The organism is Nocardia vaccinii NBRC 15922 (assembly GCF_001613305.1).
Lineage (GTDB): Bacteria > Actinomycetota > Actinomycetes > Mycobacteriales > Mycobacteriaceae > Nocardia > Nocardia vaccinii.
This window is the reverse complement of record NZ_BDCC01000016.1, coordinates 1-57,671: the sequence shown is the minus strand read 5'-3', so window position 1 is coordinate 57,671 and position 57,671 is coordinate 1. Positions and strand designations below refer to the sequence as shown.

Below are 57,671 nucleotides of genomic sequence, written 5' to 3'. Positions count from 1 at the left end.
AAGGCCTGCGCCACCGCCGCGGACCTGGTGGCACGCGCCCGATCAGCCGGGATCTTCACCACGATCACCGTCGGCGCTGCCTTCGGCTGCCCGTTCGAAGGCGAAGTGCCCGAAGCACGACTCGAGGAAGTGCTGGCACTGGTGGCCGCGGCGCAACCGGACGAAGTTGCCCTCGCCGACACCATCGGTGTGGCTGTACCGCCCGACGTCATCGCGCGCCTGGGCATTGCCCGACGGATCGTGGCCCCCGGCACGGCCCTGCGCCTGCACCTCCACGACACCCGGCACACCGCCGTGGCCAACGCTGTCGCCGCGGTCCAGGCACACGTCACAACCCTCGACGCCAGCATCGGCGGCAGTGGCGGCTGCCCGTTCGCGCCTGCCGCGACCGGCAACGTCGCGACCGAAGACTTGATCTACACCTTCGGCCGAATGGGTGCTGCTTCTGGAATCGACCTCGCGGCGATCACCGAGGCGACGGCATGGCTGCAGGAGCGTCTCGGCAAGACGTTGCCCGGCGCACTGCTGCGAGCCGGAGACTTTCCAACGGTAGGCGCCGTGTAGTTGTCCTTGCCCGCGCCGCGGGAGTGTTCACCTCCGCGTACGAGGCGTTCTGGGCGCGGCGTGGCGGGTCAACGGCGAGGTAGCCGATATCCATCGTGACGGCCAGCAGCTGACAGAAAGGGCAGCTGCTGTTCGAGGGGGCGGTGAGGGCTCGACTGTCACCGCAGAGCACGAGATGACGCCGCGGTGAAAGTGAATCGTCTTGTCGGCAAGTCCGACTCACGTATCCGTGCCCAGTTCGAACAAGCACGGAGATCCACCACGACAGCAGGCAGCGCGCCTGTGACCGAGGACGGAATTCAGGCTGTCTGTCGCTTCCGCCTGAAGACTCAACCGAAGTTGACAACGTTCCGGCGGCCCGTCGCAGGACGGAGACAGCCGGTGAGCGGCGCCATCGGTTCCGAGGCCGATCCCGATGGCCACGCATCGGGCGATTTGCAGGTTGGTCCGCCGGTGTGTGAATTCTGCGAGCGCTCGATGACCTCATCGACAGCATGCGGCGCATGCGCGATCTGGATTGTCTTGCGCCCTACGTGGTGCCGGGCGAAGAGCATCGATGACCAAACCCGTCGCGTCATGGAAAACATCGCGGCGCGGTCTGGGCGCGGGAGGCGAGGTAGTTGTCCGTATCCACTCTGAACGCTCGAGAGGAATTGATGATGAATTCAGTTTTGGAGCGGCGCGAGCTGGGGCGTCGTCTGCGTTCGCTCCGCACGAATGCCAAGTTCAGCCGATCGGCTGCCGCGCAGGCTATCGAGGTTTCTCCGCAGACCATCTGGCGCGTGGAAAATGGGGAGGAAACGAGGATCTCGACGTTGCACGTGGCCGAACTCTGTACCGTCTACAAGGCCGATGACCAAGAACGCGCTGTGGTGCTCGAGCTTGCGCAGGACCTGCGGACGGCTCGGAGAAACGCCGGCAACCACAGGCGCGGCGAGGTGACTGCGGCCATGGCCGGCTTCGTGGAGCGCGTCGAACTCGAACAGGCCGCCATCGGCGTGACCATCTTCGCCAGCACCCTGCTCCCGGGTCTGCTGCGGACCACCGACTATCACCGCGGTGTTCGCGCTCGACTGCATCCGCAGGACTCGACGACCGACGTCGAGACATGGGAGAAGATGGCTGATTTCCGGCGGATAAGACTGCACGACAAAGAGTTTCACGTCCAGGCGTATCTGTTGCAGTCGGCCCTGCGTCAGATCGTGGATGGTCCGGAGTTGATGGCGCAGCAACTGGCGTACCTCGGACAGCTCGACCAGTTACCGAATGTGTCGATCCGGATCATTCCCTGGGAGGCAGGTGTCCATGTCGGTCTACATCTCTGTGGTTTCACCCTCCTGGAATTCGGTGCAGTTGCCGGGGGTGGGCAGGTCTACGGCCCGGCGGTTTACACGAAGAGCTCCACCGAGGGGCCGTGTATTACGGACGAAGGTGATATCGACCGGTACCGGACGGCGTTGGTGGAACTGGATCGAGCAGCGCTGAGCCCGGACGGGTCCCGGATGCAGATGGGAAAAATCGAGCAAAAGCATTGGGCAAGAACCAAATTTGTCCACAGTCAGCGGAGTTGACTTGTCTGGCTCGCTCGGTTCAGCCAGGGCGCGGGTCCGGAGTGAAAATCTCCAGGGCCTGCCCCTTGGAGGGTGGCTGATGGGACTCGAACCCGTGACACCCAGACACGGGTCACTTGGGCGGCTTGCGGGCCAGTCGTGCCGCATGGATAACATGACCTGCGGTTTGTTGTGCGGCGGCAGAGCGCTGCCTCCGGGTGTCCCGGCCGGTCCCGTGGAAAAATGGTCATCGGTTGGAAGCTCGAGTCGATTACGTGGTCTTCGGGGCGGCCACGGCACCGCATCCGATGCGACAGTCCAGGGCCCGGTCACGAGGGCGGGAATGTGTCGCGGTGGTTGACACAGGGAAGACGAAAATAGGTATGTGGGAGGTAGTTCTGCGGTCGCCGATCGTCGCTGCGTCAACGAGGCTTTGTGTGGCAGATCACGCACTCCTGTTAGGCGACACTCATGCATTCACAGAGAAGACGAAGTGACTTCGGCCCTGCCCACCATGGGCGCTCTCCATCGAATCAGCCGCATTGCGCGCCGAGTCCGGAGCCGAATGCGACGCCGAGCGCAGATTACAGTGCGCAGTGGGTCCGTTCCGCGGTGAGCCAGTTGAAATTTCTAGTATCTCGCAGGTCGGTGGACGCCGAGATGATGCCAGTAGTCGAATTCGCGATCCATCGGGCACCGTTCGGGGGAGCGAGTTCCGGCGATCTGTTCATCGCATTCGGTGTGGAACGCCGCCGTTTCGTGGAGATGGTTCAGGAGGGGTTGCGGTTTCGGCGGGGAGACAACCAAGACCTGCGATGGCTCAAGGGCAAGCTTTTGGAGGCGCTGCTGCCGGCGTGGCGAGTTGACGGCGTCGCCTAGGTGTTGGGGCTCGTCTTCGGTCCCTGGCGTCCAAGCGGTTCGGTGTTCCTGGCAAGCCATGCTGGGACAACACAGTCAAGCGGATGACGGGCTGTCGGCGCGCGCCAGTGTGGACCTGCTCGCCGATCAGTGCCGCCATGGCGTCGGGTGCTTCGAGCATAGGGGCGTGGCCGGAACCGCCAGCACGCACGCGGTGGCGGGTGGGATGCTATATCGCAGCTTTGATCAAAGTACTTGCCAGTTTGTCGATCGCGACAGAGGAAGAGATTCCGAGTATGACATTTCAGGGGATTCGCCCGGTTTGCGCAGTAGCTGCGGAAGCGTCCCGATGAGCAGTGACTATAGGGTCGTTTCGAAGTGAGTGGTCTGCGAGCGGCTCGATCCCCGGGGGGATTGAGGGGGGACGATATCGAGGAGAACCTGGCTCGGGCCTGGCTGAAGGCTCTGGCTCCCGCTGGTGTGGCACCGCAGGCGGCTCCACAGGCGCGATGCCTGTTGCGGGCATTGATCGTGGATCTTCTCGCCGCCTTGCATGCGGATCGGTTCGATGCGTCGGCGGGCGTGCAGGCCGGGCGGGCACTTGTCGCGGCACAGTGGATCGATGAGCAGGTTCCCCGGGTGTCCGCGCGGGTGCTGTATCGTCTCGCCGATCACTGTCGGCGCCCGGACGCCGCAGCCCGGCTCGCCGAACTTCTCAGTGCACTTGGGCAGGGACACCAGGCTGGGCTGTGCTACCTGCGTGGCCTCGATCACCCACACACCGAACCGCATTGCGAGGGCAATGGCGGTGGCCGCGACGGCTGGTTCCATCTGGTGTTCGACAATATCGCCGCGGCGGTCGCGATCGGGGATACCCAGGGCACGCTGTTGGAAGCGAACAGTGCGCTGGCGGAAATGATCGGAGTTCCGGCCGAATCGCTCCGGGGGATCTCGATCTACGACTATTCCCACCCCGAGGATCAGGAACACATTCACCATCTGTTGTTCGAGACGCTGGTTCCGGCGCGGTCCGGCACGGTCCGGCTGGAGCGCAGGCTGGTGCGCGCGGACGGGAGCATCGCGTGGATAGCGTTTGCGATCACCTACGTGCCGGGAGTCGACCATCACCCCGACTATTTGCTGGCTGTGGGCTCGGATGTGACGGAGTTGCATCGGCGACACGAGGAGCTGCACCGCGAGGCCCGGCACGACTCTTTGACCGGGCTGCCCAATCGGCGCCTGCTCACCGAGCGAGTCGAGGAGCTGATCGCCGTCGCGCACCCCGGCGATCGTGCCGGATTCTGCTTCGCCGACCTGGATAATTTCAAGGCGCTCAACGACCGCTACGGTCATCTTGTCGGGGACAAGGCCCTTGCCGCGGTCGCGGTCCGCCTGCGCGGCAGTGTGCGAGATCAGAATTGCCTGGTCGCGCGCATCGGTGGTGACGAATTCGTCGTCCTCATCCCACCACCGGCCAGCACATCGCGTACCGCAGCCATCGCTGACCGGCTGCTGTCGGCACTGAAGGATCCGATCATCATTGATGGCCTCACCCTGCCGATATCGGCCAGCATCGGCGTCATCGTCACATCCATCACTGGAGCTGACACCGAATCTCTACTGGCCGCGGCCGACGTCAGCCTCTACAACGCCAAAACAAGCGGCAAAGGGCACTGGGTCCTGAAAATCCTCGATACCCCGGCCTGACGGGTCGCGTGACCGGAGTCGTCGGAAATCGGTGAAGATCGCCCAACACCGAGGACGAGGGAGATGGACTCGGTGTGGCTGAGCAGAGTCCCCTCCCGCATGGCCGAGCGACAGCTGAGCGACCAGCGTCGTTCACGGACTACCAAGGGAACGCCGTGATCACGTCGCCGGGTGGGTTCGCAGCCAGGATGCGAGGGTGTGTCGGGGGTGCGGTCGTCGAGGACCTCGATCGGCCGGCGGGTCTACATATCGATGAGGAGCCCCCCGTCCCGCAGGTGCTGAGGATCGGGCAGCGCCCGGATCTGGCGCGGCAACGTCATCTGGCTCACGGTCGCGGCCAGCTGCCGGGTCAGCCGCGATCCGGCGCGGCCGCCCAATGCCAGCGCGACCGCGCACAACGCGCGTTGCAGGATCAGTGTGCGACGGGCGTGGCGGGCCGCCAATTGTGGCACTTGCTGAGCGAAGTGGTTTTTCCGCAGTCAGAGTTGTCGCAGAACAACCTGCGGACCCGCAACCCGATCACGACCTCCCGGCCGGTAATCGAGGTATCCGACAACCGCCGCTGATACCGGCTGTGAACACGGCCGGTATCAGCGTCTCGCAGCCGGAACAGGACCCTCATCGCAACAAGATCAGAACACCCGCGACATCATGAACTACCAACTGCCCCTTCGCGTCCCGACCGTGTCAATCATCAAGTCTGTGCCGGATTCGTCTTCAGGCGGAAGCGACACCAGGAAAACCCTCGTCACACAGTGGATTGCCCACCGTGTTGCGTGCGAACGTACCGTTGTTGTGGTCGTGCCCTCTCCGGCGTTGGTCGGCACAAACCTGCGGTAGTGGCGAGCCGATCACCGCGACCGAGCGATCCTGGTGCTGACAGTGTGCTCGGACGAGACCGTGGCCCAGCGCCCCCGGTCCACCTGGACGATCTGCTGGTTTCGACCACCGATCCTGCCGCTATCGCCGACTGGCTGTTCTCGGGATCTCGGGTGCGGATGCTGGTCGGCACCTACGCATCGGCCGAGCAGTTGGCGCCTGCTGTCCGCGCAAGCGGTATTGCCCGGCATGGGGCGATTCATGATTAAGCGCACCAGTTCGCCGGCGTAGCCGGCAACGCCAGCGCCCGGCCGAACCAGGATTGGCTACGTTGCCCAGCGAAGTCTGTATCTCACCGCCGGACCTCGCGTCTCTACCGCAACGGGTGCAGCGGTGGTTTCGACGGCCTACCGAGGTTTGGCGTTGGTTTGCTGCGCTTTTTGCTGAGCGAGCCGTCGTTCGTGGTTGCGGACTAGTTCACGGAAACCAATTCGTTTATATTTCGGCATCGGTTGGATGCCCCATTGGTCTCGAGCGGTTTTTTGGTTTGCCGCTTCGGATTTTCCGCCATACGGTGGTCCGTTCATGGGATAGGGGTACTTGCATTCCAGTGTGTCATCGGAATAGCGTACCTTCATCAATTCGCTGCATATCTGTGTCAGCGACAGAGTGGGGTAGCCGTACCATACCGCGACAGCGGGGAGGGTCAGCGCACCTTCGATAACCAATCCGAACATGCAGACGATCACGATACGTTTGATCCACAAATGCATGCGCGCGAACTGGGGGGTGGTGCCTGGAGGAAGGGCGGAGTTGGTCTGTGCGGTACCGTCTGTGGCGGTTCGATCAGTCATCGTCGGCTCGATTCTGGGCCTATCGGGTCAGTCGGTGAATATCTCACGGTCGACCGTATGCAGATAGGGGATTGCGAGGAAAGGGGTGATATAGAATATGTTGAAAAGCCACCAGCCTATGACCGGTACGACGGTAGCGTCGAACCGAATATCGGCGTAGAGGGTCATATTGACGATATAGCCGACCCAGATGACGACGCCGAACCAGCAGGTGACGATCGTCCACTGGTAGCCCCAACGCTTCATCTGGAGAAATGCGATCGCTGCGGCAATGCGCATCGGAAATACGACGAAAATGCTGGCTATCTCCCAGGATTTTTCTCCCGGGGCCGCCGAGCCGCCGATCGACCACTCGTTGTAGTGCCAGAAGTAACCGCCGTCGAAGAAGCTGCCCCACGCGGTGAAGAATGCCCGATCTATCAAGGTATGGCTGGCGAAGACGTCCAATACCCATCCGATGCTGTTGAGAGCGGCGTCGAGGATGATGAGGTACCCGATCAGGGTTACGATCATCGGCCGGACCGACAGGCCGGCCTGTTGCGCTTTGCGCTGTAACCACATCCCGCGCAGGAAGAACGGCAAGCCGACGATTCCCAGCACGAGGGTTCCCATCAGCGCCGTACCCGTGACCAGCCACCGGTCGGCGGCGCGCTGGGCGGTCTCGGATTCGATGACGTGCGCGTCCCGCTCGTCGGAAACTGTGGTGGGCGAATCCGACGCGGAGTCGGCGGCGGTCGTCCCACGGCGGCGGTTCGAGGTCGGGAGATCCATTACCACCTACCAGGCTCGCGTCAGGTACATCTGGAGCTGTACCAAGAACATGGCCAATAAAAACCCGTATATGCCGACCTGAAATACGATCAGCGCGTTTCGTCGCCGACGGTCTTCTTCATTCATATCAGAGGAATCTCCTGAGTGTCCGGACAATGGCATTGAAATAATGTGAATAAAGGCGTAAACGACTAGCTTCGAGTGTCAGATGTGGAGATTCATGCCTCCGTTTCCAGTATCTGGTTTCGCCGTTGTGTCGCGGCTCGAGTCAGAATGTTCCGATATTTCTCATGATCCAATACCACAGCGCGGTGACAGCGCAGATCGCGCCCCACGCAATCGTCAGTCGAAGAAGATCCAATAGCATGATGTTGCCTCCGTGTCGAGTTATTGGTTCGGGGCCGGGTATCCGATTGATCTGTCCACGCACTCCCTTTCGAAAATCTGGCGTGGTCACGTCTCGGTCCTCAGCAACAGCACGCCGCTGGGGGTCAGGCCGCCGCTGCTTGTGACTGCGACTTTGGCGTCGGGGATCTGCCGTGGTCCGCATTCACCACGCAGTTGTGCTACGGCTTCGTGGATGAGACCCATTCCGTGGGTGCGGCCGTGGGACAGTTGTCCGCCGTGTGTGTTCAGAGGGATCGAGCCGTGGCGTGAGATGTTCTTTCCGCCGTCGAGGAATTCTTTGGCTTCGCCGAAACCGCAGAAGCCGAGCGCTTCGATCCAGGACAGGCAGTTGAATGTGAAGCCGTCGTAGAGTTGTGCAACGTCGACGTCGCCGGGACGCAGCGACGTGCGCGTCCACAGGTGTGCCGCCTGGCCGAGGACCTGGGGCTCATGGGTGAGAGTGCTCTGGTCCCATTCGATCCGGTCGACGATCTGGGTCCCGACGGCTTCCACCAGAACGGGTGGTTTGGCGAGGTCTTTGGCGGTGTCCTTCGCGGATACCACCACAGCCACGCCCCCATCGCACGGTACGTCGCAGTCGTACAGGCCGAACGGGGTGGTGATGGTGCGGGCCGTGAGGTAATCCTCCATCGTCATGCTGTCGCGATATACGGCTGTGGGGTTGAGCGATGCGTTTGCTCGCTGGTTCAGTGCGATCCATCCCAAGGTTTCGCGTGTCGCCCCGTAGCGGTGAAAATATCGTTGTGCGGATTGCGCCAGAGTGTGTGCCGCCGATGTGGCTCCGAAGGGAATTATCCAGCTATCGATCCGGCCGCCGGGTGGCGCTATCTTGCCCTGCCGGACGAGTTCATTATGGGTGGATTCCCAGACGGTGCGGAAACAGAGCACGTGGCGGGCCAGGCCGCTGGCCACCGCTATCATCGCTGCGATCACCGACCCGCCCGGGCCGAAAGTATCGCCTCCACCGTTGTGCCAGACCGGTCGTATTCCCATCGCGGCGGCGACCGCCGTGGCCCCGCCCTCGGTGAACCCGCCGAATTGCCCGGCACCGGGATAGGTGGACAAACCATCGATGTCCTCGATCGTCAACCCGGCATCGTGAATGGCACGGGTACAGGCCTGAGTCGTCAACGACAGCGGCGGCACCATCAATCTGCGACCGATCTCCGACATTCCGATCCCGGTGATAGCGACTTTATCCTCGAACTTCTCGGGGGTCGCCATGGGGCGCACGTACCGGTGCACATTCTCCGGTTCGATTTCCTCCTCGGGAATTCGCGGGGACGTGATCTGTTCTCCGGTCGGCTCGAACAAGGGGAGCCAGACGTCATCGACCTGTTCGAAGACGACTCGCATGCGCATGCCGAGTTCCAGGTCCGCCGGATCGCAGTGAACCGGGTTGGTGGTCAAACGAACTCGCGGATCTTCGTCGAGCGCGACCTCCGCGACGACGTAAGGCGTCGGGAGGCCTGGAACGCGGAATCGATGGTTGATGGTGAAACCGGCCAGCGTGGCGAGCCCGGAAACGACACGAATCCCCATGTCGTCGGCGTGGCAGTATCGGCACATCGGCTGCGGCGGGTGTATCAACGAGCGGCACGACGTGCATTCTTGGATACGAAGCCTGGCATCGGCTCCGGAGGTCCAGAAGAATTCGTTCAGGGGGGTTATCAACGGAAGGAGGCGATCCGACGGCGCTGACATGAGACCTCCGTTTCGACGGTAAGCACAGGATCGTCACATCCGAATGTGAGAAATTTATTGTGACGAGAATTATCAGGGATTCAGTAACCGGTTGCCGATAATGTGTTGTTCGGAGAGTTCGGCGAGTTCGGTGTCCGACAGGCCCAGGCCGTGGAGAATTTCGGTGTTGTGCTGTCCCAATGTCGGCGGTGCCGACCGGTGATGATGATGTGGACCGGGCGTGATCCGGAAGGGCCAGCCCGGGTACCGGTGTGGTCCGGTAATCGGGTGTTCGAGTTCCTGGTAGAAGCCGCGAGCCTCGAGTTGCGGAAGATCGTACATCCGGTCCGGTGTGAGCACTCGCTCTGCCGGCACACCGTGCTCGGAAAGCGTTGTCACGATTTCTTCCGGTTCTCTCTCGGCCGTCCAGTTGTTGATGATCTCGTCGAAGAGATCGTGATTCGCGAGTCGCTGAGCCGTCGTGGACAATCGTGGGTCGCCGGACAGTTCGGGCCGGGCTATAGAGCGTAGTACGCCTGCCCAATCGCTGTCGTCACGCACTGTCAGCGCGACCCAGTCGTCGTCTACGGCGGTCGGGTACACGCCTTGGGGGTAACTACGGTGCCGGTTTCCTTCGCGGCCCCTGAGCCGTCCGGTCAGCGAGTACTCGATCATCGGCTCGGCCGTCACCGCTGCGCCGGCCTCGATCTGCGCGACTTCGATCAGCTGTCCTTCCCCGGTGCGCCGGCGGTGTTCCAACGCGCCCATCAGAGCCACCGCGGCGTGTACGCCTGCGATGGGGTCGGCCGGCCCCTGAATATTGCATGGTGGGCCATCGGGATAGCCTGTGACAGCGGACATTCCGGAAAGTTGTTCGATATTCAGTGCCCAGCCGACGTAGTTGCGCCACGGACCCGCCAAGCCGAATCCGGGCATTCGCACCATGATCACATCGGGTTTGATGGCGGTCAGTGATTCGTAGTCGAGGCCGAATTGCTCGACCACGCGCGGCGAATAGTTCTCCACCACGACGTCGGCTTCGGCGATCAGTTTGCGCGCAAGGGACCGGCCGGCATCGGAATTGAGGTCCAGGGTCAGGTCACGTTTGTTCAGATTCGTGCCCTGCCACAGCGGCCCGCGTTCGTACCAGTCGTCCTGGTCACGCACTATGGAGCCCGAGTAGCGGTGCCCGTCGGGGCGCTGGATCGATTCGACCTTGATCACCTCGGCGCCGAAAGCCCCGAGGTAACAGGTCAGGTAGGCGCCGGCCCAGAAGGTGCTCATATCGAAGACCTTCAGCCCGGAGAACGGCAGTGTCACGTCGCTGGAGCGGCCCGGCTCGCGGGGCTCGCGACGAGCCGACGCCGCGAGAACGGTGATGTCCTGCGGCGGAGCCGGCTCCCCCCGAACCGCCGGTGTCTTGGAAAGCCGGAACGGTGGGCCGGGCTGCTGAAATCGCCAATCGTGGTCTCCGCCCGCCGCGAAGAATTCTCGTTCGATGTACTGCGGGCTACGTAGGATGCCGGCCCCGTCGTTCACCGGTGCGGCCGGAATATGCAGCAGTTGACTCAGTTCCACGATGTCGGCGACGGTTCGCTCGTCGAGCCACGGCTGCACTTTGGCGAAGAAGTCGCCGCGTTCGGGGCCGCCCAGCATGATCGCGATCTGATGTTCGCCGAACTCGGGCAGGCCTACCATGGCGCAGAGGTCGAGCCAGTGCTGTCCGGTCAGGCAGTTGATCCCGATCCAGCCGTCGGAAGCGCGCACGATTCCCAGCATCGGTGCGGCTTTCGCATTGGTCGGAAGTCCCAGGCGTGCAAGTCGTTCGGCCATCAGCATGGGGTAGGGCAGCGTGGACAACAGCGACTCGAAGATCGATACGTCGACTTCTACGACCCGGTCGGTCGCGCCCGAGACGCGCAGGGCTGTGAGCCCGCCCATGGCCGCATAGGCTCCGGCGATGTATTCGGGAATCCTGGCGCCGGCCTGCACCGGTGGCCGTCCCAGCTCGCGCGGATTGATCCAGCCCGCGGCGGCCTGCATGGTCAACGAGGTGGTTCGGCGGTCCCGCAGAGGGCCTTGGCGCCCGAAGCCCGAGATCCGGATGACGACAAGGTTCGGATTGATGCGCTGGAGGGTCTCGGTGTCGAGGGCGAGGCCGGAGCGGCCGGTCTGCTCCGGCATGAGGTCCTCGACGAGGATATCCGCGTCCGCGATCAAGCCGTACACGGCTGATCGGTCGATTTCGGAAGCGAAATCGGCAGTGGCGCCGGATTTTCCGGAATTGAGGTAGCAGAACAACCCGCTTCTTCGAGGGTCCGGAGTGTCACCGGGGAACGGGCCCCACAGGCGCATGGGGTCTCCTGCGGGAGACTCGACCTTATAGACCGTGGCGCCGAGATCGTGCAGCAATTTCGTACAGTACGGCCCGGGGATCTCTTCGGTAATCTCGATGACGCGCAGGCCACTCAGTGATGTGCTCACGCTGGAATTCCGATCGCCTTGGGCTCCATATAGTTTCGCAGCCCGAGCAGCCCGCCCTCCCGGCCGATGCCGCTTTGTTTGAAGCCGCCGAATGGGGCATCGCCGGGCCCGCAACCGTTGATCGTCACCTGCCCGGTGCGGATCCGGCGGGCGATGTTCAGCGCACGCTCCACATCGGTGCCCCACACCGCTCCACCGAGGCCGTATATCGAGTCGTTGGCCAGAGCGACCGCCTCCTGATCATCGTGGTAACGCAATACCGTCAGCACCGGCCCGAAGACCTCGTCGTGAGCGATATGCGAGCCGGAGGCGACATCGGCCAGGACGGTGGGCTCGAAGTAGAAACCTGTCCCGAGGCCCGTGGCGCGGGCGCCGCCGGCGACAACACGTGCGCCTTCGCGCACTGCGGTATCGACGTGGCCTGCCACGCGTTCGAGGTGTCCGGAGCTGATCAGGGGACCCATCTGGACGGCGGGATCGGTCGGATCGCCGATGCGGACCGCGCCCGCCAGCTTGCCGAGACGATAGACCACTTCATCGTGGATGGAGTCGGGCAGTAGCAGCCGGCTGTTGAGGATGCACGCTTGCCCGGCGTGCAGCGTGCAGCCTTCGAACAGGACCCGTTCGAGCAACTCGTCGGTGACTTCGACGTCGTCGAGAAATATGCTCGCGGACTTGCCGCCGCATTCGAGCAGTAGACGTTTCATACTGCCGGCCGCGGCGGCCATCACCTCTCGGCCGACCGCCGAGCTGCCGGTGAAACTGACCATGTCTACGCGCGGGTCCGTGGTCAAGAGTCTGCTCGCCTCGACGCTCGAGGGCGTCACCACATTCACGACGCCGGGCGGAATGTCGGTGTGGTCCTTGATGATTCGCGCCAGCGCGAGTCCGGCCAACGGCGTCAGCGGCGATGGCTTGAGCACGACGGTGTTTCCCGCTGCGAGCGCGTTGCCGACCTTCATGCAGTTGAGTGTGTGCGGAAAATTCCATGGCGTCAGGATCGATACCACGCCCAGCGGCTCGTACCGCAACAGAGTGGTGCCGGCGGCGCCGAAGGCATCGATGGGCTGTTCGACTGGTTCGGTCGCCAGCTCTGCCGCGTGCAAAACCATGAACGCCGGACCATCGATCTGGAACAGTCGCTCGTTGGCGGTACACCCCCACTCGAGCTGCGCCAAGGAGTACAGCTCGTCCGCACGTTCCAGCAAGGCATTGCCGAGTTGTTCGAGGCAATGCCGCCGCTCGCCGGCACTCATCCTGGGCCACGGGCCCTGGTCGAACGCGGTTCTGGCCGCGGCCAGCGCCCCGTGCACCCGGCCGGCGCCTGCATCCGGCGCGGATATGAACGGCTCTCCGGATGCGGGGCATACGTCGTCATATCTCCCGGCATCGGGATCTACCCATCGGCCATCGATGTACAAGCCGTAGGTGTCGAGTAGCGGGTGAGTGTCAGCCATCGCGATCCTTAACCCGGAAACGAACATTCTCACAAAATATGTACACCGCTTGTCGAGGTTCGTCAATCGTCCAAAGTTCCGACACGGAACCGGAAAGCCCCAGTTGACAAGGTTATTGCGGATGGCGTAGACACATCTACAGGCTCAGTCTGATACGACATATCCATCGAGCTGTCCGATTCGGACTCAAAGGATGGCACATGGTGCTCACTACAGTCCCCCTGCACTCACCGGATTTCTACGCTGGTGACCCCTACCCGGCCTACCGGGAGTTGCGCTCGACCACGCCGGTGGTCTTCAACGACGTCACGAACTTCTGGGCGTTGCTCAAGTACGAGGACGTGCGCTATGTCTCAACCAATCCGGCCAAGTTCTCCTCGACCCAGGGCATAACCATCCCCGATCCGGCTCAGCCGGCGCCGGTCCAGGAGGGCAACCTGATCTTCACCGATCCTCCGCGGCACCGGCAGTTGCGCAAGCTCATCAACTCGGGCTTCACTCGCCGACAGGTGGGTTTGCTGGAGCCCAAGGTGCGCGCGATCGTCACATCGATCGTCGACGAACTCGACCCGTCGACGGGCTATGAATTCGCCGAGCAGATCGCCGCGCCATTGCCTACTCGGATGATCGCGGAACTTCTGGGTGCACCGACCGAAGACTGGGAGCAGTTCCGGACGTGGTCGGATGCGGCGGTGGGAGGCGCCGATCCCGACATCGAGTTGGATTCTCTGACCGCGTTGGCCGAGCTCTACCAGTACTTCACCGGGCTGATCGATGCCCGCAGGTCCGGGCAGGTCACCGGCCCGAACGACCTGCTGACAATACTGGCGACCGCAGAGGTCGACGGTGAGCGCCTCAGCGATCAGGACCTGCTGAATTTCTCATTCTTGTTGCTGGTGGCCGGCAACGAGACCACTCGAAACCTCATCGCGCTGGGAACCCTTGCACTCATCGACCATCCCGAGCAATTCGCTACCTTGCGCGCCGATCCGTCACTGATTCCCGTTGCCGTGGAGGAGATGCTTCGGTACACGAGCCCGGTTACTCACATGGCGCGGCGAGCCGTCGAGGATGTCGAGATCCGCGGCCAGCGAATCCGCGCGGGCGAGGTCGTCGTCATGCTGTACGGCTCGGCGAATCGGGACGAGGATGTCTTCGGGCCGACCGCCGAGGAATTCGACATCACCCGTAACCCCAACCCCCACATAGCCTTCGGAGTAGGCGAGCACGCATGCCTCGGCGCTCAGCTGGCGCGCCTGGAGGCGAGGGTGATGTTCGAGGTTCTGCTGGGCAAATATCCCTCGATCGAACTTACGGGTGATGTGACACGTTTGCGGGCCACCATGGTCCCGGGGGTCAAGCGGATGCCGGTCCGTTTGGGAACGAGCATGTGATGGATTTCGATCTCACTCCCGAACAGGAACAGCTGCGCAAGCAATTGCGCGCGAAGCTCGCGCAGGTGATGACACCCGAGCGGCGGGCGGCGGTGGCCGGTCAACTCGAGGGCGGCCCCGCGGTGACAGAGTGTCGTCGAGCGCTGGGTGCGGCAGGGCTTCTCGGTGTGGGATGGCCGAAGGAATACGGTGGCGGCGGGTTCACGCCGCTCGAGCAGTATTTCTTCGCGGAAGAAGCACGACGGGTGCACGCGCCGATGCCGCTGGTTACGCTCAACACAGTCGGCCCCACCCTCATGCAGTTCGGCTCCGAGGAACAGAAGAAGACCTTCCTGCCCGGCATCCTCGACGGCACCATCGAGTTCTCGATCGGGTACACCGAGCCGGAAGCCGGTAGCGATCTGGCGTCGTTGCGTACGAGTGCCGTCCGCGACGGGGACGACTACGTGATCAACGGCCAGAAGATGTTCACCAGTGGCGCGGGGTACTCCGACTACATCTGGCTCGCCGCTCGTACCGATCGGGACGTCAAGAAGCACAAGGGAATCACGATATTCATCGTGCCCACCGATACCCCGGGATTTTCGTTCAAGCCGCTGCCGACCATGCCCGGCGTGTCGACGTACTACACGTTCTATGACGACGTCCGGGTTCCCGCGAGTGCGATCGTGCACGGTGAGAACCTGGGGTGGCAGCTGATCACCACGCAGCTCAATTTCGAGCGTGCCGCGCTGGGAAATCTGGGTGCTCTGGAGCCGCTGTTCGAGAAGACCCTCGAATGGGCCAGGACCACCGAGTACGACGACGGGTACGTCATCGATCAGCCGTGGGCGCAGCTGGCGCTGGCGCGGGTCGAAGCGCAGGTGGCCGCATACAAATTGATCAATCTTCGCATCAATGTGGCGATGACCGTCGATTCACTCGGCATGGGCGAGGCGTCGGCGGCCAAGGTATTCGGTACCGAACTCACCCAACAAGTCGCTCGCGAGCTACTGGAGGTCGTGGGGCAGGCCGGAACACGCGCCGATGCCACCGCACCACTGAGCGGAGAACTCGAGCGCGCATACCGCTTGGCGGTGATCAACACCTTCGGGGGCGGCGCCAACGAGGTGCAGCGCGACATTATCGCTATGGCCGGACTAGGAATGCCGCGGGCTCCCCGGTGACGTTCGCGCAAGGTGACAGAGAGGTTGACGTGACCGACGACAAGAAAGTTGAATTGCGCAGGCGGCTCGACGCTTTGATCGGCGCGCCGGTGGGCTCCGCGACGCCGGTCGCGGCGCCCGATCCGGTGAATCAGCCGATGATCAGACATTGGGCGCACGCTCTCGGCGATATGAATCCGATCTACCTCGATCCGGATTTCGCGGCCGGCACCCGCCACGGCGGTGTCGTCTCGCCGCCGGTGATGCTGCAGACGTGGACCATGCCCCCGCCGCAACTCGAAGGTATCCACGAGCGAGGCGGCGTGCCGGTCGAGATCAAGCACAATCCGCTCGGTTTCCTCGCCGACGAGGGATACACCGGCACGGTGGCAACCAATTCGGAGTTCGAGATCGTGCGCTATCCCCGCGTCGGTGACCAGCTGACGTCGGAGACGGTTTTCGAGGAGATCTCCGACGAGAAGAAGACGGCCATGGGGTCCGGATTCTTCGTCACCTGGCTGACGACCTACCGGGATCAGAACGGTGAAGTCGTGGGGCGACAACGGTTTCGGACATTGCGATTCAAGGCGGGACACTGATGGCCACTCGACTCGCACCGACGACGAACCGCGATACCGAGTTCTTCTGGGACGGCCTGCGTGAACATCGGCTACTCATCCAGCGGTGCACGCAATGCCGGACGTTGCGCGTGCCGCCGCGGCCGATGTGCGGCGAATGCACATCACTCGAGTGGGAGGCAATCGAATCCGCGGGCCGCGGAATCGTTTACAGCTATGTGCTGCCCCACTACCCACCGATGCCCATGTTCACCGACCCCCACATCGTCGCGTTGATCGAACTCGACGAAGGGGTCCGGATCGTCTCGAATCTGTGTGACATCACGCCCGACCGGGTCAGCGTCGGTATGCGGGTCGAGGCGTTCTATGTGGCGTTCAACGACGGTGAATTGGTGTTGCACCAGTTCCGGCCCACCGACTGACAGGCGAGCCACTGATGGACTTCACCTTCAACGAACAGCAACAGACAATCGCCAAGCTCGCCGGGCAGTTGTTCGAGCAACGAGCGACTCCGGAAAGGCTCACCGAACTCGAGTCGGGCGGAAATCGTCACGACCCTGCTTTGTGGAGCGACCTGGCCAAAGCCGATCTGCTCGGTGTCGGGCTCACAGAATCGGTCGGCGGCAGCGGTGGCGGTTTCCTCGAATTGGGTGTGCTCCTGGCCGCAGTGGGTGGAAACGTAGCGCCGGTGCCGGTCTACGCCACGCTGTTGCTCGGCGCGGACACCATCGCCCGGCACGGCACCGAAGCGCAACAGCAGGAATATCTGCCTGCGGTGGTCGAGGGGACGTACCTGCTCAGCGCGGCTCTCGCCGAACCTCGCCGGTCCGATCCGACCGCCCCCGCTACCACTGCGCGGCGGGACGGTGATGGTTGGCGGCTGGACGGCGCGAAGGAGCTGGTACCTGCCGCCACAGTGGCCGACGCCGTGATCGTGCCGGCCCGCACCGACGAGGGCGCAGCGCTGTTCATCGTGGACACCGCGGCCGATGGTGTGGAGCTAACCCCTGTGCGAACGACGAACGGCGAACCTCATGCCGATCTGTCGTTCCACGGAGTGCGGCTCGGACCGTCCGATCGTCTCGGCAGCGAAGATTCCGGTACCGCGCTCATCGCGGACCTCCACACTCGCGCGATGGCCGGCTTGTGCGCGATACAACTCGGCGTCGCCGAACGTGCGCTGACCATGGCCGCAGCCTATACCGGCGGCCGAGTCCAGTTCGGCCGTCCCATCGGAACATTTCAAGCCGTGCAGCAACGGATGGCCGATGCGTTCATAGACGTCGAAGCAATGCGATGGACCACCTGGCACGCGGCGTGGCTGATCGACAACGGAAGGCCGGCGAACCGCGAAGCGCACATCGCGAAATTCTGGGCGGCCGAAGCCGGCGCGCGCGTTACGGCAACGGCACAGCAGGTCCACGGCGGAATGGGCATCGATATCACCTACCCGCTCTCGCGGTACTTCCTGTGGGCCAAGCACAACGAACTGACACTGGGCTCTTCGACCGCGCATCTGGCCTACCTCGGTGGCACCTTTACGGAAGGAAACCAATGACCGCCACAGTCGTGCGTACCACCACCCTCGGTTACGACGAAATCGACGTCGACGACGCACTCCCGCGGCTCGAGATCCCCGTCACGACCACGCTGATAGTCGCGGGCGCCATCGCGTCCCGCGACTATATGCCGGTTCATCACGATCGCGACTTCGCCAATTCACAGGGCTCCAAGGACATTTTCCTGAACATCCTGACCACCAACGGTCTCTGTGTGAAATTCCTGCACGATTGGGTGGGACCGGATGCGTTGATCACGAAACTGTCCATCCGCCTGGGGGTTCCGGCCTATCCCAATGACCCGCTCGTCTTCGAGGGCCGGGTCACCCGAAAGACGATCGAGAACGAGGCATGCCTCGTCGAAGTGACGTTCACCGGGCGTAACAGTCTGGGCGACCACGCGAAGGGCACTGCGACGATCAGCGTGCCGAAAGGGGCCGGGAAATGAGCGGCGGACTGGCCGGCCGAGCTGCCATCGCGGGAATCGGCCAGACCGAATTCTCCAAGGAGTCCGGTCGCAGCGAGATGCAACTCGCCTGTGAAGCCGTGCGTGATGCGCTCGCGGACGCGGGTCTGCGCCCCGGCGACGTGGACGGGATGGTGACGTTCTCGGTCGATGAAAATGAGGAGATCGAGGTCGCTCGCAACCTCGGGATCGGTGATTTGTCCTTCTTCACGCGTGTTCCGCATGGAGGGGGCGCGGCGGCAGGGACCGTACTGCAGGCCGCCATGGCCGTTGCCACCGGGGTGGCCGAAGTCGTCGTGTGCTACCGGGCGTTCAACGAGCGTTCCGGGTTCCGTTTCGGGGGCGCCAACCGCCAGTCCGCCACAACGCCGCTCTGGCTGGCCCCCTATGCTCCGTTCGGTCTGATGACACCGGCGGGCTGGGTGGCGTTGCACGCGCAGCGGTACATGTCGACATATGGTGTCACCAACGAGGATTTCGGCAAGGTTTCGGTTATCGACCGCAAACATGCCGCGAAGAATCCGGATGCCTGGTTCTATCAGCGGCCCATAACGCTCGCGGAGCATCAGCAGTCGCGCTGGATCATCGAACCGGTTCTCCGGCTGCTGGATTGCTGCCAGGAGAGCGACGGTGGTGTCGCTCTGGTCGTGACCAGCGCCGAGCGGGCGCGTGATCTGGCGAAACCGCCGGCAGTCATCAGTGCGGCGGCGCAGGGAGCCGCCCATGACGGCGAGGTCATGACCAGCTACTACCGCGACAGCATCACCGGATTACCCGAGATGAGCGTGGTTGGGGAGCGGCTCTGGCGTGACTCTGGCCTGAAACCGGCGGATATCCAGACAGCGTTTCTCTACGACCACTTCACGCCGTTCGTCTTCGTTCAGCTCGAAGAACTCGGGTTCTGCGGCCGCGGCGAAGCCAAGGACTTCGTCTCGGTTGACGAACTGTCGATCGGGGGTTCATTTCCGATCAACACCAACGGCGGTCTGCTGGGCGAGGCATACATCCACGGAATGAACGGCATCACCGAAGGAGTCCGCCAGATTCGCGGTACCTCGCACAATCAGGTCGACGATGTCGAGCATGTGCTCGTGACGTCCGGTACCGGGGTGCCGACCAGCGGCTTGATCCTCGGGCCGGCGGGCTGATCGGTGACCGGTCGTAACCGTGGCTTATCGTCATGAACATGGCGAAGTCTAGCTCGCGCCGGTCCGAAATGACCCACGCGGAATCGGAGGACACCCGTGCGACCATTATCTCGGCAGCGTACTGGTGTTTCCGGAATCAAGGTCTGCGCAAGGCCACTGTCGTCGATATCGCGCGCGCGGCAGACGTTTCGCGTAGTACGTTCTACGAGTATTTCAGCGATAAGGCTGCACTGGTGGAAGCGTGCGCCGAGGCGGCGTCTCAGCGTTTCTATCGAAATATGGCCAAAGCTATTTCCAGCGAGGAAACGCTGGTGGAGAAACTCGCCGGTGCAGCAGTCTTCGTAACTCGTGCACGCCGGATCGTCGAGACGGAACTGTATTTCGATGATGCAGAAGTCGGTCTATTGCTGACCAAGAACGGAGCCCTGCTGCTGCAGGAATGCGCCGAATTCCTTGCGCCGCATCTCATTGCGGCGCGGCTCACCGGTGAGGTTCGTAAAGATCTCGACATAATGGGCGCGGCGGAGTGGTTCTCGCGGATCCTGTTCTCCCTGTTCTCCACGCCGTCGCCGCTGCTGGATATGAACGACGACGAGGCGGTGGCAGGTTTCGTTCGCGCACACGCCGTGTCCGGTTTTATCGAAGCCGGGCCACAACGGCAGCGGCGCGCGAAAGATACCTGATATCAAAGGACCGAAAGATGGTTGCAACCATACTTCCCGATGCTCTTTCACATACCGGTTTCCGGACGCAGCGGTGCCATTCGCGGCCATTGCAGTTGTATGTGTTCGGGTGCGATGTCGATGCGACGGTCACCGCTGCCGGCGGACTGATCTTCGACCAGGCCGCAAGTGGGTGGCAGGTTCGCGGCTTCCTGGCGTCCTGCCCGGATGATCGTGCATTCCGGGTGCTCGGTGCTGATATCGCTCCACTCGGCAATGCCTTCGGGTTCGGGTTCGGCGGGTTTCGCCCCGATGTCGTGGTCGCCGACACCAGCGTTTTTCAGGATGATGAAGGAATCCGCAAACAGGTCGCTGCTTGTGCCGAACAGAGGGGTTCGCAGATCCTGCTCTGGGGCGGGTACTGGGACAACGATCTCGAGAGCAGACTCGAACCGGTCGAATACCGTCTCAGCCGGGCAGCCCAAGCATTCAAGAAAAACGCACTCCGCGTCGGCGGTAAGCCGGATATCCCCAGTACCGAGACTTTCCGGCGGGCCGAGCGATTCGACATTGCCTCCGCCCTCGCTCGGATCTGAGGCTCTCGATTCCCGAGTCCGCTGCCTGCCGATCCGGTAGTCGGTCGGGTTGCTCGGCCGGAAGCAGTGGTAGCCCGCGCGTCGTGAGAACGCGGGCTACCACTGTTCAACGGCCGGTTGTTCAGGAGCTGACGGCGCGTACCGGTACATTCGACCAGCCTGAAACGTTCGACATCGCCACCCGTCGCGATCCGGCACGGTCCACCTCGTACTCGGGGAGGAGATCGAGGAGAACATCCAGCGCGATCCGGCTCTCCATCCGTGCCAGTGCCGCGCCCAGGCAACTGTGTATGCCGTACCCGAACGCCAGGTTGAACCCGGTTCTCTGTTCACGGTCGATATCGAGGCGGTCCGGATCGGTGAATACCCGCTCATCGCGGGTGGCCGACGCGGTCAGCAGCAGTACCGCACTTCCTTCGGGGATCGTTGTACCGTGCAGAGTGACATCCCGCGTGGTCGACCGGACTTGGTACTGTGACGGTGCCGCGTACCGGAGCAATTCCTCGACCGCGGCGGGTATTCTGCTCCGATCGGCGCGAAGTTTCTGCCATTCGGCCGGGTGGTCGGCGAAGGCCACCATGGCACTGCCGATCAATTTCGTGACCGTCTCGGCGCCGGCGCCGCCCAATAGTGAAGCGAACCCGGTGATATCCACATCGTTCAGCTTTTCGAGTTGACCGTCGCGTTCGATCTCGGTTTCGATCAACCTGCTTATCATATCGTCGGCCGGATGGGCCCGCCGGTTCTGGACGAGCTGGTAATAGTACAGACCGGTCGCAATTGAAGCTTCATATCCGGCCTCGGTGATGTGGATCTGGCCGGGCTCGCGTTCCAGGAGAAGATCGAGCCAGAGCCGGATCTGCTGCCGGTCTCCCGGTGGCACACCCAGCATTGCCGTGATTATCTCGACCGGGAACAGTGCCGAGAATTCCGCGACGACGTCGAAGCCGGACGGATCCAGCGTGTCGGCGACGGCGCGGATTTTCTCGGCCACCATCTGCTCGAGAGCTCCGATCGCCCGCGGGGTGAACACTTTACTGACCAATCGGCGCATTCTGTCGTGCTCCGGTGGATCCATCGAGATGATCACCTTTGGCACCGGAATGGACTGGTCCGGAGCCTTGATCATATCCAGGGTCGCACCCTTGGCCGAGGAATAGGTTGCGTAGTCCTTCGTCGCCGGCGCGACATCCTCGAAGCGTGAGAGTGCCCAGAAGTCCCATTTGCTGCTGTAATAGACGGGCGCTTCGTCGCGGAGCTGCCGATAGGTGTCCCACGCCCCATTGAAAAAACCCTCCGAAAAGGGGTCGAATTCCAGGGAGTGCGTCGTATGCGTCATAGGATCGCTCCGGTGGACTTATAATGCTCGATCTTGTCCCAGTCCATCCCCGTGGCGAGGAGAATTTCCTCGGTGTGCTGGCCGTGTTCGGGTGCTCCGGTTGGTACCACGTGCTGCTGGTCGAACTGCACCGGGTTGACCGGCAGCGCATATGGTACGCCCGTCGTGGTCGTGGTACGCGCAATATAACCGTTCGCGGTCACGGCCGGATCCACACATACCTCGCCCGCCGTCTGCACCACACCCCACGCGCCTGACAGATCCGACAAGATGGTGCGCCACTCGGAGAGAGTATGTTGTGCGAATGCCTTATCCAGCAACGCAATGAGCGCACTACGGTTGTCGAATCGCGCTACGGGATCCGCGAACAGAGGATTGTCGACCAGTTCGGGCAATCCGACCACGCGCATTGCTTCGGCGAAAAACTTATCGAGCTGGAGCATCATCAGTGTGACGTACCGACCGTCTTTGGTGCGATAATTGCCGACCAATGGATTGGGCGCATCGGCGTGGCCGTACCGGGGTACGGCGCTGCCACCGTGGATCTGGCTCGTAGCGATATCCGGACCGAGGTTCCATGCGGCCAGGCCGAGTAGGGACACGTCCACCACCGATCCTGTACCGGTGGCGAGCCGCTTGTACAAGGCAGCGGCGATACCGCCGGCGATCGCCATTCCGCCGAGCAGATCCCCGAATGCCGGGCGGGACCGCACCAACTCGTCGTGTTCCTCGGTGAGCGCCACCGCGATACCGCCACGTGACCAGTAGGAGACACCGTCGTAGCCGGGCTTGTCCGCGTCCGGGCCGATGGGACCGTGACCCGAGCCTCGTACGTAGACGATATTCGAATTGGCGTTCCGGATGTCCTCGACATCGATACCCATCCGTTTACGGCGCTCCGGAAGATAACTGGTCAGGAAGACGTCGCATGTTTTCGCCAAATCGTAGACCACCTGCTGTCCGCCCTCGGTCAGCAGGTCGATCCCGATCGATTTCTTGCCGCGATTGGGAATCTCGATCATGTAGTTGACCGAGCCGCCCTCGTCGACGATTCCGGACGTGACAAGACCCCGTTGCGGATCTCCGCCGACCCGGGGCTCTACCTTGATGACCTCGGCGCCCCATTCCGCGAGGACGGCGCCGGCCGAGGGAACGAATGTCCACGCCGCGACTTCGAGAACGCGAACCCCGCTCAACACTTTATCGGTGCTAATGGTGGTCTCCCTTCCGAGGCTGCATCCCCACACGGGAGGGAGCAGACGTGTGCATATCGTTCACGCTGAGACACCTATGCCCAGCACGTTCATCGCGTTACCACCCATGATCTTGGCCTTGTCCGCCTCGGGGACGCCGGCGAGCCGATCGACGAAACTGAGCGGATCGCCGATGCCCTCCGGATGCGGGAAGTCCGATCCGAACAGCACGTGGTCGACCCCCATGATGTCGATGATTCCCGGAACGTTGTCCTCCAGGAACGGGTGGATGTAGACGTTGCGCTTGAATACCTCGACGGGATCCTCGTCGAATTCCTTGGGCATGATCTTGTATGCGGTAGCCAGGGTGTCCAGCAGACCGCGGACCCAGCCACTGCCGTTTTCGACACAGATGATCTTCAGGTCGGGGAATCTACTCAATGCGCCATGGCAGACCAGGGCACCGAGGGTGTCCTCGATCGCGCGGTGGCCCATCACCACCTCGCGAAGCGCACTGGCTTTGAACGACAGATATTCGTCGCCGCCTTCCCACTCCTGCAGATGTTTCTGGTAACCGCTGTCCGACGCGTGCAGGGTGACCGGGATGCCCGCATCCACGACGGCCTGCCAGAACGGGTCGAATTCGGGCAGGCCGAGGGAACGTGAACCGCCGGTCAGACTAGGCACCGGAGCCGGGCGCACGAGGAATGTGCGCATCTTGCGCTCCAGGCACCAGTGCAGCTCTTCGATTGCCTTGTCCACCACCGGCAGTGTGATCACCGGTGTGGCGAAGATTCGTCCCTCGTAGTCGAAGCTCCAGTGCTCGTACATCCACTCGTTGAGTGCGTGCATCACCGCGTGCGTGAGTATCACGTCGTCGGTGCTGCGCTCCTCGACCAGACTCGCGAGAGTGGGGTACATGACGCACATGTCGATGCCCAACTCGTCCATCAGTTCCATCCGTGGCGCCGGTGACTGGTATGCCGGAATGACTTCCATTGCGTCGCCGATGAATTCACGGAACGACAGGCCCTGCGGATTGTTTCCGAGGAAATAGTCCTCGGCGCTGCCCGGGCGAGCGACACGCTCGAATGTCGGGTTGGGGATCATATGGCTGATGCGGTCCTTGACGACCAGTCGCGGCCGGCCTTCGACGAGGGCCAGGGCGACCTTGCCCCGGTACTGGGCGGGCAGGAACTTGGTCAACGCATCGGGCGTCTCATACATGTGGTTGTCGATGTCGAAGACGGGGTAGGGAAGCGAGCGAGATGGCATCGAGTGGTCCTCCTTGTGGATACGACCGTTTACGATCAGTGAGAATCGACATTATCACGAACGGCGGTGCCGCATCCATACCATGAGCGGGTAGGCGGCGGCCTTCCGGCCGGGTCGGGCGCTACATTTCGGACCAGGCTCGGACAACGGCGTCAGTGGAGGTCACGGTGGCCAGCAGCGACAGGGTGTTGTCGATGACCGTCTCGCAATAGCTGCGCGGGTACCCGCTGACCGCGTCGCGAGGTAGGACGAACTGGTAGCCCGAGTTGACCGCATCCATGACGAAATTGGTGATGGCCACGTTGACCGAGACTCCGACGCCGATGATCGTCGTGATGCCGAGGTTACGCAGCACAGGGTCCAAGCTCGTTCCGGCCATCGGCCCCAGCCCGTGGATCCGGGTGAGAACGAGATCGTCAGGGGCAGGCCCGAATTCCGGTAAGAGTGTCGCCCCATCGCTACCGGGGCTCAGGTCGACGGAGAACGATCGCCCCGCGCCGAACAACCGTGCGTTCGTGTTCGATCCCCGGCCGTCCGGGCGGCGCTGAACCACGCAATGGATGACAGAGACTCCCGCGCTTCGCGCGGCGTCGAGCAGTTTGCCGATGTTCGGGATCGCTTCGCGGCGGGCTTCCTCGGCCAGGGCGGGAAGTCCGGAATGGGCTCCGATCACCCCACCTTGGCATTCTTGGGTGACGAGGGCTGTGGTGCCGGGGCGAATGAGGCTGTTGAGAGAGTGGGAGCTCATGGAAATCAACGTTATCCTGTACTGATAATTTATGTTCTCAATGGAGGTCGTCGAGTGGATATCTGGGAGATCGCCGCGCGGGAATGCGTGCGTCAGACCATGTCCGACTACACCGCTGCCACCGATCGATTCGATCTGCAGGCACTGGCCGCATGTTTCAGCGAGCACGGCACCCTGCGGTTCACCGGAAGTGAGCCGTTGGTCGGCCGGGACGCGATACAGGCGGGCTTGGGAGCGCAGTTGGGTCCGGGCGGTGACCGACCCGCGCCGAGCTATGTGCGTCATCATGTGTCGAGCGTGCGGTTCACCGAGGTCGGCGCCGACCAGGTGGGCGTCGGCAGCTGTTTCGTGGTCTACACCGACATCGGGGTAGACCACTGGGGCCGCTACCGTGACGTTCTGATCCCGGTCGCCGAGCGCTGGTTGTTCGAGTCACGCAGCATCAGGGTCGACGGATACGCTGCGAACAGTCTGATGCGCAACGCATCACATGACTGACTAGCTCACCCGTCCGACCGTGATGAAGCTGTGGGCGAACGACGCGGCGTTCTCGATGACCGCCCTGCGGGTGTCACCGGCGGCGGCAACGACCAGCCAGGTGACGCCCGCGGCGCCGAGCCGGGCGACGGTGGCGTGCCGCTCGTCGACCGATGTGTTGTCGTCCAGCAGATTTCCTGCGGAGAAGCAGATGTCAAGTGGCTTGGTTCGGCCTATCCGGTGTGCGTAATCACGTGCCCAGGCGATAGCGGCTTCCAGTTCGGCGAGGTTGTCGATCTCGGCGGTCCGTGATGCGGCCGCGTACCCGAAGGTATTGAACGGCGCCCATCCTTCGTGTCGCGACACGGCGCGGCGTACGGCGGACTTGCTGTTGCCTCCGATCCAGATGGGCGGGTGGCTGCCGCGCGGAGATATCGGGCGGAACCGGACACCTCTCGCGCTGAAAGTATCGCCCTCGTGCGCGACGTCGCTCCCGTCGAACAGCTTCGCCAGCACGTCCAGGGCTTCATCGAGTAGTCGGCTGCGGTTGTCGAAATCGACTCCGACCGCTCGGAATTCCGGCTTCAGATATCCCGCGCCGGTGCCGAGGATCACCCGGCCGCCGGACAACACATCCAGACTGTGTATCGACTTCGCGCCCAGAAACGGGTTGCGGTACGCGGCGACGTAGATATTGGTCAGCAGGTTCACCCTGGACGTCGCCGCCGCGGCGAAGGCCAGCGCGACGAACGGGTCGAGCGCGTGGTGCCCGCCGTGGTCGAGCCATCTGGAATCCGGCGCGGGATGATCGGTCACGTGGACGGCCCCATAGCCCAAAGCCTCCGCCTCCCGGGCGATTTCGGCAATGGCTTCGCCGGTGACGAATTCACCGGGAGCCTCGACGTGCTGAGTGGGCAGTTCCAACGAGAAGCGCATGGTCACGGCTGTCCTTTCGGAAGGTGGGGTGTCTGTCAGCAGTCGCCGATCAACCGGGCGAGCCGTTCGGCATGCCAATCGGGACTGCCCAACATCAGCTGGCCGGCCTTGGCGCGCCGAAAGTAGAGATGCGCGTCGTGTTCCCAGGTGAATCCGATGCCGCCGTGGGTGCGCATATTGTCGATCGCGCAGTGCAGGAATGCTTCGGAGGCAGCAAGTTTGGCTACCGAGGAAGCGATTCTCAGCTCATCGCGGTCTGCGGAATCGGCGGTCGCGACGGCGTAGCGCAGGGCCGATCGCGCCCCCTCCAGGCGCACGAGCATATCCGCGCATCGGTGTTTGACGGCCTGGAAGCTGCCGATAGGTCGGCCGAACTGGATGCGAGTCGAGGCGTAGGAGACCGCGGCGTCCAGACAGCGCTGGGCGCCGCCGACCTGCTCGGCACACAGCGCTACGGTGGCCAGGTCGGTGGCAGTCCGCAGAGCCGGCTCGGCATGGCCCTCGTCGCCGATGAGAGTGGCTGCGGCGCAGTCGAAGTCGATAGCGGAGATGCTGCGTGTGCGATCCAATCGGGCCAGCGGTCTGTGCCGGACCCCGGATGTGCCGGACCGGACGGCCGCCAAGCTGATGCCCGCATCGCCGCGTGCGGCGACCAGGAGGAGATCGGCGGTGTGGCCGTCGAGAACCATGGGGGCGGCGCCGTCCACGACGTAGCCGCCGCCGTGCCGCCGGATGCGCAAATCGATGGAGTTGGGGTCCCATGGCCCGAGGTGCCCGTTGATGATCACCGTGGCCGTCATCGATCCGTCGGCGAGCCCGGGCAGCAGCTCGGCCATAGCGGGACGATCCGCGCTCGCCGCCACGGTATGCGAGGCGAAGGCGACGGTCGAGAAGTACGGTGCGCACAGCAGTGCTGCGCCCATCTCTTCGAATACCACCGCCAATTCGGCCATACCCGCACCGGCTCCGCCGAATTCCTCGGGTATGGCGATGCTGGGGAGACCGAGTTCGGTCGAGATCCGACGCCACACCGCGGGGTCGTATCCCGGCACGGAATCCATCAGCGCCCGCACAGCGGTGGTAGAGCTGTATGCGCGAAGGAACTCCTGGACAGATTTACGCAGGTCCTGCTGATCGTCAGAGTCCACCGGTGGCCTCCAGGGCAGGGATGAGGGCATCCACGGCGGCACGCCAATCGCCGACCACACCGATGTCCGCGCTGTCGAATATCGGTGCCGATGGATCGGAGTTGACCGCCAGCACCGTCTGCGCGCGCCGCACGCCGACGCTGTGGTTGAACTTCCCGCTGATCCCCAATGCGATATACAGGCGGGGAGCGATGGACCGGCCGGTGATGCCGATCTGGCGGGCGCGGGGCAACTCACCTCTGTCGGTGACTTTCCGAGTCGCGGCGAGTTCGGCGCCGAGGATCTTTTGGAGCGGGACAAGCCGCTCGTGATCCTGCGCGCTGACCCCGGCGCCGATTCCGATGACGGTCAGCGCCTCTTCGAGGATATCCAGGTCGTCGTCTCGGTACCTGTCGATGATCTCGATGCCACCCATACTGGTCAGGGCATGGTGAGTCAGTTCGGCGGTGTATCGCCTCGGCGCGGCGAGCGGCAAGGCGCCCGCGCGAACCGTGGCCATCTGCAGATCCGAGGTCGAGATGACGGCGGCGACAAGCTGTCCGCCGAAGGCGGGCTTCCAGGCGACCAGCCGGCCATCGTGAAGTTCGAGGTCCACGCTGTCACCGACGAGGCCCGCTGCCAGCCGGGCCGCAACCCGGCCGGCGATTTCACGTCCCCAGGCGGTGCTGGGGATGAGCATGATCTGTGGCGTGTCGTGCTGGGCCCAGGTCGCGATACCACGCGCGAGATCTTCCTCGATAGTGGACCCGGTGAAACCGATGGCTTTGTCGGCGCCCCAGGCGCCGAGCGATTCGGCACTAGGCAGGCCGGGGCCCAACGCGACGACGTGTCCGCCGATCTGGTTGGCTATTTTCGCTGCGGCGCAGAGCAATTCGCGAGCGACCCGGGGCCGGTCCGGTTCCAGCACCACAGCGATCGGTGCCCCGGAGGCCGATCCAGGTTGCCGAGCAGGCACGGCTTCGGTGAGCGCGGGGGGGTTATCCGATCGCAGCGCGCCGCGAGCGATCAATCGTGTGATCGCCTCGGCCACCTGATCTTGAATAGGGCCGGACAGGATGTGTTTCGTCCGTCGTGCCGAGTGCACGCGAGTCGGGCCGACCCGGGTGGGGCTGCCCGCCTGCCCCCATGGGCCTTGTCCCAATTCGGCCGCCGTCACCGTGCGGATCAACTCGCCCGCCACCGCGGCTCGGCCCTCCGGCACGACTTTGCACGGCGCGATCAACCGCTCGGCGGCCGAAACCACCGCGGGTAGTGTGACTGTGGCCCGGACCGAGCCGTCGTCATGTTCACATCGCACCGAGATGGTCGAAGTGTCCGGGGCATATGAAAACTCGCGCACCGCGGTGGCGAAGGGCAATCGGAGCAGTTCGGCGATCTGCGGCCCGACCTGGCCGGTGTCGGCGTCCAAAGACGCACGCCCGATGAGTACCAGATCGAAGGGTCCCTCTCGGCGGAGTACAGCGGCGAGCGCGTTCGCTGTCGCGAGCGTGTCCGATCCGGCGAACCGCGGATCGCAGGCGTGCACTCCGGTCATACGCACGTCGTGCATGTGCGCCCAGGCGATCGACTCGCGCAGGACCTCCTCGGCGTTCGGCGGTCCCAGCGTGAGGACGACGCATTCGCCGCCGTATTCGGCGACGAGTTCGACCGCTTTCGCCACGGCTCGGCGGCAGTAGGCATTCAGTTCCGTGGTAAGTCCTTCGCGGCGGAGCCTGCCGTTGCTGTCCAGCCGCATCTCCTGGACAGCGGGAATCTGTTTGACAAGTATGGCGATTCGCAGACTCACGGTCATGCCTCTCCGGGAAGCGTTGTGGCAGTGATCGTGTGTGACTCGGCGATCCGGGCGGTGAGCAGGTCGGCCAGAGCCGGGCGTTTGAGTTTTCCGGTGTCGGTGAAGGGCAGGTGCTGTTTGCCCGTGATCCAGATGTGCTTGGGCACTTTGTATGCCGACAATTCACTCTTGACCCGGGTCCGCAGGGTTTCGGCGTCGAGGCCGGCGCCGGCCTGTGGGACGACCGCCGCGGCGACCACCTCGCCGTGTCGTGGATCCCGGGCGCCGACGACGTATGCCTCCAGCACCCCGGGGCACCCGGTGAGTGCGGCCTCGACATCGGCCGGGGTGACGTTCACGCCGCCACCGGTTTTGATCATGTCGCCGAGCCGGCCGGTGTAGGTGATCCACCCGTCGGCATCGGCGAATCCGGCGTCGCCGGTGCGGTAGAAGCCGTCGGCGGTGAAGACCTCTTCGCGCTCTCGCTTGTGGAATCCTTGCATCAGGGCGTAGCCGCGGACCCAGATCTCGCCGGTGGCTCCCGTGGGCACCGGTTCTCCGGTGTCCGGTGCGACGATTCGGTGCGTCAGACCCGGCAGCGACGGCCCGTAGGCGCCGCGCCGATGTTCGGGCTGGGCGACGTAGGGATCCTCGCCCAGGTGCACGCCGGCCAATTCGGTCATTCCCAAGCACAACGCACCGGTCGCCGGGGGCCGGCGTGGCGCATCGACGGTCGCGGGCATGCTGGTGCGGCGTACCGAACTCAGGTCTCTGGTGGCGAAACCGGGCTGTTCGGCCAATGTCTTGCCCTGTTGCGGCCAGCCCAGTGTGGTTGTCGCCCGGTGTTTTTCGATCAGTTCGAGTGCCTCGGCAGCGTCGAAGACGGGCTGCGTGACCAGGGTTGCGCCGTGGTGGATGACGCCGTGGATCCCGCTCATCAGCCCGCCGATCCAGAAGAATGGCATTGCCGTGAACAGCACGTCATCGTGCTCCACCAGATAGATCGAGGTGAGCCGACGGCTGTGCCGCACCATGGTTCCGTGACTGTGCCGCGGCCCTTTTGGGTCACCGGTGCTGCCGGAGGTGTAGACGATGACGCAGTCGTCGGCGGGCGTCACGCATGCTTCGATGTCGGCCAGCAGGTCGATCTCCGAACAGTGTGGGGCTGCCGCGGCGGCGGTGCGGTCCTCGACGACCGTGGTGGCCCATTGTCGTCCGGTCTCACCCCATATCGCGATCGTCCGCAGATACGGTGCGCACGGCAGGCGAAGACGGCCCGGCGTTTTCTGCTCGGCCAGGCCCGCGAACGCCTCCTCCAGCCGATCGGGGAAGTCGTTTGTCCGCAACCGCGGCACGGTCAGGATGGCGCGCAGGTCGGCATGCCGTGCGGTCCATGCCAGTTCTTTCGGCTTGTAGAACGTGTTGAGCGGCACCGCGACCGCGCCGATGCGCGTGGTCGCGAACCAGGCGATCGCCCAGTCGACGCTGTTGGGCATCAATATGCCCACATGGTCCCGTTTCCCGATCCCCTCGGCGATGAGTGTGCGGGCGAGCCGGGCCGAGCGCCGTTCCAGGTCGGCGTAGGTGAGCGAGCAGCTCTCGGCGATGAGGTAGACGCGGTCGCCGAAACGATCCGCGACGGTGGCGAGTAGCTGTGGGATGGTGGGTGCGGCGTTCGGAAACGCCGGGGCAGCAGATGTGGAATCAGTTGTCATATAGTCCGTCCCGGGGTATGGCATTCGCCGTCAGTTCTCGCTTGAGGACCTTCCCGGCTTCGGTGCGGGGGATCTCATCGACGAAGACGATCCGAGCCGGCACGCGGTAGGGCGTCAGGCGTTCGCGGCACCAGGCAATCAGCCCCTCGGCCGATACGCCGTCGTCGGATCGGACCACGAAAGCCCACGGAACCTCGCCGAGCCGGGCGTCGGGCACTCCTGCCACCGCGGCCTCGCGAACTCCGGCGGCGGCCAGCAGGACATCTTCGACCTGGCCGGGAAATACCTTCAGTCCGCCACGGTTGATCATGTCGGACACGCGGCCATCCAGCCACAAGAATCCGTCTTCGTCGAACCAGCCCAGGTCGCCGGTGTGAAACCAGCCGTCTTCAGTGAGTCGCTCGAGGAACGCCGGATCGATCTCGCGTGCCGCGGTGGTGGGCGTGCGGACCAGCACCTCGTCATCGCGGATCGTCACATCGATGCCGGGCAGCGCACGGCCGACCGAACCCAGTTTGGCCACGCCGAACTCCCGGGCGTCGGCGGCCGACCAGCCGACCACTTCGCCGCCGAGCTCGGTCTGGCCGTAGGAATTGAGCACCAGGGCACCGAAGGTCTCCTGGAAGCGGCGAGCATGCACTGGCGACAGCGGCGCGGTGATACTGCGGACGATTCGCAGCGGTGTCAGGTCGCGGACCTTCTCCTCCTGCAGGATCATCGTGAGAGCCGCGGGCGGCAGCACGGTCGAACGCAGTCGGTGCCTGGCCACCAAGGCGGCGAAATCCGTGGGAGTGAACCGGTCCATCAAGATGACGCCCGCGCCCGCCCGGAAGGCGAACAATACTTGATATATGCCGGCCCACAGCGAAAGTGACAGGGGAACCAGATTCGGCATGGGTGCGCGGCCGGGTGCGGGGGAGGAGGACCCCCGCAGCTTGGCCAGCAGCCGATCGATCAGGTCGAGTACGGTGGCATGCCGCAGCGGAACAGGTTTGGGCGGTCCCGTTGTCCCCGAGGTGAATTGGAGCAGCGCCACATCGCTGCCGAAGCTGCCGCGGTCCGGTGCGGAGCCGACCGCGCCTACCGACCAATCGAGGTTCGGCGCTGTGGTGATGAGGTGTAGGCCTCGGCCGAGGCCCTGTCCGAAGCGACCGGACAACTCCAGAGTGGTGATCACCGCGACAGGGCGCAATGCGTCGAGTTGGCCGGCGAGTTCGGCGTCGGCGGCGCGCGGGTTGAGCGGCGTGTAGACGCACCCCGCCGACCAGGTGCCGAAGAGCGCGGCCACCGTGGCGGGGGCATTGGGAAGCATGGCGGCGACCGTCTGCCCCGGGACGACATCGAGCGTGGTCAGCACACCGCTGAGGCGATCGACGCTGGCGCGCAGTTCGTCCAGGGTGACCTCGTCGTCAATGGTGTGTACGACGATTTCCGGGAGCGTTCCGAGTAGATCTGCTAGCGACATGAATCACCCTCCAGCGCCTGCCAATTGGGTGTTCGCTTGGCCGCGAACGCCGCCGGGCCCTCGTTCTGGTCGGGGTGGCCCCACATCGACGTCAGATGTGTCGCGCCGGCTTTGCATGCGTCGGTGAGGCCCAATTCCAGTGCGCCCCACAACGCTCGTTTGGTCGCCCGCATGGCTGCGGGGGAGTTCCGGGCGATCTTCTCGGCCAACTCCTGGGCCGCGTCGTGCAACGCGTCTGGAGGGTCGACGATCTGACTGATCATCCCCAGTTCGTAGGCACGCTGCGCGGTCATCCGCTCATGGCTGCCGACCAGGGCCATGCGCAATATCGCCTCCGCGGGCACCTTGCGCATGAGTGCGATCGTCTCCAGCGCACTGACCTGGCCGAGGCTGACGTGCGGGTCGACGAATGTCGCGTCCGACGCCGCGATGACGATGTCGGCGTCCGCGATCCAGTGCAGGCCGCCCCCGGCGCAGACGCCGTTCACCGCCGTGATGATCGGCTTACCGACGTTCATATGCCAGCCTGTGAGCCCCAGGTCCAGAGTCCGCATGGTGTCGCTGAACTGATCGACCTCTTCGCCTTCCAGGTCGCTCACCTCGGCGCCGGTCTGGAATGCCCGTCCGGTTCCGGTGTGCACGATCACCCGCACGTCGGGGTCGGAGTCGAGTTCTGTCCAGGCCCTGCGGAACTCCTGACGCATGAGCGAGTCGTATGCGTTGAGGCGTTCGGGCCGATTGTTGATGATCCATCCGATCGCACCCCGTCGTTCCACGATCAGGCGCTGATATTCGTCATTCGGACGGGCCGATGTCATGGGGCCTCCATGTGGAGTGTGACCGGTCGGAGGACTCGAGGCCTCGCGCCGTGCTCGGGACACACCGACTTCCAGGCTGTACCAGAGAGCTTTTTTGGTTTCGCGCAGCGCGCTCGGGCTGTTGGCGGCGATCGCCGTGGCGAGGCGTCGCGCCGATTCCCGCAGCGCGTCGGGCGCGACGACCTCGCTCAGGATCCCGAGCTGGTACGCACGCTGAGCCGGAATTCGTTCCCCCTTGCCGCACAATGCCATTCGGGTGATGGCCTCCATCGGGGACTTGCGGATCAGGGTGATCGCCTCGTATGCCACGGCCTGGCCGACCGAGACGTGCGGGTCGACGAAGGTGGCCGATTCGGCGGCGATGACGATATCGGCGTCGGCGACCAGGTGCAGACCACCGCCCGCGCACACGCCGTTCACGGCGGCGACGACCGGTTTGCTCACCCCGCAATGCCATGCGGAGATCCGCAATTCGGCGTCGCGGGTGCGTCGCGAGTGCCGCCGCATCGCGTCTTTATCTCGGGCGACCTGGACGACGTCCATACCGGTGCAGAAGGCATTGCCGTTGGCGGTGTTCACGATCACCGTGACCTCGGGATCGGTGTCGAGTTCGGCCCACGCGGTTTCCAGCTCGTCGAGCATCGCGGCGTCGAATGCGTTTCCCGCGCCCGGCCGGTCGAGAATCAGCCAGCCGATGCCGTCACCTTTTTCGATCACCAATCGGCGATAGCGGGTCATGATCGCGGTATGTCCTTCCACGGCTTGCCCTTCCAGGGGTCGGGCTCACGGGGCAGGCGCAGGACCCGCTCACCGAGGATGTTCTTGTTGATATCGGTGGTGCCGCCCTCGGTTCCGTTGGCGAGGCTGCGCAGCATGCCGTAGACCTCGCGCGGCATCGCATCGGGATCCTCGGCGGGGTCCCAGGCCAGTGCGCGGGTGCCGGTGAGATCGACCATCAGGTCGTGGATCTGCTGATTGAGCGCCGCCTGGTGGATCTTGCCGATCGAGGCCGCCGGGCCGGGTGGCCGGCCGGACGACATGTCTTGCTGGACACGGGCATTCGTCCAGCCGCGGATCTGCTGTTCGACCCACAGCCGCATCACCTTCTGGCGTACCCCCGGGTCGTGCCACCGGCCGTTGCGCTTGGCTACCTCGATCAACCGGGCGGTGCTGTTGCCTTCGACGCGGACCAGTCCACTCGGCGCCGTCCCGGCGACCATCTGCCGTTCACTGGCCAGGGTCGACCTACTGACATTCCAGCCGTCCTCGAGGTCGCCGACACGGTGGGAATCGGGCACCCTGGCGTGATCGAGGAATACCTCGTTGAATTCCGATTCGCCGGTGATCTGCCGCAGCGGTCGCACCGTCACACCGGATTGACGCATGTCCAGGATGAAATAGGTGATGCCCCGGTGCTTGGCCGCGCCGGGGTCGGTGCGGGCCAGCAGTATCGCGAATTCGGCCACATTCGCCCATGTGGTCCAGACCTTCTGGCCACTTACGATCCAGTCGTCACCGTCGCGCACCGCGCGGGTGGCCAGCGAGGCCAGATCCGAACCTGCGCCGGGCTCACTGAACAGTTGGCACCATTTCTCCTCGTTGCGCACGATCGGGGGGAGAAATCGCCGGCGCTGCTCCTCGGTGCCGTGCGCGAAAAGTGCTGCCGCAGCGTTGTTCAGCCCGATCGGATTGAGCCGGTTGAGCCGCAGTGGCGCCAGCACCGCGGCAATGGCGCGCGCGACGTCGGGCCCCACACCCAGCCCGCCGTATTCCGGCGCCCAGGCCGGCTCGACGAGACCGGAGTGCGCGAAAGCCGGATACCAGCGTTGATACTCCTGCGCGCTGCGGACCGCGCGCAGCGCCGACGCACCCTCGCGTGCGGCGATTCGCCACTGTTCGGGCACTGCCGCCTCGACCCATGAGTTCACCGCGGCGACCGCATCGTCGACGCTGGTATCCGGCGTGATGCCGATGTGGTGGTTCATCGGCCCTCGAACCGCGCTTCCCGCTTGTCGTTGAACGCCGTCAGACCTTCCCGGAAGTCCTCGCTGCGGCTGGACAATTCCAGCGCTAGAGCCTCGTTCTGCAGATGACGTTCCAGATCCAGTCCATTGCCGGTGTGCAGCAGCCACTTCGTCAATCCCACGGCGACGGTCGGCGCCTGTGCGAGCGAGGTGACCAGTTCCTCGGCCGTGGCGGTCAACCGATCGGTGGGTGCGGCGGCGTGGATGATGCCCCACTCGGCGGCGGTGGCGCCGCTGATCTCCTCGCCGAGCATGAGTAGCCGGCGGGTCTTCGCCAATCCGATGAGCCGGGGCAGCAGCCACGCGGCTCCGCTGTCCGGGGTGAAACCGCGCGCCATGAACGGCTCCCAGAATCGGGCGTCCTCGGCGGCCACGCAGAAGTCGGCCGCCAATGCGATATGGAATCCGAGGCCGGCCGCCCAGCCGCGGACGACCGCGACGATGGGAACCTGGGTCTGCGTCATCAGCGGCACGAGCCGGTTCGCCTTGTTCGGCAACCTGCGCTGGATAGTGCCCACGCGCGGCTTGCGCTCACCGCGGGCATTCCTGGCGATCAGATCCGCGCCCGCGCAGAAATCCGGGCCCTGCGCGTCGATGCAGATCACCCGCACCGATTCGTCGGTGCCCGCGTCGCTCAGGTGGCCGATCAGGGCGTCGAGCATGACGTCGTCGATGGCGTTGCGGCGATCGGCTCGATCGAGCGTCAGCCTCAACACCGCGCCGTCGTGATCGCTACGAAGGCCTGGGACGCAAGAATTTGTCGGCATGGTCGCGACCTATCTCCGGGCGAATTCCGCTGTGACGGCGTCGAGCAATTCGGTCAGGTTGGTGGCGCCCCCCGGTGGTTCGGGCAGTCGCACGGGGCCGTACGCCCGGCTGGGGAGCAGGATGGTGGCATGTCCCGGCGCGGTGACCTCGCCCCGGCTGTTGGTGGCAGCCAGATCGATATCGACCGCCGGACGGCGGCCTTCGGCCAAATATTTGCGGGTCACGGTTCCGGTGATGGTGTGCAGGTCGCCGACGTAGTTGAACAATCGGAACTCGCAATCCAGCTTCCAGAGCCAGGCGTCGTCGCCCATCCAGTCGGTGCACAGATGGATCAACCAGGTTTCTCGCATGCGCCCGTAGTCGAATGTAGTGGGATTACCGGTCTTTCGGGCAGCGTCCGGTTCCCAGTGCACGCGCTGCTGGACATCCGGTACGCCCTGGTCGTTGCGGCTGTAGAAGCGCGGAATGCGCTGCCTGTTCTCCCAGGCCAAGCGCAGTGGGCGCACGCCGTACATGCCGGTGCCCATGCCGACGTGCCAGCAGACGATATCGGTGATCGTCAGCGGGCCTTTGGTCAGCGGGACCAGCGTGTCGCCCTCGGCCACCTCCTCCCACCACCGCTGTTGTGCGCCGCGGCGCTGCTCGCGCGCGTATCGCTCACCGATCTCGGCGATCTCGTCGTCGGTCCAGCTGGTGGGCTCCACGGTGTCGTACTTCTTCCGGGCGCGCGCCTTGCTGCGTTCGGTGCGAATCATGTTGCGGTACTGTGCGCCCAGGATCGTGCCGTCCTCGTCCGCGAACAGTTGTGCGGACCACTCGTGGACAGCACGGCCGGCGAAGTCGCTGGACTTGTCGAGCGCGGCGACCAGCGCGTTGCGCCGCGACACCCGCCGGTTCGGCCGTAGCGGCGCCCACCACTCCCGCGCCGAAGAGGCATAGAACGCATGCACCCCGCGCAACGGGTCGCCTTTGGTCAGCGCACGCTCGTCCGGGGTCAGCTCGGTCACCTCGTCGTCGCCGACCAGGGTGTCCCCACCGACGAGCGCGGGCGGTGCGATCGGACTCTGCCATCGGGTGTGAGAGCAGTAGTCCGAATCCCACCACAGCGGGTTGTCGTCGCCGTAACTCTCGGCGACGTGCCGGAATGCGTCCTCACCGGGGCGCGCGTAGTGCGGCGGCCGGGTATGGGGAACCGCGATGCCGATGGTCGCCCGCAATCGCGCGAGCGCCGCGTCAGTGATCAGGCCCGTTTCCGCCATGCAGGGTCTCCTTGTCATGACCGAACAGCGGGAACCGTATGGTTCGCCGAAGCTTCGGCCGTGCGGAAATTACTATACTCCAAAAACGTAAATGCATATTTTCATTACGGTGTCGCCGTCGTGCTGCTGCTCAGGTGTTCCGGGGTCCGCCTCGGATGACGAAGGTGGAGCTGTCGTCGATGAGGTCGATCTGCCCGGCCACCGATTCCGGGGTCAGTTGACGGTCCTCGACTCCCTCGGTCACGCCGATGAACACTCGGGATACCCGGCCGCCTCCGACCGAATAAATGTGTGCCGTGCGATCGCACACGCTGTGCGCCAAGTAGATGACGGCCGGTGTGACCAGTTCGGGGTCGAGGTCCTTGCCCGCCTCGCCCATGATGGTCTCGGTCATGCGGGTGCGCGCGATGGGCGCGATCGCGTTGACGGCGATTCCGTTGCGGGCGCCTTCGATGGCCAGGACATGCATCATGCCGACCAGGCCCATCTTCGCGGCGCCGTAGTTGGCCTGGCCGAAATTCCCGAAAAGGCCAGTGCCCGAGGTGGTTTGGACGATTCTGCCGTAGTTCTGCCGGCGCATGATCGGCCATACGGCGCCGGTGACGTGGAAGGCGCCCGCCAAGTGCACCGCGATCACCGCGTCGACCTGTTCGGCGGTCATGTTCTTGAAGGTGGCGTCGCGCAGGATGCCCGCGTTGTTGACCAGGATGTCGACCTGACCGAAGGCGTCCATTGCGGTGGCGGCGATCGCGGCGCCACCGGTCGGCGTGGCAACCGAATCGGTACAGGCGACCGCGGTGCCGCCGGCCGCTGTGATCTCCTCGACGACGGCGTCTGCCGCCGATCCCGAGGACCCCGTGCCGTCGACCGCGCTGCCGAGATCGTTGACGACCACCCGTGCGCCGCGGCGTGCCAGTTCCAGTGCGTGGCACCGGCCCAACCCATTTCCGGCGCCGGTGACGATGGCGACCTGCCCGTCGAAAGTCAGCGTTTCCATGAGTGAGAGGGTACATTTACATACTAGAGAACGTCCATTTTCGTGGAGGATTCATGCCGGGTGACAGTCAGATGCTGCGGCGAGCCGAGCGTCGAGCGCAACAACTTCGCCCGCGGTACCGCTCGCTGGGTCTGTGGTCGGGCGATCCGGTCGATGTGGTGCGGGACGCGGGACGGATTTGCCCGGACGCGGTCGCTGTGGTTGATCGATCCGGCCCGGTGAGCTACCGAGACCTCGATTCCGCGGTGGACCGGGCGTGCCTGGTCCTGTACGGACACGGGGTAGGTGCCGGTGCCGTGGTGCTGGTGGTCGTCGGCAACGACATCGCCTCGGTGGTGGCTGTGCACGCCGTTTCACGTTCGGGCGCGATCGTTCTCGTGGTACCGCGCAGCGCGGGATGGGCCCATATCGCCGACATCGTCGCACGATCGGGGGCATCGGTCGGCATCGCGCCGCGGCGCGCGGAATCCGCCGGACCTTCAGCCGTCCCCGATTTCGAGTGGATAGATGTCGGGGAACAGACGGACCCGCAACCCTGTCCGACCCCGACGCGTCCCTCGTGCCCGGCCGACGAACCATCCTTTGTGCTGTACACCTCGGGCACCACGTCGCGTCCGAAAGGGGTGATCCATTCGCTCAGCACGCTGATGAAGGCCTCGGCCAATTACATTCGCGCGGCGGGTCTGGACAGCCGGGACCGGATCTTCCTGATCAGCCCGCTGGCATCGGTCACCGGAGTACTTCAAGCGTTGTTCGTCGCGCCGATGCTGCGAATACCGGTGATTCTCGAGGATCGCTGGGATCCGTCGAGCACCTGCGAATTCTTGCTGTCCTCGGGCGCGACCTGGTACGGCGGGCCCGATCGCCTGCTGAACCGATTGCTCGACGAGGCTGTGGCTGCCGGACGCCCGGTGCCTTTGCGTGCGGTATTCCTCGGCGGAACGATGCTCGATCACGACATCGTGGCACGGATCGAGGACGAGTTCGGCATCGTGGTGATGCGAGCGTACGGCTCGTCGGAGGCGCCGGTGAGCGTGGCGGGCACACGCGGCGAACCTCGGAGCCTGCGGCACGCCGATGATGGTGCGGGATTGGCCCACGTCGATGTCCGCGTCGGCTCGTACGCCGATCCGACCGAGTGCTGTATCCGCGGCCCGCACGTCTTTCTCGGCTACACCGATGAGGAGGACGACCGGGCTGCATTCGACGGTGAATGGTTCCGGACCGGCGATGTCATCGACCACACCGGCGGTCGGGTGCGGGTCGTCGGACGGCTGCGCGACATCGTCATCCGCAACGGGCTCAAGATTCCGATCGGCGAGGTGGACGAGGCGATCAGACGCATCACCGGTGTGCTGGACTGCGCGGCCTACTCGGTTCCGGACCCGGTGACCGGCGAGCGGCTGGCGGCCGCGGTCGTCATCGAGCCGGGAGTAACGCTCTCCCTCGGCATGGTGGCCGGCATGCTGCTCGCGGCGGGCCTGCCCAAGTACAAGCTGCCCGAGGAACTGGTCTTGTGGAACGAGCCTTTGCCGATGAACGCCAACGGCAAGGTCGAGCGAGCCAAGCTCGACGCAGGGGCCGCAGGCAGGCCGCGCGATCTCGCCGAGCGGCTATCAGCGGAGCCGTGAGCGATGGCAACGCACCAGCTGCAAGAACGCGCATTGAGCATTTATGGAAATATGCGTTCTCATTCGGTTACAGTGGGCATGTGCAGGATTCTTTGCGAGCGGCACTTCGGTCCGACGGTCAGATACTGTGCCTCGCGCTCACACACTCGCGGACGCCCGACGTTCCGGCTATCGCGGCGGCATGCGGGTACGACGCGGTCTATGTCGATCTCGAACACACCACCGTCGCGCTCGAGACGGCCGCCATGCTGTGCGCCGCGGCTGTCGGCGCGGGGATCTTCGCGCTGGTCCGGGTGCCCTCGCAGGAGCCCAGTCTCATCACCCGGATACTCGACGCCGGCGCAGCCGGAGTGATTGTGCCCCATGTAGATTCGGCCGAGGAAGCGCGCGCGGTGGTGCTGGCCTCTCGATTTCCGCCGGTAGGTCAGCGCTCGGTGGCCGGTCCGAACCCGGTCAGCGGATATCAGCCGAGAACCCCCGCCGAATTGATCACGGTGATCGAAGAACGCACTGCCGTCGTGGTGATGGTCGAGACGCCCGCGGCGGTCGCCGCGGCGGACGTGATCGCCGGTGTGCAGGGCCTGGACATGATCGTGGTCGGTCCGCACGACCTGACCGCGGCCATGGGCATCTATGGGCAGTTCGAGAACGATGCTTTTCGCGCTGCTGTGCGAACGGTCGCCGACGCCTGCCAGGCCCACGGCGTCGCATTCGGCATCGCCGGGATCAAATCGCTGGACCACCTGCGATGGCTGACCGATATGGGGCTCCGATTCATCTCGGCCGGAACCGATATCGGCATGCTCACCGAGGCGGCCACGGCGAGGGCCAAGGACCTGCGCGGCCTGTCGCACCGGAGGGCGCCCGAGGAACCTACCCACGAGGACACGTCGAAGGAGAACTAATGCCCACCGCCATCTACGCTCACCCGGTCGACGACACCATGGCCTGGACCGGCGCCGACGTGACGGACAAGGAGGACTTCGTCTTCCAGCTGTCGCCGCGCAATATAGTGGCGCTGGAATCGATCCTGAGCAAGACCCGTGGCAAGGAACGCGACGACATCGTCGCCGAGGATTGCCGCCATCCGGACCTCGACGATGACCTCGCCAGGCTCTACCACGAGATCATGTTCGGCCGCGGTCTGGCGGTCGTGCGCGGATTTCCGGTAGAGGAGCACTCGATCGAGGATCTCGAGCGAATCTACTGGGCGTTCTGCTATCACCTCGGTTACCCGGTTTCGAACAACTCCTTCGGCCACCGGTTGGTCCGGGTGCAGGAGGAGGTGCTTCCCGATGGCGTCCAACCCGCGCGTGGAACGAAGTCACGAGCGGAGTTGGCCATGCACAACGACGCGGCCGACATTCTCGCGCTGCTGTGCGTGTACCCGGCGTTTCAGGGTGGCGAAAGTCAGTTCGCGAGCGGCCCCGCCGCCCATAACACCATTCTCGCCCGGCGGCCGGATCTCCTCGATGTGCTCTATCAGGGGTTCCCGCACCACCGACGCAGCGAGCAGCCCGATGATCAGCCCGATGTCACTCCCTACGATGTCCCGGTATTTTCGCAGGTCGACGGACGAATCTGCCTGAATTTCACCTACAGTTCGATTTTGCCCGCGATGAAGACGCTCGGGCGTGAGTTCACTGCCGAGCAGCAGGAAGCGATCGATCTGCTCCGGCAGGTGCTGGTGGAACAGCAGGTCGAGTTCCGCCTCGAATCCGGTGAGGCGGTGGTCGCGAATAATTTCGCGATGTGTCACTCCAGGTCCGACTTCGTCAGTAGTAATGATCCGAAGAAGGCCCGCTGCTTCCTCAGGGCGTGGATGGAGGTACCGCGGACGGACCGGCGGCTGCCGCTCGGACGCGAATACTTCCATATGGAGAACAAAGATCTGCGGCTGGGGTACGACCCCGTCGCGGGGCGCGACGGCTCCATCGCTCGGAACGATTACGCCAATGTCAGCCCCGAGCTGGCCGAGATGTTCCGGGCCGCGCAGGCCAAACCGAAAGCGGGCGGAAAATGAGCCGATCCGCGCGGCCGCGTCTGGTGGTCGAGCGCTGGACTCACCCCGTGGCCGCCGAGATCCTCGACGCCAATGAGATCGAGCTGATTCCACTCGATCTCACGGTTGGCGCCGAAAGCAATTGGGCGGCAATGGAGTCCGCGCAGGGTTACCAGGCGGCCACGCGAACCGATCTCTCCCGGGCTGCCGATGGCCGGCAATTTCTGGCCAACGCCGAGCTGGTCGCCCGGTGCGGGCAATTGCTGGCGATCTGCTCCGCGGGGGCGGGATACGACGTGATCGATGTCGAGGCGTGTACACGCGCGGGCATCGTGGTGTGCAACAACTCGGGGCCCGGCGCTGAGGCGGTCGCTGAGCATGCCCTCGGGTTCATGTTGGATCTGGCCAAGAAGATCACTCTGGCCGATCGCGTTCTGCGGCGCGGCGATCTCGGCGACCGAACCGCTCTGCGAGGTAGTCAGCTGAGCGGCAAGACAGTCGGCGTGATCGGGATGGGCGCGATCGGCCGCCGCCTGATCGAGTTGTGCGTTCCCTTCGGCATGGAGGTGCTGGTTTTCGACCCGTATGTCGATGCAGAGTCGGTACGAACGCACGGCGGCGCACCGGTATCTCTCGCCGAATTGCTGGAGCGTGCCGATTTCGTTCAGGTCACCTGTCCGCTGACCGACGAAACACGTGGCCTGATAGGGCCTTCGGAGTTCGCGGCGATGAAATCGTCCGCCTTCTTCATCACCACCGCGCGCGGTCAGGTTCATGATGAGCGGGCACTCTACGACGCGCTGGCCGATGGCCGCATCGCGGGGGCAGGCCTCGACGTCTTCCACGAGGAACCGCCTCGGGCCGACAACCCGCTGCTGCGCCTCGACAACGTCGTCGCAACCCCTCATACGGCGGGCATCACCGTAGAGGCGGTCCGCGCCATCGCGGTTGCCACGGCTCGGCAGTGGAAAACGATCTTCGAGGGCGGCGTGCCGCCGCGGCTGCTGAATCCCGAGGTGTGGCCACGGTACCGCGAGCGCTTTGCCGAGACCTTCGGTTTTCATCCCATGACGTGGGATCACCTGTCCACCATCGCGGATTGAATCCTTCATTCCCCCTGTCCTCATGACAAAGGAGAAGCACGTGACCGGTAACCACCGCTCCAGCGCCCAGATTCGGGCAGACCTCGACCACCCGGTCATCGACGCCGATGGACACTGGCTGGAGCTGTACCCGGTGTTCTTCGAGTACATCGACGAGGTCGCCGGCCCGGCAATGGTCGACAGGTTCAAGACGAAATATGGGCACCGGTTCCACGGCTGGTATGAACTGAGCCCTGCCGAACGTCTCGAGAAGCGCTGGCGCCGACCGGCTTTCTGGGGCACACCGACCAACACCGCAGACCGTTCCGCGGCGATCCTGCCCGGCTATTTCTACGATCGGCTCGACGAGTACGGCATCGACCTCGCGCTGGTCTTCCCCACCGTGGGACTCACCTTGGGCCGCGATCTGTCCGATCCCGATCTGGCGAATGTGGTTGTGCGGGCATACAACCTGATGGCGGTCGAGGCGTTCGCCGACTACCGGGACCGGATGATTCCCGCGGGGGTGCTGTCGCTGGCCAACCCGACCGACGCGATCGAACAACTCGAGCACGCCCACGGGCTCGGGCTGCGGATGCTCGTCACCGGTGGCACCGTCGTGCGCCCGGTCGAAGAGGATGCGCAATGGCAGCCCGATCCGGCCAAGCGACGGGTGTATGTGGATGCGCTCGGACTCGACAGTCCCTATGACTACGAACCGGTCTGGCGCAAATTCGTCGAGCTGGGCATACCGGTTACCACCCACAGTGGATCGATGGGCTGGCCGGACCGTTCACTGGTGACGAACTTCGTCGGCAACCATCTCGGCCATTTCGCCCAGAGCCACCACGTCTTCGCGCGCAGCCTTTTCCTCGGCGGTGTCACGCAGCGTCATCCGGACCTGAACTTCGCCTTCCTGGAGGGCGGTGTCGCCTGGGCGGTGAACCTGCTGTCCGGCCTGATCGGGCATTGGGAGAAGCGTAACAAGACCTATATGCACAAGAATCTCAAGCCCACCAATTTCGATACCGAAGCCTTCAGTGCGCTGTACGAGAAGTACACGCGGACCAATCCACGTTATGCGGGGAAGCTGGCCGATATCCTGGCGCAGAACCTCGACACGCTCGAAAGTGACACCTCCCAGCAGGAACTGACTCGACGCGACCTGAACTCCGATGACTTTGCCGCAGTGCAGATCGGCGGTGAGGAAGATATCCGGCGGCTGTTCTCGGATACGTCGTATTTCGGCTGTGAGGCCGACGATCCGCTGACTGCTCTGGCGTTCGACAACCGGCTCAACCTGAAGTTGAAGCCGTTGTTCGGGTCCGACATCGCGCATTTCGATGTCACCGACTGCTCCGAAACGGTCGAGGAGGCGTGGGAACTCGTCGATGATGGACTGATCACCGAGCGTGACTTCCGCGATTTCACCTTCGCGAATGCCGTGCAGCTGTACAAGAAGATGAACCCGGACTTCTTCAAGGGCACCGTGGTGGAGCGGGCCGCTGATGCGGCGTTCGAGTCCGCGCAGGCACGAGCGCTGCCATGAGCGACGAGACTACCGGTTTCGAGACCATCGAATACGAGGTCCGCGGACACACCGCGTGTATCACCCTCAACCGCCCCGAGGTGCTCAACGCGATCAACGATGAGATGATCGCCGAACTTGCTGTCGCCTACGCCGAGGCCGAACAGTCGCCGGATATCTGGACCGTCATCGTCACCGGCGCGGGGCGGGCCCTGTGCGCCGGGGCCGACGTCAACAAAGCAGCGGGCCATGACATCGACAATGCCGCCGGTATCGACACCCAGGGTGACACGGTGCTGAGTTCGTTGCGGCAGTGGGACGCTCCGCAGGAGGCGACCCCACCGTGGCTGCAGATGACCAAGCCGATCGTCTGTGCGGTCAACGGACTCGTCTGCGGTGCGGGTTTGGACCTGGTGACCACCGCGGACATCACGATCGCTTCGGATCGCGCGGCGTTCATGGACCCACACGTCAGCATCGGTGTCTCGTCGGGCAGAGAAGCTGTTCGGCTGGCCAGGGTTCTGCCCCTGCCCGTGGTCATGCGCATGGTGTTGATGGGCAAGCATGAGCGCATGGACGTCGGTCGCGCGTTCGAGCTGGGGCTGATCACCGAGGTGGTACCGCACGATAAGCTGTACGAGCGGGCATGGGAGATCGCGGAGACGGTGAATCTGAATGCCCCGCTCGCGGTTCGGGGCTCGCGGATGGGGGTTCGCAAGGGGCTGACGCTACCGATCTACGAAGCCGAACTGCTGGCGGAGAACTACCGTATGAAGGTGGCCTTGACCAAGGATGCGATCGAGGGACCGAAGGCGTTCCTGGCGAAGCGCGCACCGGAATGGACGGTGTCGTAGCTGGCTGGGCGGGGGCTGCGCGGAGAGTAGAGAATCGCTGTATACAATTATGTAAATAGGTGCTCCGCAGGTGATGGAGTGCCGTGGCTGAGTCCTGCGTCATATGACCCGAGGAGCACCGCACAATGAAGGGATCCAGCGAGTCGGCTGGTGGCAGCGACGCCGAGGTTGTCCAGCCTTGGCAACAGCGCACTATCGACCGGCGGTTGAGCACGGCGCGTGCGCGTGCGCTGGCGCGCAGTTCGAGGTTCTTGGCTGCCGCACTGGAGATCGTCGAAGAGTCGGGCCGGGCCGATTTCACCGTTCAGACTCTGATTGATCGGTCCAATCTTAGCCTCCGCGCGTTCTACCAACATTTCGCGGGGAAAGAAGAACTGCTGCTCGCCCTCTATGAAAACGTGACGACTCAGTTCACCGAGGATATTCGTCACGAGGTGGGACAAGCCGACGGACCCCTGGAGAAGCTCGAGGCGTTTTGCCGGGGATTCCTGTCGCGGGCCGAATCGTCGGAGGCAGCCGGCGGACGAGCCGTCACCATCTATCACCTCAGCCTCGAGGTCGAACATCCCGATCACTTCGCCAAGGTCTGGGATCCGTTGCAGAAGCTGCTGACCAAGACCCTCACCGATTGCGCGGCTTCGGGACTGGTGCGAACAGACCTCACACCGGCCCAGGTGAGCGCTCTGTTGAGTTCGACATTGACCGCCCTTGCGCAGATCGGGATGCTTCGCCTGGACACCCAGAACGTGAAACTGACCGAAGATCAGATGTGGGCATGGTGCCGGCAGGCGGTGAGCCCGCCGACCGACACCGAACCGGCGGCGGCACAAGCCGAGCCAGAGGCAGCCCCTGCGGCATCGAAGAGAAGTCGCGGCGAGGCGAAGGGGGCGGGCAAGACTCGGTCCGGTGCGGCCCCGGCCCGGCGGGCCAAGAAGACTAGCGGGGCAGCCCGAGCCCGCGCTGAGCAATGATGTTGCGCTGCACTTCGCTGGTTCCCGCGTAGATGGTGGTGCCCAGCGAAAATCTCATCAAATGCTCGAATCGGCCGCCCGCCAAGGCGGTCGGGTCGAAATAGCTTCGCGCGGCATCGGGTCCGATCATCTCGAAGATGTCCTCGGTGGCGCGTTCGAGGGCCTCGGTGCTGAACAATTTCGACATCGACCCTTCCGCGAGCGGGGCACTGCCCTGCTCGGCCATCCAGACGCAGCGCCGCTGCAGGAGCGTCGCCACCTCCAATTCCGTTGCGGCGCGCGCCAACCGGCGACGAACGTCGCGATCCTGGAGTCGCGGCGCCGCGGTGTCGTCGTGCTCGCTCGCCCATCGTTCGCTGATGGTGAGCAGGCGGGCGATATGTGGGCCCCAACCGGAGGAATGTTCGTCGTCCAGGGAGAGGTTCATGACGTGCCATCCGCCGTCGACCTCACCGATGCGCCATTCATCACCGACGCGTACGTCGCTGTAGAAGGTGATATTGGTGCGCTCGCCCGACAGTGTCCACACTCCCTGCGCTTCGACGCCCGGGGTGTTCATGGGCACCAGGAACGTGGTCAGGCCCTTGTGCTTGGCGACGGCCGGGTTCGTGCGGGTGAGTAGGAACACGTAGTCGGCGATGTGGCCGTTGGTGGTGAACATCTTGGAGCCGTTGATGATCCAGTCCTCGCCCGATCGGACGGCCTTTGTCGTCGCTGCGGCGACGTCGGATCCGCATTCGGGTTCGGTGAAGCCCAGCGCGATCGTGATCTCGCCCGCGGCAGCAGCGGGCAGGACGGAGCCGCGAAGTCGCGCCGACCCGATCTTCCCGATGATCGCCGCGACCATGCGGGTGGTCTCCACGAGATAGACCGGCGCATCGGCGCGCATCAACTCTTCCTTGACCACATGAGCCTGAATCGGGCCGCACTGTCCGTCGGCAGCCCCGGGAGACGGCGGCGCCAGCCAGCCCTTCGCAGCCAGGCCACGGGCGAATTCCGGATCATGGGAAACGCCGGTCCGGTAGATGCGTTCCTCCAGTTCGGGCGTCATCGCGGAGCGAAGGAAATCACGCACCTCATCGCGAAAAGCCTCGACGTCGCTGTCCCATCGAAAGTGCATGCGGTACCTCGTTATCGGTCGGGAGGCTGGTGTGACTCCGCAATGTCGACGGTCGGCGGCACACTCGGCAAGAGATGAAAAATGCTACTCTCACAACTGAGAATACACATAATCGGTAGCGAGGTGGAGGTTCTGCCGTGGATTTGAGCCTGACCGACGAGCAGCAGCAGGTGGTGCGAGCGTTCGCCGCGCTGTACATGCGGGAGTCGTCATCGGATCGGGTGCGTGCGGCCGAGGCCGACGGTTTCGACCCGAAGCTGTGGTACACGCTGCGCGATACCGGGGTGCTGGAAATGGCTGTCTCCGAAGAGTTCGGAGGTGTGGGCGCGACCGACTTGGATCTGGCCCTCGTCGCCGAACAACACGGACGAGGTGTCGCTGCGGCTCCGCTGATCGAGGCCCAGGTTAGCGCGCAGTTGCTGGAACAGTGCGCGCGGATCGGCAGTACCGTGGCTGCGACGCTGCTGACCGAGGTACTGGCCGGCCGTCAGTTGGTGACATACACCCCGCGCCCGAGCCGAGATGGCAGGCTCACTGTGGTTCCCGCGGGTGCGATCGCAGACCTCGTGGTCGCGCTGATCGGTGACGCGCTGTGCGTCGTGCCGCTGGAGGGTCGTCGCCGGGCGGTGACGAATCTGGCGGCGTTGCCCTTGGCCGACGTGACGGTCGAGAGCGGAGCCAGGGAGGGGGTGACCGTGATCGCGGAAGGCGACCGGGCGCGCAGCATCTTTTCCGGGGCGCTGGATCGCTGGCTGATGCTCACCAGTGCCGCGCTGGTCGGAATCGCCGCGCGCAGTGTCGAGATCGGGGTTGAATATGCGAAACAGCGCCACGCATTCGGCGTGGCCATCGGAAGTTTCCAGGCGGTCTCGCATCCGCTGGCGAACAGCGCGACCGCGGTCGACGGTGCCCGCCTCCTGGCGTATGAAGCGGCCTGCGCGTTCGCCGACGAGCGGGGGCGAGCTGGCGAATTGGCGGCGATGGCATTCCTTTTCGGATACGAGACCGCACGTGATGCCAGTCATCGCAGCTTGCATCTGCACGGCGGCTACGGATTCGGCATGGAGCAGGACATTCAGCTCTACTATCGCCGCGCGCGCGGATGGGCGATGGTCTACGGCGGGCCCGACGTCGTGCTGGATCGCATCGCCGCGTTGCGCTACGACCGCGCCGTGGTGGCGTGAGCCGAGGGCCCCGACCGCAGGTGCCAGGATCATGTCCCCGCAACCGCGCCGACGGGTGACCCTCAGGCCAGACTTACCGCGGCCGTGCGTCGCTGCCTGAATTATCCGCGCGCACTTGGTTTTTGACAGATTCCACGATAGGCGGCGCGGTGCGCCAGTCGGGTACCCCGTGGGCCTCGTCGCCGCGGGGCACCTTGTCCTCGCGGACTTCCGCCCAGTGCGAATGGTTGAGTTGATGCAGTGAGAAGCACGCCTGTAGTGAGTTGTAGAAGCCCATATTGTCGAGCGTCTGATTGACCGATTCCTTGATCATCAGCGCCGCCATGGTCGGAACCTGGGCGATTCGCCGGGCCAGCTCCAGGGTGCGGTCGGGCAGTTCGTTCAGTGGGAACACCTTGCTCACCATGCCCAGTCGGTAGGCTTCCTCGATATCGATGGCGTCGCCGGTCAGCATGAGCTCCTTCGTGCGCCGGGGTCCGAATTCCCATGGGTGGCCGAAGTACTCCATCCCGCACATGCCCAGCCGGGTACCGACCACGTCGGCGAACCGCACCTCTTCGCTACCGACGATCAGATCGCAGGCCCACATCAACATCAGTCCTGCCGAGAAGACGTCGCCGTGCACCTGTGCGATGGTGATCTTGCGAAGGTTGCGCCAGCGCATGGTGTTCTGGAAGAAGTAGTGCCATTCCTGCAGCATCCGCTTCTCGGCGCCTTCCCTGGTGCCGCCGTTGGTGCGTGCCGAGGGGTGCTGATCCGGTCCGGGGCTGTATTCCGCGACGGCGACCTTGGATCCGAGGTCGTGTCCCGAGGAGAACATTTTTCCTTCGCCCGCGAGGATGACGACCCGGACACGGTCGTCGGCTTCGGCGGTGGCGAACGCTTCGTCGAGTTCGACGAGCATTCCCCGGTTCTGCGCGTTGCGCTGCTCCGGTCTGTTCAGCACCAGGCGCACGATAGCTCCGTCATCGTGGCTCTCCACCTTCAAGAACTTGTAGTTGCTCACGGTCTCCTCCTTGGTCCGGACCTACGCGGCGCGGTCGGCTCGCCACAGTGCAGCCTGCATCACACGAGGCCCAGTCAAACGGTAATATATATTCTCGATATATGAGAAGATTAATTCTCATATACGATGGTCAAGGAGTTGATACGGGATGAGCACGGACAGGAAGCCGCGTGTGATCCTCTGGGGTCCAGGGCAAGTCGGTGTTGCCGCGTTGCGGGCGATCATCGGCCACCCAGGTCTGGAGCTGGCGGGTGTGGTTGTGCACGGCGCGGACAAGCACGGCCGCGATGCCGGAGAGCTGTGCGGAATGCCCGAGACCGGGGTCATCGCGACTCCCGATATCGATGCGGCACTCGCGGTTCCCGCGGACGTCGTCGCCTACTTCGCGTCGGGTGATTACCGGTACACCGAGGCGGCCCACGATATCGCGCGATGTCTGCGGGCAGGTAAGAACGTGGTGTGCACGTCGCTGGTTCCGATGTGCTATCCGCCGGCTGCCGACGCCGAAACCGTCGAGCTGCTCGAGGCCGCCTGTGCCGCGGGGAAGTCCAGCTTCTTCAACAGCGGTGTGGACCCGGGGTGGGTCAATGACATATTGCCTCTTGTTCTCTCCGGTTTTTGTAGCCATATCGACAGCATCACGATGCAGGAAATATTGGACTACGGCGGTATCAACCAGCCGGACATCATGTTCGACTTCATGGGATTCGCCCATCCGCCGGACGCGCCCGTTCCGCTCAACGACACCAAGCGGCTGCAGGCGCTCTGGGCGCCGGTCGTGCACCTGCTGGCCGATGGTCTGGGACTCACGCTCGATTCCGTGGTGACCACCTCGAAGGCGTGGGTCAGTGATAGCCGATACGAGGTGGCCTCGGGTGTGGTGGAAGCGGGGACGGTGGGGGCGATGCGGTTTCGTGTCGAAGGGATCGTCGACGGTGCCTCGGCCATCGTGCTCGAGCACATCACCAGAATGGGTGAACACAGTGCCCCGGAGTGGCCGAAGCATCCTTCGCCCCTGGGTGGCTACCGGGTGATCGTGGAGGGTGTGCCGACCTACACTCTCGACCTCGAAATGCACGGTCGCGGAAGCAATTTGCGTGGCCTGACCTATGCCACGGTGATGCGTGAGCTCAATGCGATTCCCGCGGTCATCGCCGCGCGGCCCGGGCTGCTGTCCTCCCTCGACCTGCCGCTGGTGACCGGGCCGATCCGTGGCGGGCGGTGGCGTGGCGTGCTGCCGGCGGAGGCGCTGCGGTGAGCGAGCAAGCGGTTCCGTCGGTGAGCACGGATGTCTGGACAGTGATGAGTACAGCCAGTGCGGTCCGCCGGTATCGGCCGGAGCCGGTCGCGGACTCGGTGCTGGAGACCTGTCTGCGAGCTGCGTCATGGGCGCCTTCGGGAGGTAACCAACAGCAATGGCGGTTCGTTGTCATCCGTTCGGCTGCGGTACGTGCGGTCATCACCGAGGGCGCACGTCGTACCTGGGACAAGATGTCGGCCTTCTACGATCTCGAACGGCCGGCTGACACGGCGACCGATGCCAAGTCCCGGGTGCTGCGCGCGATGTGGGAACACATGAACCACGGTGGCGACGCTCCGGTGTGTGTCGTGTGCTGCACGCAGCCGCAGCGCGGCGTCAGTGACTTCCAGCAGGGCGGTTCGCTCTATCCGGCGGTGCAGAACTTCTTGCTCGCGGCTCGTGCTCAGGGGCTGGGCGCCGCAATCACCCTGTGGCAGGACCAATGTGAAGACGAGCTGCGCGCGAGCATCGGCATCCCCGCCGACTGGCGGGTCGCCGCGCTGATCACCGCGGGTTGGCCCAAGGGGCGACATCACGAAGTGCGGCGCAAACCTTTCGAGGAGATGGTGGCCATCGACTGCTGGGAGCGGGCGTGGTCGATGAGCGGTAACCATCGTTGAGCGGTAGTCATCGTCCATTGCCCACCGGAATACGGTGCCCGCGGCCAACGAGGTTGCGGGCACCGTACGGCGGAATGTATTTCAGGAGAGCGAGAAGTCGATGACGCCGCGGATATTGCGTCCCTCGCGTAGGTCCTTCATCGCCTCGTTGATCTGCTCCAGGGGATATCGGTGAGTGATCAACTCATCGAGTTTGATGGTTCCCGCCTCGTACATCGACAGCAACTGCGGCATACTGGCGCGGGGATTCATGCCCCCGTACAGCATGCCTTTCAGGGTCTTACAGGAATTCACCATATCGGCCAGGATCAGCGGGACCGACATCTCCGATACCGGGGTCATACCGGTCAGCAGGCACGTCCCGCCCTTGCGTGTCAACATCATTCCCGCCCCTACGAGATCGGTGTGCACGACTCCCGCGGTGAGGATGACCCGGTCGGCCATCACCCCCCAGGTCAGCTCCTTGACCAGTTCCAGGGCAACGCCGATATCGGCGACGGCGTGGGTGGCCCCGAAATCCGGTGCGACCTCGCGCTTGAATTCGACCGGGTCGACGACCACGACATGCTTGGCCCCTGCGACTTTCGCGCCTTGCACCGCGTTCATGCCGATCCCGCCGGCGCCGACAACCACCACAGTATCGCCCGGGACGGTTCCCGCGGCGATCGACCCGGAGCCGAAACCTGTTGTGACACCACAGGATACGAGTGAGGCGGCGTCGAGTGGAATCCACTCGTGGACTTTGATGAGTGATCGTTCCGATGCCACGACATACTCGGAGAAGGTGCCGACCTGCATCATCGCCATCAGATCCGCTCCGCCGGCCAGATGCCGCCGGGCGGTGCCGTCGGTGGTCATCTGCTTGCTGTGCAGGTCGGCGCCGATATCGCACAGATAGCTGTAACCCGAAGCGCACCAGCGGCAACTTCCACAGGCCGGCAGAAACGAGACGGCGACATGGTCGCCCGGCTGCAGAGACGTGACCCCCGGTCCGACCGCCTCGATGACACCAGCACCCTCGTGCCCGCCGAGCATCGGGAAGAAGTCCGGCACGGGAAGACCAGCGGCACGCATCATTTCGAGCATGTCGTCGCTCGGTACGCTGTCACCGGTATAGAAGTGATCATCGGAGTGGCACACGCCCGCGGTGCTCATCTTCACCAGAACCTCGCCCGTCTTGGGTGGGTCCAGTTCGATCTCGGTGACTTCCCAGTCTGTTCCGACGCCATGCAGCACCGCTGCCAGGGATTTCATGATTTCTCCTCGTACACACTCGAGCGTCTCACGCCGGCCACCCGACAGTTTTCGTCTCGGTGAAGATCTCGAGACCCTCGATACCGCACTGTCTGCCGACGCCCGACTGTTTGTACCCCCCGAACGGGGCATCGGCTCCGTACCACAGCCCACCGTTGATTCCGAGCGTGCCCGTGCGTATGCGTCCGGCGACGTTCTTCGCGCGTTCCAGGTCCGAGCAGAAGATGTTGCCGGAGAGCCCGTAGATCGACTCGTTGGCTATCCGGACGGCGTCGTCGTCATCATCGAAGCCGATAACGACGAGTACGGGGCCGAAGATCTCTTCCTGAGCGATCGTCATCCGGTTGTCGACGTTCGCGAACAGGGTCGGCTCCACGAAGTATCCCCGGGGCGTATCCTTTGGCACGCCACCGCCGGTGACCAGGCGTGCGCCTTCCTGCTTACCCTTTTCGATGTAGCCCAGCACTCGTTCCTGTTGCCGTTTGGACACCAGCGGGCCCTGGAGCACGGAGGGGTCCGTCGGGTCTCCGTATTTGGTTTTCTCCATCGCCGCCCTGACGATCTCCACGGCCTCGTCGTAGCACGAGTTGGGCACCACGAGACGGGTCGACATCGCACAACCCTGCCCGGCGTGCATGCACACGAAAGCCGCGCCGGCCACCGTGCCGGCCAGGTTGTCCGCATCGAGTACCAGGTACACCGATTTGCCGCCGAGTTCGAGAAAGGCCGGCTTGACGGTCTCCGCGGCGGCGGCCATGATGCGGCGACCGGTGGCGGTGGATCCGGTGAATGCCACCATATCCACAGCCGGAGAGGTCGAAAGTACTTCTCCGACAAGGTGGTCCGAGGAGGTGACGATATTGACGACGCCCGCGGGAATGTCGGTGTGTTCGGCGATCAAACGACCGATCCTGGTGGCGTTCCACGGCGTGTCCGGTGCGGGCTTGAGGACACAGGTGTTTCCCATCGCCAGTACGGGGCCGAGCTTGTTCAGGGTGATCTCCAGGGGGAAGTTCCAGGGAACCACGGTCCCGACCACACCGACGGGCTCCTTCCACACCTCGCGTGCGGTCGGTGTGCCGAGGCCGAAAGCGTCCTTGTCCGGAAGTGCTCGCTTCCAAGGGAATTCGCTGATCATGTCGGCCGGCCACGACAGCGCCTCTTTCAACGGCACGTCCAGCTGTGGACCGTAGGTGCTCAGTACCGGACAGCCCACCTCGGCGACGAGCTCGCTCCGCAATTCCTCACGCTCGGCTTCCAGGGCGGCCTGCAGCTGCCGCAGGCCCTTCGCGCGGGCATCGTGGTCGCGGGACCAGTCGGTGTCGTCGAATGCCGATCTGGCCGCGGCGACGGCGCGTTCCATATCGGCTCGGTTGCCGTCGGTGGTGCGCCCGATGACTTCCTCGGTGGCGGGGTTGACGTTGTCGAAGTACCGACCGGACTCCGATTCGACGAGTTCACCGTCGATCAACATGCGGTGTTCGTATGTCATCTGATCTCTTTCACGAGGCCGGAGGGGCGCGGAGCCAGTACCAGCTCTGGAATGAAACTGCTCTTGCCGCAATGAATTACCGCGTCGACCGCGTCGACCAGGTGATCCACGTTGACCAGACCGCCCTGCATGTAGCCGTGCGCCATCCAGAAGTCGATCGCTGCCGTGAGAGCTCCTGGTTCCCAGGATTTGTTGAATTCGGTCTGCGAATCGCCGCGTCCGCCGAGGCTGTCTCCGACAGCCAGCCGGGTGAACCCGATGTCCGGATGTTCGACGCGCCACGCTTCGACCAGCTTGTCCAGCGCGGCCTTGCTCACCGCGTAGGAACCCAGCATCGGCCACGGAGTCGTGAAGGAAGCGCTGAGCGAGGACAGGTATAGGGCCGACCCGCCCGAGGCCGAGAGGTGCGGGACGGCCGCCGCGGTCACCAGGGCGGCGCCGGTGACGTTGGTGGCGAACAAGTTCGCCCATTGGTCTGCGGTGACCTCGGACAGATGAGCGAGCACGCCTACACCCGTGGTGTAAACGAGCGCGTCGAGTCCCCCGAGCGCTTCGACGGCCTCCTTGATCGCCCTTGTGCAGGAATCGTTGTCGGTGACATCGCAGACGACCGCGACCGCACCGTTGCCGGCCTCCTCGGCGGCGTCGACGAGCCGATCATGGCGTCGCGCCAACAGCGCGACCTGCGCTCCTCGCTGCCCCAGGCCCACCCCGATACAGCGGCCGAGCCCCGCGGACGCACCCACGACAGCGATACGTGTAGGCGCGTCGTCAGACATCGGCGGCCTTGCTGAACGATCCCAACGAGACTCCGACTTTGCGTTCGAACCTGCCGTGGTCGTAGCTGCGGGTCGCGACGTCGTGGTCGCCGGCTTCGGCGCGCAGGGCGCCCACGGTGCACTTTTCCCGTGTTCGATGGGAGAACGGGTCGAATGAGTACCAGCGACAGGCATTTTCGAAGGTGATCTTGTTCACGTCGTCGTCGCTGACGCCGTCGGTGACCCCGGCCAGTTCCTCGGCGGCCCGGGGCCATGACGAATCGGAATGCGGGTAGTCGCACTCCCACGCGATGTTGTCGATCCCGATGTCGTGGCGCAGTTTGATGCCTATGGGGTCGGAGATGAAGCAAGTGAGGAAGCGCTCCCGGAAGACGTCGCTGGGCAGTTTCCTGCCGAAATCCTGGCCGGTCCACAGGTGGTGCATCTCGTAGGTGCGATCGAGGCGGTCGATGAAGTAGGGTATCCAGCCCGTTCCGCCCTCCGACAGCGCGAACCGAAGGTCCGGAAACTCTTTCACGACCCTGGACCACAGCAGATCGGCGGCCGCCGAGCAGACGTTCATCGGCTGCAGGGTGATCATGACGTCGATCGGGGCGTTCTGCGCGGTCATCGTGATCTTGCCACTCGAACCGAGGTGCACAGATACGACGGTTCCGGTGTCGGACGCTGCGCGCCACATCGGATCCCAGTATTCGTCGTGGAAACTCGGATATCCCAGGGTCGCCGGGTTCTCGGTGAAACTCAGTGAGTGACAGCCCTTTTCAGCGTTGCGGCGAATCTCCTTCGCGCACAACTCCGCATCCCAGAGGATGGGTAGCGCCATCGGGATGAACCGGCCCGGATAGCTGCCGCACCATTCGTCGATATGCCAATCGTTGTAGGCTCGAGTCACCGCGAGTGCGAGGTCCTTGTCCTCGGCGGTGGCGAAAAGGCGGCCGGCGAAGCCGGGGAACGAGGGAAAGCACATCGAGCCCAGCACGCCGCCGGCGTTCATATCTTTGACGCGTTCGTGGATGTCGTAGCAGCCCGGCCGCATCTCATCGAAGGCGGTCGGCTCGACACCGTACTCTTCGCGCGGTCTGCCGGCCACGGCGTTGAGTCCGATGTTCGGCACGATGGCGCCGTTGAACTTCCAGACCTCGGCACCGTTGTCCTGGCGCACGACGCGGGGTGCGTCGGCGGCGAACTTGGCGGGAAGCCTCCCGTCGAACAGGGTGGGCGGCTCGACCAGATGGTCGTCCACGCTCACCAGGATCATGTCGTCGGCCTGCACGGTACCTCCTAGCTCGAGCGCATGCGTGCGCGCTCAATGGATCACGCTAGAAGTGACGCTATCAGGTTGGGAGAGTGAGCATAGTCAAAATACGTAAATGGCCATTTCCACTGATCGAGGGCGCTTTGTGACCTACCGGTGGCCGCGCGTACGCGCGGGAAGATCCTGCGGCGCGAGACTGCGCAGAAACCGATCCAGCACGGCCCCGGCGGTCCGCTTGGCGCTTGCCGGGTCGGTGGAATGCGCGACCATCAGCGCCGCCTCCTCCGCTGCCGCCAGCAGCATGTGTGCCAGCTCGCGGACGGGCTGTTCATCGATCGTTCCTTCGGAGATGGCGCGCCGCAGCGCCTCTTCGACCATCGAAATGCTTCCCGCATCCTCGATGTCGCGAAGACGGCGCCAGCCGAGAACTACGGGGCCATCGATCAGGACAATTCGCTGGACTTCGGGATCCAGAGCGGCGTCCAGGCATCCGTGGAGCCCCTGGCTGAGCCGATCCCACCGATCGCCGGACGGGGGTGCGGCGATCGCGCGCAGCACGAGATCCTGCTCCACTTCGGCGAATACGGCTCGGAACAGGGCGACCTTATCTGCGAAGTGGTGGTAGAAGGCGCCGCGGCTGCCGACGCCGGCGTGGTCGACGATATCCGCGATGCTGACCGCGAAGTAGCCGGGTTCGACGAACAGTGTGCGTCCGGCGGAGACGAGGGCACGGCGGGTCTGCTCGCCGCGAGCGCGACGCTGCTCGTCGCTGCCTCCACGTTTTGTCATACCGCCGAGTTTATCAACCATCACAGCGTATGTTGATGCCATGGTGGAACCTGAACGTGCCTTCGGCTCGGTGGCCTCGATCAAAGTGGGACTTCTCAATGGCTATCCGACCGGCTCCGATAACGAATCCGACAGCGTCGACGCGATCGGCCTGACGCTCGACGAGGC

At 64.1% G+C, this 57,671-nt stretch carries 53 protein-coding genes and 1 pseudogene (1 of these 54 running past the window's edge); 24 read left to right on the top strand and 30 right to left on the bottom strand.

The features are described from left to right. The 4 genes from NV1_RS12085 to NV1_RS12070 form a co-directional block, all read left to right on the top strand. Positions 1–564: the 3' portion of a hydroxymethylglutaryl-CoA lyase gene (locus tag NV1_RS12085; protein WP_067889636.1), read on the top strand. Its footprint begins 348 nt before the window's first position; only the last 564 of its 912 coding nucleotides appear in the window; its start codon lies beyond the left edge, outside the window; it ends in the stop codon at positions 562–564. 659 nt (positions 565–1,223) lie between these two features. Next, positions 1,224–2,135 (top strand): helix-turn-helix domain-containing protein, encoded by a 912-nt coding sequence (locus NV1_RS12080; protein WP_169813321.1) that lies wholly within the window; start codon positions 1,224–1,226, stop codon positions 2,133–2,135. 627 nt (positions 2,136–2,762) lie between these two features. After that, positions 2,763–2,993, top strand: coding sequence for a hypothetical protein (locus NV1_RS12075; protein ID WP_084525312.1), 231 nt, complete (start codon positions 2,763–2,765; stop codon positions 2,991–2,993). A gap of 393 nt (positions 2,994–3,386) precedes the next feature. Further along, positions 3,387–4,679 carry a sensor domain-containing diguanylate cyclase gene (locus tag NV1_RS12070; protein WP_245713674.1) on the top strand — a complete coding sequence of 431 codons (1,293 nt, stop codon included), beginning with the start codon at positions 3,387–3,389 and terminating at the stop codon, positions 4,677–4,679. A gap of 242 nt (positions 4,680–4,921) precedes the next feature. Here NV1_RS12070 and NV1_RS43430 read toward each other — a convergent pair whose 3' ends face one another. Both NV1_RS43430 and NV1_RS46775 read right to left on the bottom strand, forming a co-directional pair. After that, entirely contained in the window at positions 4,922–5,131 is a 210-nt protein-coding gene (locus tag NV1_RS43430; RefSeq protein ID WP_157116829.1) for a hypothetical protein, read from the bottom strand. Next, positions 5,092–5,301 carry a transposase family protein gene (locus NV1_RS46775; RefSeq protein ID WP_157116827.1) on the bottom strand — a complete coding sequence of 70 codons (210 nt, stop codon included), beginning with the start codon at positions 5,299–5,301 and terminating at the stop codon, positions 5,092–5,094. Before NV1_RS46775 ends, NV1_RS43430 begins: the two co-directional genes overlap by 40 nt. A 262-nt stretch (positions 5,302–5,563) precedes the next feature. Here NV1_RS46775 and NV1_RS12060 point away from each other — a divergent pair, with 262 nt between their 5' ends. Further along, positions 5,564–5,767 carry a hypothetical protein gene (locus tag NV1_RS12060; protein ID WP_067889626.1) on the top strand — a complete coding sequence of 68 codons (204 nt, stop codon included), beginning with the start codon at positions 5,564–5,566 and terminating at the stop codon, positions 5,765–5,767. A 138-nt stretch (positions 5,768–5,905) separates the two neighbouring features. Here the strand turns inward: NV1_RS12060 and NV1_RS12055 are convergent, their stop codons facing one another. The 5 genes from NV1_RS12055 to NV1_RS12035 all read right to left on the bottom strand — a co-directional run bounded on the left by NV1_RS12055 (position 5,906) and on the right by NV1_RS12035 (position 13,155). Further along, positions 5,906–6,352, bottom strand: a complete 447-nt coding sequence (locus NV1_RS12055; protein ID WP_067889623.1) for a hypothetical protein — start codon at positions 6,350–6,352, stop codon at positions 5,906–5,908. Positions 6,353–6,379: 27 nt separating this feature from the next. Beyond that, a complete protein-coding gene (locus tag NV1_RS12050) occupies positions 6,380–7,123 on the bottom strand; it encodes a hypothetical protein (RefSeq protein ID WP_067889621.1) in 744 nt (247 codons plus the stop codon). Positions 7,124–7,576: 453 nt separating this feature from the next. Then, positions 7,577–9,235, bottom strand: a complete 1,659-nt coding sequence (locus NV1_RS12045) for a thiolase C-terminal domain-containing protein (protein ID WP_067889618.1) — start codon at positions 9,233–9,235, stop codon at positions 7,577–7,579. 72 nt (positions 9,236–9,307) lie between these two features. Beyond that, positions 9,308–11,698 carry a CaiB/BaiF CoA transferase family protein gene (locus tag NV1_RS12040; RefSeq protein WP_067889615.1) on the bottom strand — a complete coding sequence of 797 codons (2,391 nt, stop codon included), beginning with the start codon at positions 11,696–11,698 and terminating at the stop codon, positions 9,308–9,310. Then, positions 11,695–13,155, bottom strand: coding sequence for an aldehyde dehydrogenase family protein (locus NV1_RS12035; protein WP_067889612.1), 1,461 nt, complete (start codon positions 13,153–13,155; stop codon positions 11,695–11,697). The genes NV1_RS12040 and NV1_RS12035 overlap by 4 nt, the downstream gene beginning before the upstream one ends. Positions 13,156–13,355: 200 nt before the next feature. Here NV1_RS12035 and NV1_RS12030 point away from each other — a divergent pair, with 200 nt between their 5' ends. From NV1_RS12030 to NV1_RS11995, 8 genes are all read left to right on the top strand, one after another. Further along, positions 13,356–14,549 carry a cytochrome P450 gene (locus tag NV1_RS12030; RefSeq protein ID WP_067889609.1) on the top strand — a complete coding sequence of 398 codons (1,194 nt, stop codon included), beginning with the start codon at positions 13,356–13,358 and terminating at the stop codon, positions 14,547–14,549. Next, a complete protein-coding gene (locus NV1_RS12025) occupies positions 14,549–15,715 on the top strand; it encodes an acyl-CoA dehydrogenase family protein (protein WP_067889606.1) in 1,167 nt (388 codons plus the stop codon). Before NV1_RS12030 ends, NV1_RS12025 begins: the two co-directional genes overlap by 1 nt. Before the next feature lie 29 nt (positions 15,716–15,744). After that, positions 15,745–16,293 carry a MaoC family dehydratase gene (locus NV1_RS12020; RefSeq protein WP_067889798.1) on the top strand — a complete coding sequence of 183 codons (549 nt, stop codon included), beginning with the start codon at positions 15,745–15,747 and terminating at the stop codon, positions 16,291–16,293. After that, positions 16,293–16,694, top strand: coding sequence for a Zn-ribbon domain-containing OB-fold protein (locus tag NV1_RS12015; protein ID WP_067889603.1), 402 nt, complete (start codon positions 16,293–16,295; stop codon positions 16,692–16,694). Before NV1_RS12020 ends, NV1_RS12015 begins: the two co-directional genes overlap by 1 nt. 14 nt (positions 16,695–16,708) lie before the next feature. Beyond that, a complete protein-coding gene (locus NV1_RS12010) occupies positions 16,709–17,830 on the top strand; it encodes an acyl-CoA dehydrogenase family protein (protein ID WP_067889600.1) in 1,122 nt (373 codons plus the stop codon). Further along, complete coding sequence (locus tag NV1_RS12005) at positions 17,827–18,279, top strand: MaoC family dehydratase (RefSeq protein WP_067889596.1); 453 nt, start codon at positions 17,827–17,829, stop codon at positions 18,277–18,279. Before NV1_RS12010 ends, NV1_RS12005 begins: the two co-directional genes overlap by 4 nt. Further along, positions 18,276–19,445, top strand: a complete 1,170-nt coding sequence (locus NV1_RS12000; RefSeq protein WP_067889593.1) for a lipid-transfer protein — start codon at positions 18,276–18,278, stop codon at positions 19,443–19,445. Before NV1_RS12005 ends, NV1_RS12000 begins: the two co-directional genes overlap by 4 nt. 68 nt (positions 19,446–19,513) lie before the next feature. Beyond that, positions 19,514–20,128 carry a TetR/AcrR family transcriptional regulator gene (locus NV1_RS11995; RefSeq protein WP_067889591.1) on the top strand — a complete coding sequence of 205 codons (615 nt, stop codon included), beginning with the start codon at positions 19,514–19,516 and terminating at the stop codon, positions 20,126–20,128. A gap of 47 nt (positions 20,129–20,175) precedes the next feature. Here NV1_RS11995 and NV1_RS43420 read toward each other — a convergent pair whose 3' ends face one another. From NV1_RS43420 to NV1_RS11970, 5 genes are all read right to left on the bottom strand, one after another. After that, entirely contained in the window at positions 20,176–20,592 is a 417-nt protein-coding gene (locus NV1_RS43420) for a hypothetical protein (RefSeq protein WP_157116825.1), read from the bottom strand. Between the two features lie 232 nt (positions 20,593–20,824). Beyond that, on the bottom strand, positions 20,825–22,042 hold the full coding sequence (locus tag NV1_RS11985; RefSeq protein ID WP_067889585.1) for a cytochrome P450: 1,218 nt from the start codon (positions 22,040–22,042) through the stop codon (positions 20,825–20,827). Beyond that, positions 22,039–23,241: a CaiB/BaiF CoA transferase family protein gene (locus NV1_RS11980; RefSeq protein WP_245713673.1), complete on the bottom strand. Its 1,203-nt coding sequence runs from the start codon at positions 23,239–23,241 to the stop codon at positions 22,039–22,041. Before NV1_RS11980 ends, NV1_RS11985 begins: the two co-directional genes overlap by 4 nt. A 75-nt stretch (positions 23,242–23,316) precedes the next feature. Then, a complete protein-coding gene (locus tag NV1_RS11975; protein ID WP_067889582.1) occupies positions 23,317–24,510 on the bottom strand; it encodes an amidohydrolase family protein in 1,194 nt (397 codons plus the stop codon). A 121-nt stretch (positions 24,511–24,631) separates the two neighbouring features. Further along, on the bottom strand, positions 24,632–25,258 hold the full coding sequence (locus NV1_RS11970) for a cysteine hydrolase family protein (RefSeq protein ID WP_067889579.1): 627 nt from the start codon (positions 25,256–25,258) through the stop codon (positions 24,632–24,634). Between the two features lie 54 nt (positions 25,259–25,312). Between NV1_RS11970 and NV1_RS11965 the strand changes: the two genes are divergently transcribed. Further along, a complete protein-coding gene (locus NV1_RS11965; RefSeq protein ID WP_067889576.1) occupies positions 25,313–25,756 on the top strand; it encodes a nuclear transport factor 2 family protein in 444 nt (147 codons plus the stop codon). Here NV1_RS11965 and NV1_RS11960 read toward each other — a convergent pair whose 3' ends face one another. The 11 genes and pseudogenes from NV1_RS11960 to NV1_RS11910 all read right to left on the bottom strand — a co-directional run bounded on the left by NV1_RS11960 (position 25,757) and on the right by NV1_RS11910 (position 38,636). Further along, positions 25,757–26,677 (bottom strand): TIGR03619 family F420-dependent LLM class oxidoreductase, encoded by a 921-nt coding sequence (locus tag NV1_RS11960; RefSeq protein ID WP_067889573.1) that lies wholly within the window; start codon positions 26,675–26,677, stop codon positions 25,757–25,759. Positions 26,678–26,706: 29 nt separating this feature from the next. Then, positions 26,707–27,819, bottom strand: a complete 1,113-nt coding sequence (locus NV1_RS11955; RefSeq protein WP_067889792.1) for an acyl-CoA dehydrogenase family protein — start codon at positions 27,817–27,819, stop codon at positions 26,707–26,709. Beyond that, positions 27,809–29,611: an FAD-binding protein gene (locus NV1_RS11950; RefSeq protein WP_067889570.1), complete on the bottom strand. Its 1,803-nt coding sequence runs from the start codon at positions 29,609–29,611 to the stop codon at positions 27,809–27,811. Before NV1_RS11950 ends, NV1_RS11955 begins: the two co-directional genes overlap by 11 nt. Next, positions 29,608–31,305, bottom strand: a complete 1,698-nt coding sequence (locus NV1_RS11945) for a class I adenylate-forming enzyme family protein (RefSeq protein ID WP_067889566.1) — start codon at positions 31,303–31,305, stop codon at positions 29,608–29,610. The genes NV1_RS11950 and NV1_RS11945 overlap by 4 nt, the downstream gene beginning before the upstream one ends. Further along, positions 31,295–32,770: a class I adenylate-forming enzyme family protein gene (locus NV1_RS11940; protein WP_067889563.1), complete on the bottom strand. Its 1,476-nt coding sequence runs from the start codon at positions 32,768–32,770 to the stop codon at positions 31,295–31,297. Before NV1_RS11940 ends, NV1_RS11945 begins: the two co-directional genes overlap by 11 nt. Next, on the bottom strand, positions 32,761–33,588 hold the full coding sequence (locus NV1_RS11935) for an enoyl-CoA hydratase/isomerase family protein (RefSeq protein WP_067889789.1): 828 nt from the start codon (positions 33,586–33,588) through the stop codon (positions 32,761–32,763). Before NV1_RS11935 ends, NV1_RS11940 begins: the two co-directional genes overlap by 10 nt. A 36-nt stretch (positions 33,589–33,624) precedes the next feature. Then, positions 33,625–34,326 (bottom strand): annotated as a pseudogene (locus NV1_RS11930) (enoyl-CoA hydratase/isomerase family protein); the annotation flags it as partial. Next, entirely contained in the window at positions 34,323–35,573 is a 1,251-nt protein-coding gene (locus NV1_RS11925; protein WP_174557434.1) for an acyl-CoA dehydrogenase family protein, read from the bottom strand. The gene NV1_RS11925 and the pseudogene NV1_RS11930, both read right to left, overlap by 4 nt. Beyond that, positions 35,570–36,379 carry an enoyl-CoA hydratase/isomerase family protein gene (locus NV1_RS11920; protein WP_067889561.1) on the bottom strand — a complete coding sequence of 270 codons (810 nt, stop codon included), beginning with the start codon at positions 36,377–36,379 and terminating at the stop codon, positions 35,570–35,572. Before NV1_RS11920 ends, NV1_RS11925 begins: the two co-directional genes overlap by 4 nt. Positions 36,380–36,388: 9 nt before the next feature. Further along, positions 36,389–37,639, bottom strand: a complete 1,251-nt coding sequence (locus NV1_RS11915; protein WP_067889558.1) for a hotdog family protein — start codon at positions 37,637–37,639, stop codon at positions 36,389–36,391. Between the two features lie 130 nt (positions 37,640–37,769). Continuing rightward, the gene (locus NV1_RS11910) at positions 37,770–38,636 is read right to left on the bottom strand and encodes an SDR family NAD(P)-dependent oxidoreductase (protein ID WP_067889555.1); all 867 of its coding nucleotides are present in this window, start codon (positions 38,634–38,636) and stop codon (positions 37,770–37,772) included. 53 nt (positions 38,637–38,689) lie between these two features. On the opposite strand from NV1_RS11910, the gene NV1_RS11905 reads away from it, so the two are divergent. The 7 genes from NV1_RS11905 (at position 38,690) to NV1_RS11875 (ending at position 46,704) form a co-directional block, all read left to right on the top strand. After that, a complete protein-coding gene (locus NV1_RS11905) occupies positions 38,690–40,267 on the top strand; it encodes a class I adenylate-forming enzyme family protein (RefSeq protein ID WP_067889552.1) in 1,578 nt (525 codons plus the stop codon). Next, positions 40,264–41,172 carry an HpcH/HpaI aldolase family protein gene (locus tag NV1_RS11900; protein ID WP_373864605.1) on the top strand — a complete coding sequence of 303 codons (909 nt, stop codon included), beginning with the start codon at positions 40,264–40,266 and terminating at the stop codon, positions 41,170–41,172. The genes NV1_RS11905 and NV1_RS11900 overlap by 4 nt, the downstream gene beginning before the upstream one ends. Further along, complete coding sequence (locus NV1_RS11895) at positions 41,172–42,290, top strand: TauD/TfdA family dioxygenase (protein ID WP_067889549.1); 1,119 nt, start codon at positions 41,172–41,174, stop codon at positions 42,288–42,290. Before NV1_RS11900 ends, NV1_RS11895 begins: the two co-directional genes overlap by 1 nt. Then, positions 42,287–43,372 carry a hydroxyacid dehydrogenase gene (locus NV1_RS11890; protein ID WP_067889546.1) on the top strand — a complete coding sequence of 362 codons (1,086 nt, stop codon included), beginning with the start codon at positions 42,287–42,289 and terminating at the stop codon, positions 43,370–43,372. The genes NV1_RS11895 and NV1_RS11890 overlap by 4 nt, the downstream gene beginning before the upstream one ends. Positions 43,373–43,412: 40 nt before the next feature. Continuing rightward, positions 43,413–44,900, top strand: a complete 1,488-nt coding sequence (locus NV1_RS11885) for an amidohydrolase family protein (protein ID WP_169813320.1) — start codon at positions 43,413–43,415, stop codon at positions 44,898–44,900. Continuing rightward, positions 44,897–45,733, top strand: coding sequence for an enoyl-CoA hydratase/isomerase family protein (locus NV1_RS11880; protein WP_067889540.1), 837 nt, complete (start codon positions 44,897–44,899; stop codon positions 45,731–45,733). Before NV1_RS11885 ends, NV1_RS11880 begins: the two co-directional genes overlap by 4 nt. A gap of 125 nt (positions 45,734–45,858) precedes the next feature. Next, positions 45,859–46,704, top strand: a complete 846-nt coding sequence (locus tag NV1_RS11875) for a TetR/AcrR family transcriptional regulator (RefSeq protein WP_067889537.1) — start codon at positions 45,859–45,861, stop codon at positions 46,702–46,704. Here NV1_RS11875 and NV1_RS11870 read toward each other — a convergent pair. Continuing rightward, positions 46,670–47,824 (bottom strand): acyl-CoA dehydrogenase family protein, encoded by a 1,155-nt coding sequence (locus NV1_RS11870; RefSeq protein WP_067889534.1) that lies wholly within the window; start codon positions 47,822–47,824, stop codon positions 46,670–46,672. The two genes, NV1_RS11875 and NV1_RS11870, sit on opposite strands and share 35 nt — an antisense overlap. Positions 47,825–47,961: 137 nt before the next feature. Between NV1_RS11870 and NV1_RS11865 the strand changes: the two genes are divergently transcribed. Next, on the top strand, positions 47,962–49,008 hold the full coding sequence (locus tag NV1_RS11865; protein ID WP_067889531.1) for an acyl-CoA dehydrogenase family protein: 1,047 nt from the start codon (positions 47,962–47,964) through the stop codon (positions 49,006–49,008). Positions 49,009–49,081: 73 nt separating this feature from the next. Here the strand turns inward: NV1_RS11865 and NV1_RS11860 are convergent, their stop codons facing one another. Beyond that, a complete protein-coding gene (locus NV1_RS11860; protein ID WP_067889528.1) occupies positions 49,082–50,014 on the bottom strand; it encodes an enoyl-CoA hydratase in 933 nt (310 codons plus the stop codon). A 148-nt stretch (positions 50,015–50,162) separates the two neighbouring features. Between NV1_RS11860 and NV1_RS11855 the strand changes: the two genes are divergently transcribed. Together NV1_RS11855 and NV1_RS11850 are read left to right on the top strand one after the other, a co-directional pair. Next, positions 50,163–51,272, top strand: coding sequence for an NAD(P)H-dependent amine dehydrogenase family protein (locus NV1_RS11855; RefSeq protein WP_245713672.1), 1,110 nt, complete (start codon positions 50,163–50,165; stop codon positions 51,270–51,272). 44 nt (positions 51,273–51,316) lie between these two features. After that, positions 51,317–51,934: a nitroreductase family protein gene (locus tag NV1_RS11850; protein WP_084525320.1), complete on the top strand. Its 618-nt coding sequence runs from the start codon at positions 51,317–51,319 to the stop codon at positions 51,932–51,934. Between the two features lie 81 nt (positions 51,935–52,015). Here NV1_RS11850 and NV1_RS11845 read toward each other — a convergent pair whose 3' ends face one another. The 5 genes from NV1_RS11845 to NV1_RS11825 all read right to left on the bottom strand — a co-directional run bounded on the left by NV1_RS11845 (position 52,016) and on the right by NV1_RS11825 (position 57,503). After that, positions 52,016–53,188 carry an NDMA-dependent alcohol dehydrogenase gene (locus NV1_RS11845; RefSeq protein ID WP_067889525.1) on the bottom strand — a complete coding sequence of 391 codons (1,173 nt, stop codon included), beginning with the start codon at positions 53,186–53,188 and terminating at the stop codon, positions 52,016–52,018. Between the two features lie 28 nt (positions 53,189–53,216). Then, the gene (locus NV1_RS11840) at positions 53,217–54,680 is read right to left on the bottom strand and encodes an aldehyde dehydrogenase family protein (protein ID WP_067889522.1); all 1,464 of its coding nucleotides are present in this window, start codon (positions 54,678–54,680) and stop codon (positions 53,217–53,219) included. Further along, positions 54,677–55,459, bottom strand: a complete 783-nt coding sequence (locus tag NV1_RS11835) for an SDR family oxidoreductase (protein WP_067889519.1) — start codon at positions 55,457–55,459, stop codon at positions 54,677–54,679. The genes NV1_RS11840 and NV1_RS11835 overlap by 4 nt, the downstream gene beginning before the upstream one ends. Beyond that, on the bottom strand, positions 55,452–56,732 hold the full coding sequence (locus NV1_RS11830; RefSeq protein WP_067889515.1) for an amidohydrolase family protein: 1,281 nt from the start codon (positions 56,730–56,732) through the stop codon (positions 55,452–55,454). The genes NV1_RS11835 and NV1_RS11830 overlap by 8 nt, the downstream gene beginning before the upstream one ends. Positions 56,733–56,864: 132 nt before the next feature. Further along, entirely contained in the window at positions 56,865–57,503 is a 639-nt protein-coding gene (locus NV1_RS11825) for a TetR/AcrR family transcriptional regulator (protein WP_067889775.1), read from the bottom strand. Positions 57,504–57,671: the final 168 nt, after the last annotated feature.

Coding starts and splice junctions, on each gene's coding strand:
- NV1_RS11890 (WP_067889546.1), top strand. CDS start 42,287: ATGAGCCGATCCGCGCGGCCGCGTCTGGTGGTCGAGCGCTGGACTCAC.
- NV1_RS11905 (WP_067889552.1), top strand. CDS start 38,690: ATGCCGGGTGACAGTCAGATGCTGCGGCGAGCCGAGCGTCGAGCGCAA.
- NV1_RS12025 (WP_067889606.1), top strand. CDS start 14,549: ATGGATTTCGATCTCACTCCCGAACAGGAACAGCTGCGCAAGCAATTG.
- NV1_RS12030 (WP_067889609.1), top strand. CDS start 13,356: ATGGTGCTCACTACAGTCCCCCTGCACTCACCGGATTTCTACGCTGGT.
- NV1_RS46775 (WP_157116827.1), bottom strand. CDS start 5,301: ATGAGGGTCCTGTTCCGGCTGCGAGACGCTGATACCGGCCGTGTTCAC.
- NV1_RS11975 (WP_067889582.1), bottom strand. CDS start 24,510: ATGCCATCTCGCTCGCTTCCCTACCCCGTCTTCGACATCGACAACCAC.
- NV1_RS11850 (WP_084525320.1), top strand. CDS start 51,317: ATGAGTACAGCCAGTGCGGTCCGCCGGTATCGGCCGGAGCCGGTCGCG.
- NV1_RS11840 (WP_067889522.1), bottom strand. CDS start 54,680: ATGACATACGAACACCGCATGTTGATCGACGGTGAACTCGTCGAATCG.
- NV1_RS11950 (WP_067889570.1), bottom strand. CDS start 29,611: ATGACCGTGAGTCTGCGAATCGCCATACTTGTCAAACAGATTCCCGCT.
- NV1_RS11970 (WP_067889579.1), bottom strand. CDS start 25,258: ATGAGCTCCCACTCTCTCAACAGCCTCATTCGCCCCGGCACCACAGCC.
- NV1_RS12055 (WP_067889623.1), bottom strand. CDS start 6,352: ATGACTGATCGAACCGCCACAGACGGTACCGCACAGACCAACTCCGCC.
- NV1_RS12045 (WP_067889618.1), bottom strand. CDS start 9,235: ATGTCAGCGCCGTCGGATCGCCTCCTTCCGTTGATAACCCCCCTGAAC.
- NV1_RS11835 (WP_067889519.1), bottom strand. CDS start 55,459: ATGTCTGACGACGCGCCTACACGTATCGCTGTCGTGGGTGCGTCCGCG.
- NV1_RS11925 (WP_174557434.1), bottom strand. CDS start 35,573: ATGAACCACCACATCGGCATCACGCCGGATACCAGCGTCGACGATGCG.
- NV1_RS11875 (WP_067889537.1), top strand. CDS start 45,859: ATGAAGGGATCCAGCGAGTCGGCTGGTGGCAGCGACGCCGAGGTTGTC.
- NV1_RS11910 (WP_067889555.1), bottom strand. CDS start 38,636: ATGGAAACGCTGACTTTCGACGGGCAGGTCGCCATCGTCACCGGCGCC.
- NV1_RS11845 (WP_067889525.1), bottom strand. CDS start 53,188: ATGAAATCCCTGGCAGCGGTGCTGCATGGCGTCGGAACAGACTGGGAA.
- NV1_RS12005 (WP_067889596.1), top strand. CDS start 17,827: ATGACCGCCACAGTCGTGCGTACCACCACCCTCGGTTACGACGAAATC.
- NV1_RS12000 (WP_067889593.1), top strand. CDS start 18,276: ATGAGCGGCGGACTGGCCGGCCGAGCTGCCATCGCGGGAATCGGCCAG.
- NV1_RS11985 (WP_067889585.1), bottom strand. CDS start 22,042: ATGACGCATACGACGCACTCCCTGGAATTCGACCCCTTTTCGGAGGGT.
- NV1_RS11855 (WP_245713672.1), top strand. CDS start 50,163: ATGAGCACGGACAGGAAGCCGCGTGTGATCCTCTGGGGTCCAGGGCAA.
- NV1_RS11870 (WP_067889534.1), bottom strand. CDS start 47,824: ATGCACTTTCGATGGGACAGCGACGTCGAGGCTTTTCGCGATGAGGTG.
- NV1_RS11945 (WP_067889566.1), bottom strand. CDS start 31,305: ATGACAACTGATTCCACATCTGCTGCCCCGGCGTTTCCGAACGCCGCA.
- NV1_RS11880 (WP_067889540.1), top strand. CDS start 44,897: ATGAGCGACGAGACTACCGGTTTCGAGACCATCGAATACGAGGTCCGC.
- NV1_RS12035 (WP_067889612.1), bottom strand. CDS start 13,155: ATGGCTGACACTCACCCGCTACTCGACACCTACGGCTTGTACATCGAT.
- NV1_RS11915 (WP_067889558.1), bottom strand. CDS start 37,639: ATGGCGGAAACGGGCCTGATCACTGACGCGGCGCTCGCGCGATTGCGG.
- NV1_RS11895 (WP_067889549.1), top strand. CDS start 41,172: ATGCCCACCGCCATCTACGCTCACCCGGTCGACGACACCATGGCCTGG.
- NV1_RS11995 (WP_067889591.1), top strand. CDS start 19,514: ATGACCCACGCGGAATCGGAGGACACCCGTGCGACCATTATCTCGGCA.
- NV1_RS12050 (WP_067889621.1), bottom strand. CDS start 7,123: ATGGATCTCCCGACCTCGAACCGCCGCCGTGGGACGACCGCCGCCGAC.
- NV1_RS12080 (WP_169813321.1), top strand. CDS start 1,224: ATGAATTCAGTTTTGGAGCGGCGCGAGCTGGGGCGTCGTCTGCGTTCG.
- NV1_RS12010 (WP_067889600.1), top strand. CDS start 16,709: ATGGACTTCACCTTCAACGAACAGCAACAGACAATCGCCAAGCTCGCC.
- NV1_RS11825 (WP_067889775.1), bottom strand. CDS start 57,503: ATGACAAAACGTGGAGGCAGCGACGAGCAGCGTCGCGCTCGCGGCGAG.
- NV1_RS11940 (WP_067889563.1), bottom strand. CDS start 32,770: ATGTCGCTAGCAGATCTACTCGGAACGCTCCCGGAAATCGTCGTACAC.
- NV1_RS12015 (WP_067889603.1), top strand. CDS start 16,293: ATGGCCACTCGACTCGCACCGACGACGAACCGCGATACCGAGTTCTTC.
- NV1_RS11935 (WP_067889789.1), bottom strand. CDS start 33,588: ATGACATCGGCCCGTCCGAATGACGAATATCAGCGCCTGATCGTGGAA.
- NV1_RS11920 (WP_067889561.1), bottom strand. CDS start 36,379: ATGCCGACAAATTCTTGCGTCCCAGGCCTTCGTAGCGATCACGACGGC.